This window comes from Mesorhizobium sp. WSM4832 (assembly GCF_055811115.1).
In genome coordinates, this window is sequence record NZ_JBVVQH010000006.1 from 219,855 (window position 1) to 274,647 (window position 54,793).

At 64.3% G+C, this 54,793-nt stretch carries 56 protein-coding genes (2 of these 56 only partly in view); 25 read left to right on the top strand and 31 right to left on the bottom strand.

Annotated elements, in window-relative coordinates; genetic code table 11:
* From AC0L2L_RS11265 to AC0L2L_RS11285, 5 genes are all read left to right on the top strand, one after another.
* A protein-coding gene (locus tag AC0L2L_RS11265; protein ID WP_473578312.1) for an ABC transporter substrate-binding protein crosses the window boundary here: on the top strand, nt 1-83 show its 3' portion. It extends 1,186 nt beyond the left edge of the window; only the last 83 of its 1,269 coding nucleotides appear in the window; its start codon lies beyond the left edge, outside the window; the stop codon is at nt 81-83.
* A gap of 263 nt (nt 84-346) precedes the next feature.
* Nucleotides 347-1,207 carry a carbohydrate ABC transporter permease gene (locus AC0L2L_RS11270; RefSeq protein WP_473578314.1) on the top strand — a complete coding sequence of 287 codons (861 nt, stop codon included), beginning with the start codon at nt 347-349 and terminating at the stop codon, nt 1,205-1,207.
* Nucleotides 1,204-2,040 carry a carbohydrate ABC transporter permease gene (locus AC0L2L_RS11275; RefSeq protein ID WP_473578315.1) on the top strand — a complete coding sequence of 279 codons (837 nt, stop codon included), beginning with the start codon at nt 1,204-1,206 and terminating at the stop codon, nt 2,038-2,040. The genes AC0L2L_RS11270 and AC0L2L_RS11275 overlap by 4 nt, the downstream gene beginning before the upstream one ends.
* Before the next feature lie 12 nt (nt 2,041-2,052).
* Nucleotides 2,053-3,138 (top strand): ABC transporter ATP-binding protein, encoded by a 1,086-nt coding sequence (locus tag AC0L2L_RS11280; RefSeq protein ID WP_473578317.1) that lies wholly within the window; start codon nt 2,053-2,055, stop codon nt 3,136-3,138.
* Between the two features lie 54 nt (nt 3,139-3,192).
* The gene (locus tag AC0L2L_RS11285) at nt 3,193-5,226 is read left to right on the top strand and encodes an aldo/keto reductase (RefSeq protein WP_473578318.1); all 2,034 of its coding nucleotides are present in this window, start codon (nt 3,193-3,195) and stop codon (nt 5,224-5,226) included.
* Nucleotides 5,227-5,490: 264 nt separating this feature from the next.
* Here the strand turns inward: AC0L2L_RS11285 and AC0L2L_RS11290 are convergent, their stop codons facing one another.
* Nucleotides 5,491-5,919 carry an Lrp/AsnC family transcriptional regulator gene (locus AC0L2L_RS11290; RefSeq protein ID WP_027169641.1) on the bottom strand — a complete coding sequence of 143 codons (429 nt, stop codon included), beginning with the start codon at nt 5,917-5,919 and terminating at the stop codon, nt 5,491-5,493.
* 112 nt (nt 5,920-6,031) lie between these two features.
* Here AC0L2L_RS11290 and AC0L2L_RS11295 point away from each other — a divergent pair, with 112 nt between their 5' ends.
* Nucleotides 6,032-7,159, top strand: coding sequence for a saccharopine dehydrogenase family protein (locus AC0L2L_RS11295; protein ID WP_473578471.1), 1,128 nt, complete (start codon nt 6,032-6,034; stop codon nt 7,157-7,159).
* 167 nt (nt 7,160-7,326) lie between these two features.
* Here AC0L2L_RS11295 and lpdA read toward each other — a convergent pair whose 3' ends face one another.
* The 4 genes from lpdA to AC0L2L_RS11315 form a co-directional block, all read right to left on the bottom strand.
* The gene (lpdA, locus tag AC0L2L_RS11300) at nt 7,327-8,724 is read right to left on the bottom strand and encodes a dihydrolipoyl dehydrogenase (protein ID WP_473578320.1); all 1,398 of its coding nucleotides are present in this window, start codon (nt 8,722-8,724) and stop codon (nt 7,327-7,329) included.
* 262 nt (nt 8,725-8,986) lie between these two features.
* Nucleotides 8,987-10,354 (bottom strand): dihydrolipoamide acetyltransferase family protein, encoded by a 1,368-nt coding sequence (locus AC0L2L_RS11305; RefSeq protein WP_473578322.1) that lies wholly within the window; start codon nt 10,352-10,354, stop codon nt 8,987-8,989.
* Between the two features lies 1 nt (nt 10,355).
* A complete protein-coding gene (locus tag AC0L2L_RS11310) occupies nt 10,356-11,369 on the bottom strand; it encodes an alpha-ketoacid dehydrogenase subunit beta (RefSeq protein ID WP_473578323.1) in 1,014 nt (337 codons plus the stop codon).
* A gap of 2 nt (nt 11,370-11,371) precedes the next feature.
* On the bottom strand, nt 11,372-12,604 hold the full coding sequence (locus tag AC0L2L_RS11315; protein ID WP_473578325.1) for a thiamine pyrophosphate-dependent enzyme: 1,233 nt from the start codon (nt 12,602-12,604) through the stop codon (nt 11,372-11,374).
* Nucleotides 12,605-13,055: 451 nt separating this feature from the next.
* On the opposite strand from AC0L2L_RS11315, the gene holA reads away from it, so the two are divergent.
* Complete coding sequence (gene holA / locus AC0L2L_RS11320; protein WP_473578327.1) at nt 13,056-14,102, top strand: DNA polymerase III subunit delta; 1,047 nt, start codon at nt 13,056-13,058, stop codon at nt 14,100-14,102.
* 514 nt (nt 14,103-14,616) lie between these two features.
* Here holA and AC0L2L_RS11325 read toward each other — a convergent pair.
* The 7 genes from AC0L2L_RS11325 to mnmE form a co-directional block, all read right to left on the bottom strand.
* The gene (locus AC0L2L_RS11325) at nt 14,617-15,405 is read right to left on the bottom strand and encodes a DUF2182 domain-containing protein (protein ID WP_473578328.1); all 789 of its coding nucleotides are present in this window, start codon (nt 15,403-15,405) and stop codon (nt 14,617-14,619) included.
* 35 nt (nt 15,406-15,440) lie between these two features.
* Nucleotides 15,441-16,073 (bottom strand): DUF1326 domain-containing protein, encoded by a 633-nt coding sequence (locus AC0L2L_RS11330; RefSeq protein ID WP_473578330.1) that lies wholly within the window; start codon nt 16,071-16,073, stop codon nt 15,441-15,443.
* 720 nt (nt 16,074-16,793) lie between these two features.
* The gene (locus AC0L2L_RS11335; protein WP_473578332.1) at nt 16,794-17,687 is read right to left on the bottom strand and encodes a ParB/RepB/Spo0J family partition protein; all 894 of its coding nucleotides are present in this window, start codon (nt 17,685-17,687) and stop codon (nt 16,794-16,796) included.
* Nucleotides 17,688-17,744: 57 nt separating this feature from the next.
* The gene (locus AC0L2L_RS11340) at nt 17,745-18,542 is read right to left on the bottom strand and encodes a ParA family protein (protein ID WP_027169565.1); all 798 of its coding nucleotides are present in this window, start codon (nt 18,540-18,542) and stop codon (nt 17,745-17,747) included.
* 17 nt (nt 18,543-18,559) lie between these two features.
* Nucleotides 18,560-19,195, bottom strand: coding sequence for a 16S rRNA (guanine(527)-N(7))-methyltransferase RsmG (rsmG, locus tag AC0L2L_RS11345; RefSeq protein WP_473578334.1), 636 nt, complete (start codon nt 19,193-19,195; stop codon nt 18,560-18,562).
* Nucleotides 19,192-21,066 (bottom strand): tRNA uridine-5-carboxymethylaminomethyl(34) synthesis enzyme MnmG, encoded by a 1,875-nt coding sequence (gene mnmG, locus AC0L2L_RS11350; protein ID WP_473578336.1) that lies wholly within the window; start codon nt 21,064-21,066, stop codon nt 19,192-19,194. Before mnmG ends, rsmG begins: the two co-directional genes overlap by 4 nt.
* Nucleotides 21,067-21,518: 452 nt before the next feature.
* The gene (gene mnmE / locus AC0L2L_RS11355; RefSeq protein ID WP_473578473.1) at nt 21,519-22,823 is read right to left on the bottom strand and encodes a tRNA uridine-5-carboxymethylaminomethyl(34) synthesis GTPase MnmE; all 1,305 of its coding nucleotides are present in this window, start codon (nt 22,821-22,823) and stop codon (nt 21,519-21,521) included.
* Nucleotides 22,824-22,902: 79 nt separating this feature from the next.
* Here mnmE and AC0L2L_RS11360 point away from each other — a divergent pair, with 79 nt between their 5' ends.
* On the top strand, nt 22,903-24,921 hold the full coding sequence (locus AC0L2L_RS11360) for a thioredoxin domain-containing protein (RefSeq protein WP_473578338.1): 2,019 nt from the start codon (nt 22,903-22,905) through the stop codon (nt 24,919-24,921).
* Between the two features lie 277 nt (nt 24,922-25,198).
* Here the strand turns inward: AC0L2L_RS11360 and rho are convergent, their stop codons facing one another.
* From rho to hemE, 3 genes are all read right to left on the bottom strand, one after another.
* Complete coding sequence (gene rho, locus AC0L2L_RS11365) at nt 25,199-26,464, bottom strand: transcription termination factor Rho (protein WP_473578339.1); 1,266 nt, start codon at nt 26,462-26,464, stop codon at nt 25,199-25,201.
* 178 nt (nt 26,465-26,642) lie between these two features.
* Nucleotides 26,643-27,179: a protoporphyrinogen oxidase HemJ gene (gene hemJ / locus AC0L2L_RS11370; protein ID WP_473578341.1), complete on the bottom strand. Its 537-nt coding sequence runs from the start codon at nt 27,177-27,179 to the stop codon at nt 26,643-26,645.
* The gene (gene hemE / locus AC0L2L_RS11375; protein WP_473578343.1) at nt 27,176-28,204 is read right to left on the bottom strand and encodes a uroporphyrinogen decarboxylase; all 1,029 of its coding nucleotides are present in this window, start codon (nt 28,202-28,204) and stop codon (nt 27,176-27,178) included. Before hemE ends, hemJ begins: the two co-directional genes overlap by 4 nt.
* Nucleotides 28,205-28,607: 403 nt before the next feature.
* Here hemE and AC0L2L_RS11380 point away from each other — a divergent pair, with 403 nt between their 5' ends.
* The 5 genes from AC0L2L_RS11380 to dnaQ all read left to right on the top strand — a co-directional run bounded on the left by AC0L2L_RS11380 (nt 28,608) and on the right by dnaQ (nt 32,557).
* The gene (locus AC0L2L_RS11380) at nt 28,608-29,429 is read left to right on the top strand and encodes a pyruvate, water dikinase regulatory protein (protein ID WP_473578344.1); all 822 of its coding nucleotides are present in this window, start codon (nt 28,608-28,610) and stop codon (nt 29,427-29,429) included.
* 309 nt (nt 29,430-29,738) lie between these two features.
* On the top strand, nt 29,739-30,338 hold the full coding sequence (locus tag AC0L2L_RS11385) for a Maf-like protein (RefSeq protein ID WP_473578346.1): 600 nt from the start codon (nt 29,739-29,741) through the stop codon (nt 30,336-30,338).
* On the top strand, nt 30,331-31,164 hold the full coding sequence (locus AC0L2L_RS11390) for a shikimate dehydrogenase (RefSeq protein WP_473578348.1): 834 nt from the start codon (nt 30,331-30,333) through the stop codon (nt 31,162-31,164). Before AC0L2L_RS11385 ends, AC0L2L_RS11390 begins: the two co-directional genes overlap by 8 nt.
* A gap of 5 nt (nt 31,165-31,169) precedes the next feature.
* Nucleotides 31,170-31,775, top strand: coding sequence for a dephospho-CoA kinase (gene coaE / locus AC0L2L_RS11395; protein ID WP_473578475.1), 606 nt, complete (start codon nt 31,170-31,172; stop codon nt 31,773-31,775).
* Between the two features lie 77 nt (nt 31,776-31,852).
* Entirely contained in the window at nt 31,853-32,557 is a 705-nt protein-coding gene (gene dnaQ / locus AC0L2L_RS11400; protein ID WP_473578350.1) for a DNA polymerase III subunit epsilon, read from the top strand.
* Nucleotides 32,558-32,852: 295 nt separating this feature from the next.
* Here dnaQ and secB read toward each other — a convergent pair whose 3' ends face one another.
* Both secB and AC0L2L_RS11410 read right to left on the bottom strand, forming a co-directional pair.
* Entirely contained in the window at nt 32,853-33,359 is a 507-nt protein-coding gene (gene secB, locus AC0L2L_RS11405) for a protein-export chaperone SecB (protein ID WP_473578352.1), read from the bottom strand.
* 505 nt (nt 33,360-33,864) lie between these two features.
* Entirely contained in the window at nt 33,865-34,359 is a 495-nt protein-coding gene (locus AC0L2L_RS11410) for an FxsA family protein (protein WP_473578354.1), read from the bottom strand.
* A gap of 201 nt (nt 34,360-34,560) precedes the next feature.
* Here AC0L2L_RS11410 and AC0L2L_RS11415 point away from each other — a divergent pair, with 201 nt between their 5' ends.
* Genes AC0L2L_RS11415 through AC0L2L_RS11430 form a run of 4 tightly spaced genes read left to right on the top strand, consistent with a single transcriptional unit; the run spans nt 34,561 to nt 37,288 of the window.
* The gene (locus AC0L2L_RS11415) at nt 34,561-35,268 is read left to right on the top strand and encodes a Tim44/TimA family putative adaptor protein (RefSeq protein ID WP_473578356.1); all 708 of its coding nucleotides are present in this window, start codon (nt 34,561-34,563) and stop codon (nt 35,266-35,268) included.
* A 22-nt stretch (nt 35,269-35,290) separates the two neighbouring features.
* Complete coding sequence (mltA, locus tag AC0L2L_RS11420; protein WP_473578358.1) at nt 35,291-36,394, top strand: murein transglycosylase A; 1,104 nt, start codon at nt 35,291-35,293, stop codon at nt 36,392-36,394.
* Nucleotides 36,391-36,915, top strand: a complete 525-nt coding sequence (locus AC0L2L_RS11425; RefSeq protein ID WP_473578360.1) for a Smr/MutS family protein — start codon at nt 36,391-36,393, stop codon at nt 36,913-36,915. The genes mltA and AC0L2L_RS11425 overlap by 4 nt, the downstream gene beginning before the upstream one ends.
* Before the next feature lie 10 nt (nt 36,916-36,925).
* Nucleotides 36,926-37,288 (top strand): helix-turn-helix domain-containing protein, encoded by a 363-nt coding sequence (locus AC0L2L_RS11430; RefSeq protein ID WP_473578362.1) that lies wholly within the window; start codon nt 36,926-36,928, stop codon nt 37,286-37,288.
* A 287-nt stretch (nt 37,289-37,575) separates the two neighbouring features.
* Here AC0L2L_RS11430 and AC0L2L_RS11435 read toward each other — a convergent pair whose 3' ends face one another.
* The 4 genes from AC0L2L_RS11435 to AC0L2L_RS11450 all read right to left on the bottom strand — a co-directional run bounded on the left by AC0L2L_RS11435 (nt 37,576) and on the right by AC0L2L_RS11450 (nt 41,040).
* On the bottom strand, nt 37,576-37,815 hold the full coding sequence (locus AC0L2L_RS11435) for a hypothetical protein (RefSeq protein WP_473578364.1): 240 nt from the start codon (nt 37,813-37,815) through the stop codon (nt 37,576-37,578).
* 178 nt (nt 37,816-37,993) lie between these two features.
* Complete coding sequence (locus AC0L2L_RS11440) at nt 37,994-38,611, bottom strand: transglutaminase-like cysteine peptidase (RefSeq protein WP_473578366.1); 618 nt, start codon at nt 38,609-38,611, stop codon at nt 37,994-37,996.
* Nucleotides 38,612-38,816: 205 nt separating this feature from the next.
* Nucleotides 38,817-40,094: a polyhydroxyalkanoate depolymerase gene (locus tag AC0L2L_RS11445; protein WP_473578368.1), complete on the bottom strand. Its 1,278-nt coding sequence runs from the start codon at nt 40,092-40,094 to the stop codon at nt 38,817-38,819.
* A 586-nt stretch (nt 40,095-40,680) separates the two neighbouring features.
* Nucleotides 40,681-41,040, bottom strand: a complete 360-nt coding sequence (locus tag AC0L2L_RS11450) for a septal ring lytic transglycosylase RlpA family protein (protein WP_027169587.1) — start codon at nt 41,038-41,040, stop codon at nt 40,681-40,683.
* 310 nt (nt 41,041-41,350) lie between these two features.
* Between AC0L2L_RS11450 and AC0L2L_RS11455 the strand changes: the two genes are divergently transcribed.
* Nucleotides 41,351-41,536, top strand: a complete 186-nt coding sequence (locus AC0L2L_RS11455) for a hypothetical protein (protein WP_473578370.1) — start codon at nt 41,351-41,353, stop codon at nt 41,534-41,536.
* A 61-nt stretch (nt 41,537-41,597) separates the two neighbouring features.
* Here the strand turns inward: AC0L2L_RS11455 and AC0L2L_RS11460 are convergent, their stop codons facing one another.
* The 3 genes from AC0L2L_RS11460 to AC0L2L_RS11470 are packed head-to-tail and all read right to left on the bottom strand — an operon-like array spanning nt 41,598 to nt 42,957.
* The gene (locus AC0L2L_RS11460; protein ID WP_473578372.1) at nt 41,598-42,527 is read right to left on the bottom strand and encodes a TauD/TfdA dioxygenase family protein; all 930 of its coding nucleotides are present in this window, start codon (nt 42,525-42,527) and stop codon (nt 41,598-41,600) included.
* Between the two features lie 47 nt (nt 42,528-42,574).
* Nucleotides 42,575-42,775, bottom strand: coding sequence for a hypothetical protein (locus AC0L2L_RS11465; protein ID WP_473578373.1), 201 nt, complete (start codon nt 42,773-42,775; stop codon nt 42,575-42,577).
* 23 nt (nt 42,776-42,798) lie between these two features.
* Complete coding sequence (locus AC0L2L_RS11470) at nt 42,799-42,957, bottom strand: hypothetical protein (RefSeq protein ID WP_473578374.1); 159 nt, start codon at nt 42,955-42,957, stop codon at nt 42,799-42,801.
* Between the two features lie 681 nt (nt 42,958-43,638).
* Here AC0L2L_RS11470 and AC0L2L_RS11475 point away from each other — a divergent pair.
* The gene (locus AC0L2L_RS11475) at nt 43,639-44,979 is read left to right on the top strand and encodes an FAD/NAD(P)-binding protein (protein WP_473578376.1); all 1,341 of its coding nucleotides are present in this window, start codon (nt 43,639-43,641) and stop codon (nt 44,977-44,979) included.
* Between the two features lie 15 nt (nt 44,980-44,994).
* Here AC0L2L_RS11475 and AC0L2L_RS11480 read toward each other — a convergent pair whose 3' ends face one another.
* Nucleotides 44,995-45,765, bottom strand: a complete 771-nt coding sequence (locus AC0L2L_RS11480) for a type 1 glutamine amidotransferase domain-containing protein (protein ID WP_473578378.1) — start codon at nt 45,763-45,765, stop codon at nt 44,995-44,997.
* A 112-nt stretch (nt 45,766-45,877) separates the two neighbouring features.
* On the opposite strand from AC0L2L_RS11480, the gene AC0L2L_RS11485 reads away from it, so the two are divergent.
* A complete protein-coding gene (locus tag AC0L2L_RS11485) occupies nt 45,878-46,231 on the top strand; it encodes a winged helix-turn-helix transcriptional regulator (RefSeq protein WP_473578380.1) in 354 nt (117 codons plus the stop codon).
* Between the two features lie 12 nt (nt 46,232-46,243).
* Here the strand turns inward: AC0L2L_RS11485 and AC0L2L_RS11490 are convergent, their stop codons facing one another.
* Together AC0L2L_RS11490 and AC0L2L_RS11495 are read right to left on the bottom strand one after the other, a co-directional pair.
* Nucleotides 46,244-46,891 carry a cysteine hydrolase family protein gene (locus tag AC0L2L_RS11490; protein ID WP_473578382.1) on the bottom strand — a complete coding sequence of 216 codons (648 nt, stop codon included), beginning with the start codon at nt 46,889-46,891 and terminating at the stop codon, nt 46,244-46,246.
* Nucleotides 46,888-47,220, bottom strand: a complete 333-nt coding sequence (locus tag AC0L2L_RS11495; protein ID WP_473578384.1) for a hypothetical protein — start codon at nt 47,218-47,220, stop codon at nt 46,888-46,890. The genes AC0L2L_RS11490 and AC0L2L_RS11495 overlap by 4 nt, the downstream gene beginning before the upstream one ends.
* Before the next feature lie 379 nt (nt 47,221-47,599).
* Between AC0L2L_RS11495 and AC0L2L_RS11500 the strand changes: the two genes are divergently transcribed.
* Complete coding sequence (locus AC0L2L_RS11500) at nt 47,600-49,036, top strand: pyridoxal-phosphate dependent enzyme (protein WP_473578385.1); 1,437 nt, start codon at nt 47,600-47,602, stop codon at nt 49,034-49,036.
* Nucleotides 49,033-50,202: a trans-sulfuration enzyme family protein gene (locus AC0L2L_RS11505; protein WP_473578387.1), complete on the top strand. Its 1,170-nt coding sequence runs from the start codon at nt 49,033-49,035 to the stop codon at nt 50,200-50,202. Before AC0L2L_RS11500 ends, AC0L2L_RS11505 begins: the two co-directional genes overlap by 4 nt.
* Before the next feature lie 145 nt (nt 50,203-50,347).
* Here the strand turns inward: AC0L2L_RS11505 and AC0L2L_RS11510 are convergent, their stop codons facing one another.
* Nucleotides 50,348-50,635 carry a GIY-YIG nuclease family protein gene (locus AC0L2L_RS11510; protein WP_473578389.1) on the bottom strand — a complete coding sequence of 96 codons (288 nt, stop codon included), beginning with the start codon at nt 50,633-50,635 and terminating at the stop codon, nt 50,348-50,350.
* Between the two features lie 269 nt (nt 50,636-50,904).
* On the opposite strand from AC0L2L_RS11510, the gene AC0L2L_RS11515 reads away from it, so the two are divergent.
* Entirely contained in the window at nt 50,905-52,146 is a 1,242-nt protein-coding gene (locus AC0L2L_RS11515) for a D-amino acid dehydrogenase (protein ID WP_473578391.1), read from the top strand.
* Nucleotides 52,147-52,186: 40 nt separating this feature from the next.
* Nucleotides 52,187-53,008 (top strand): maleate cis-trans isomerase family protein, encoded by an 822-nt coding sequence (locus AC0L2L_RS11520; protein WP_473578392.1) that lies wholly within the window; start codon nt 52,187-52,189, stop codon nt 53,006-53,008.
* Nucleotides 53,009-53,429: 421 nt separating this feature from the next.
* Here AC0L2L_RS11520 and AC0L2L_RS11525 read toward each other — a convergent pair whose 3' ends face one another.
* Together AC0L2L_RS11525 and AC0L2L_RS11530 are read right to left on the bottom strand one after the other, a co-directional pair.
* Nucleotides 53,430-53,891 carry a GNAT family N-acetyltransferase gene (locus tag AC0L2L_RS11525; protein ID WP_473578394.1) on the bottom strand — a complete coding sequence of 154 codons (462 nt, stop codon included), beginning with the start codon at nt 53,889-53,891 and terminating at the stop codon, nt 53,430-53,432.
* A 125-nt stretch (nt 53,892-54,016) separates the two neighbouring features.
* On the bottom strand, nt 54,017-54,187 hold the full coding sequence (locus AC0L2L_RS11530) for a type II toxin -antitoxin system TacA 1-like antitoxin (protein ID WP_473578396.1): 171 nt from the start codon (nt 54,185-54,187) through the stop codon (nt 54,017-54,019).
* 100 nt (nt 54,188-54,287) lie between these two features.
* Here AC0L2L_RS11530 and AC0L2L_RS11535 point away from each other — a divergent pair, with 100 nt between their 5' ends.
* Nucleotides 54,288-54,464 carry a hypothetical protein gene (locus AC0L2L_RS11535; RefSeq protein ID WP_156913637.1) on the top strand — a complete coding sequence of 59 codons (177 nt, stop codon included), beginning with the start codon at nt 54,288-54,290 and terminating at the stop codon, nt 54,462-54,464.
* A 36-nt stretch (nt 54,465-54,500) separates the two neighbouring features.
* On the opposite strand, the gene AC0L2L_RS11540 is transcribed toward AC0L2L_RS11535, so the two are convergent.
* On the bottom strand, nt 54,501-54,793 hold the 3' portion of the coding sequence (locus AC0L2L_RS11540) for a UBP-type zinc finger domain-containing protein (protein WP_473578398.1). It continues 13 nt past the right edge of the window; 293 of the gene's 306 nt are visible here — the last part of the coding sequence; its start codon lies beyond the right edge, outside the window; the stop codon is at nt 54,501-54,503.

The window sequence follows — 54,793 nt, forward strand, 5'->3', positions numbered from 1 at the left end:
CCAACGGCTATCCCGACGCCAAGGCCGCGCTCGACGACGCCGCCAAGCAGATCGCAGCGGCCACCGGTCTGCCGGTGAAGTAAGCGCCGCCTCCCCTTCTCCCCTTGTGGGAGAAGGTGGATCGGCGCGATAGCGCCGAGACGGATGAGGGGTGTTCCAGCGGAGTGAGACGTTGGCGTTCCCTGGAACACCCCTCATCCGGCCGCTTCGCGGCCACCTTCTCCCACAAGGGGAGAAGGCAAGACAGGGCAGCGCCTGCGTCGACAATTGGCGCTGCTCCAGCAATTCGATGCAATGATCAACGCCGCGCCCGCCAAGAAGGCGCCACCGAGAAAGGAGGAAGCCAATGCGCACCCAGAACGCCACCGCGTACCGCTTCCTCACGCCTTACCTTTTGATCTTCGCCATCTTCTGGATCTGGCCGATCATCTCTTCGTTCCTGATCTCCTTCCAGGCGACCCGCACCGTGCCCTGGCGCTTTGCGCCGACCTTCAACTGGGGTCGCCTGATCGGCGACCCCGCCTTCTTCAACGCGCTGAAGAACACGCTGCTCATCCTCGTCATCCAGGTGCCGGTGATGATCTCGCTGGCGATCGTCATGGCGGTGCTTTTGAATTCGCCCCTGCTCAAGGCGCGCGGCCTCTACCGCTTTGCCTTCTTCGCCCCGGTCGTGGTCGGCGAGGTCGCCTATTCGGCCGTCTTCCGCCTGATGTTCAGCCTCGATTTCGGCATCATCAACAAGCTGCTCAACAGCGTCGGTATCCCCAAGGTCGACTGGTTCTCCAACGTCACGCCGGCCATGGCGCTGATCATGATCGCGGTGACCTGGCGCTGGGCCGGCTACAACGCCATCATCATCCTCGCCGGCCTGCAGTCCATCCCGGAGGACGTCTACGAGGCGGCGACGCTCGACCGCGTCAGCAGGGTCAGGCAGTTCTTCCACATCACCTTGCCGCTGCTCAAGCCGGTGATCGTCTTTTGCGCCGTGCTGTCGATCATCGGCACCATGCAGCTCTTCACCGAGCCATTCCTGATCACCGAGCGCGGCGGCCCGGGCGGCGGCACCGAGACGCTTGGGCTGCTGCTCTATCGCCAGGGCTTCCGATCGCTCAACTTCGGCTATGCCTCGGCCGTCGCCTACACCATGGCGGGGCTGGCGATCGCCATCACCCTGGTGCAGCTCTGGCTGACGAGGGACCCGAAATGACCTCGCGCTCGCAAGCCCGACTCGGTCGCAGCGTCCTGCTGCATCTTTTCCTGACGCCGCTGGCGCTGGTCTGGCTGTTCCCGCTGTGGATGATGGTGGTGTTTTCCACCATGCCCGACAACGGCATATTCAGTCCGGGCATCGAGCTTCTGCCGCACGACAATTTCCTCGACAATGTCGCCAATCTGCAGCGCGACACCAATTTCATCGGCGCCATCGGCATCTCGGTCTCGGTGGCGGTGACCTACACGATCCTTTCAGTGCTGCTCACCTCGATGGCCGGCTGGGCGCTGGCGCGCTACGAATTCCACGGCAAGGGCGCGGTGATAGCGATCATCTTCGGCACCATCACGCTTCCCTACGCGGTTGTGCTCATCCCGCAATTCATCATGGTGGCGCGCGACTTCGCTTTGGCCAACACCTGGATCGCGCTGATCGTGCCGCCGCTGTTCAATTCGCTGGGAGTGCTATTCATGCGCCAGGCTTTCTCGATGATGCCGGCCGAGCTGTTCGACGCCGCGCGGGTGGAAGGCGTGAAAGAATGGCGCATCTTCATGTTCGTTGCGCTGCCGCTGGCCCGCCCGATGCTGGCGGCCTTGGCGATCATCCTCTTCCTCGCATCGTGGAACAATTATCTCTGGCCGCTGCTGATCAACAGCCAGCCCGGCGCCATGACGGCGCCGGTGGCGCTTGGCACGCTGATCGGCCTGACCAAGGTGTCGTGGGGCGGCATCATGGCCGGCGCCGTGATGCTGACGGTGCCGATGCTCATCGTCTTCGTGCTGTTGCAGCGCCATTTCATTGCCGGCATCGCCGCCGGCGCGGTCAAGTAGGTTAGGAGCGAGATGGCTGCCGTCACCCTCACCAATGTCGTCAAGCGCTTCGGCGTCTACGAAGTCGTCCATGGCGCCGACATCGACATCGCCGACGGCGAGTTCGTTGTCTTCGTCGGCCCGTCCGGCTGCGGCAAGTCCACGCTCTTGCGGATGATCGCCGGGTTGGAGGATATCAGCGGCGGCAAGATCGCCATCGGCGGCAAGGTGGTCAACGACGTCGAGCCGGCCGACCGCGGCATCGCCATGGTCTTCCAGTCCTACGCGCTCTACCCGCACATGACGGTGGAACAGAACCTCTCCTTCGGGCTCAGGATGAACGGCAACCCGAAGGCCGATACCGAGCGTCGGGTGAAACGCGCCGCCGAGATCCTGCGCATCGACGAATTGATGCAGCGGCGCCCGAAGCAACTGTCCGGCGGCCAGCGCCAGCGCGTCGCCATCGGCCGCGCCATCGTGCGCGAGCCGCAGGTGTTTCTGTTCGACGAGCCGCTGTCGAACCTCGACGCCGAGCTCAGGGTCCAGATGCGGGTCGAGATCTCGCGCCTGCACAAGGAGCTTGGCGTCACCATGGTCTATGTGACGCATGACCAGACCGAGGCGATGACGCTGGCCGACCGCATCGTCGTGCTCAAGGCCGGCAATGTCGAGCAGATCGGCGCGCCGCTCGACCTCTATGACGACCCGGCCAACCGTTTCGTAGCCGGCTTCATCGGCTCGCCGAAGATGAACTTCCTTGACGCCAAGGTCGTCGAGACATCGAACAGCGCCGCGATCATCGAGCTCGTCAATCATGGCGGCGTCAAATTGCACAAGCCGCTCCGCGAAGCCTTTCCCGCCGTCGGCGCCGACGTCGTGCTCGGCGTCAGGCCGGAGCATTTCTTCGAAGCCGGCGAGGGCGACTGCGACATTCCCGTCAAGGCCGACGTCGCCGAGCATCTCGGCTCGGTCAGCTACGTCTACGCCAATGCCGGACCCGAGGAGCTGATCGTCGAGCGCGAGGCCTCGCGCCAGCGCGCCAGCGGCGACCATTTCACGGTCTCGATCAAGGCGGAACGCTCGCTGCTCTTCGACAAGGCGGGCGCAAGGATCCGCTGACTTTCGTTCCCGCCCGATCGCCAAGGCGTGGCGGCGACCTATGGAGAATTCGACATGACATCCGCATCCAAGAAAATCCGCTGGGGCATCCTCGGACCCGGCAGCATCGCCAAATCCTTTGCCGGCGGCGCCGCGCAGTCGCGCACTGGCGAGCTGGTCGCGCTCGGCGCCCGCAACCCCGGCAAGCCGGGCCTCGCCGAAACCTTTCCGGGCGCGCGCATCCTCGACGGCTATGACGCGCTGCTCGCCGATCCGAACGTCGACGCCGTCTACATCGCGATCCCGCATCCCGGCCATGCCGAATGGGCGATCAAGGCCGCGGACGCCGGCAAGCATGTGCTGTGCGAGAAGCCGCTGGCGCTGACCGCCTTCGAGGCCGACGCCATGATGCATGCGGCGCGCAAGGCGGGCACGTTCCTCGGCGAAGCTTTCATGTACCGGCTGCACCCGCAGACGCTGCAACTGGTCGAGCTGGTCAAGTCGGGCGCCATCGGCGAAGTGCGCATGATCAAGTCGAGCTTCGGCTTCGCCATGCCGGGCTTCATGCCGGAGCACCGGCTCTATGCCAACGAGCTCGCCGGCGGCGGCATCCTCGATGTCGGCGGCTATCCGGTGTCGATGGCGCGGCTGATCGCGGGCGCGGCATCCGGACAGCCCTTTGCCGAACCCGACAAGGTGGTGGGCGCGGCCCATCTCGGCCAGTCCGGCGTCGACGAATGGGCTTCGGCGCTGCTCACCTTCGCCAATGGCATCGTCGCCGAAATCTCCTGCAGCATCTCGCTCAACCAGGACAATGTGCTGCGCATCCTCGGCACCAAGGGTCAGATCGAGGTGCCGGATTTCTGGTTCGCCGGTGGCAACCGCGACGTCGGACCGGGCCGGATCGAGGTGATCCGGTCCGGGGCCGCGCGCGAGGTGATCAGCCTCGACGAGACCCGCCACCTTTATTCCTTCGAGGTCGATGCCGCCGGCGAGGCGATCTTCGCCGGACGCCAGGAATTTGCCTGGCCGGGCATGTCCTGGGCCGACAGCCTCGGCACATTGCGCGTGCTCGACAAATGGCGCGCCGCGGTTGGTCTCGAATATGAGATCGAGAAGCCGGCTAAGCGCGTCCACACCATATCCGGCCGGCCGCTGCGCACCGATGGCAAGGCCATCGGCAAGCGCGCCATTCCCGGACTGCCGAAGCCGGTCTCGCTTCTGGCGCTCGGCTTCGAGGATTTTCGCACCTTCTCCTCCGGCTCGATCCTGCTCGACGCCTATTTCGAGGCCGGCGGCAACCTGTTCGACACCGGCTTTGTCTATGGCGGCGGCTACACCGAGACGCTGCTCGGACAGTGGCTGGCCAATCGCGGCGTGCGCGAGCAGTCGGTCATCATCGCCAAGGGCGCGCATTCGCCGCTTTGCTATCCCGACGTGATCGCCAAGCAGCTGGCACAGTCGCTCGACCGGCTGCGGACCGACCATGTCGACATCTATTTCATGCACCGCGACAATCCGGACGTGCCGGTCGGCGAATTCGTCGATGCGATGGACCGCGAGGCCAAGGCCGGCCGCATCCGCGGCCTGTTCGGCGGCTCCAACTGGACGATGGAGCGCATGGATGCGGCGATTGCCTATGCCGAGAAGAACGGCAAGCAGAAGCCGGGCGCGCTCTCCAACAATTTCTCGCTGGCCGAGATGCTGGAGCCGATCTGGGCGGGCTGCGTGACCTCGTCCACCGATGCCTGGAAAGCCTGGCTGGCGGCCAGGCAGATGCCGAACTTCGCCTGGTCGAGCCAGGGCCGCGGCTTCTTCACCGAGCGCGCCGGCCGCGACCGGACCGACAATGAGGAGCTGGTGCGGGTCTGGTATTCCGAAAAGAATTTCGGCCGCCGCGACCGGGCGATCGAACTGGCGCGAAAGCTCGGCAAAAGCCCGATCCATGTCGCGCTGGCCTACGTCCTGGCGCAGCCATTCCCCTCGGTCCCGCTGATCGGCCCGCGCACGCTGGACGAGCTCGAGGACAGCCTCAAGGCGCTGGATATCAAGCTGACGGCGGAGGATGTGGCGTGGCTGGATGAGGGGGCGCAGCGGCGGCGGGCGTAGCGCTGCTTGGGGCGTTGAAAAGGAAGCGTCGCATTCCTTCGCCCCCCTCTCTGCCCTGCCGGGCATCTCCCCCTCAAGGGGGGAGATCAGATGTCACGCCGGCTTTCGCCAATCACCAGTGTTGCAGAAAAGGTGCCGGCGTCGAAGCTGTCAATCTCCCCCCTTGAGGGGGAGATGTCCGGTCCACCCTCCGAAGCCGCAGCGTAGCTGCTGCGCAGGACGGGCAGGACAGAGAGGGGGCCTCGCGCCGGCATCTCAACAGTTTCATCGATCCACCCGCGTCGACAGAATGATCGACGACGACGTCCGCTCCACCCCGTCCATTGCCCCGATCCGGTCGAGCAGCGCGTCGAGGTCGCGGATCGAGGGCGCGTCGACGATGACGATCATGTCGAAATTGCCGCTGACCGAATGCACCGTCCTGACCGGCGGCATCGCCTCCAGGCTGCGCACCACCTTGTCGGCGAGCTTGGGCGTGACGGTGAGCAGCACATGCGCCTTGACCAGCCCTTGCTCATAGTCGGGCGACAGCCTGACCCCATAGCCGGCGATGACGCCGCGCTGCTCCAGCCGCTCGATGCGGCTCTGCACCGTGGTGCGCGACACGCCGAGCCGGCGCGCCAGCTCGGCGGTCGAGGCGCGGGCGTTGGCGCGCAGCAAGGTGAGCAGGGCTTGTTCGGCTTCCGTGATCATTTCGACGAAACCTTTCGGCAGATCGGTTAAAGTTTAGCGTCATATTGCCAGATTCCACGCTTCCTTTCGACAGGCAAGCTGCGATGATTCCCACCAAACCGAATTGGCCCAAATCGAATTGGCAGGGGAATTGATCATGAAGAACATCGTTGTCGTCGGCGCCGGCAAGATCGGCTCGACCATTGCAGAAATGCTGAGCGCCACCGGCGACTACCACGTCACGCTCGTCGACCGCTCGGCCGCCCAGCTGGCGGCGGGCGAACTGCCGGCCGGCGTCGAGACGCAGGAGCTCGACATTGCTGCCGCGGGTGAGCTTGAGAAGGTGCTTGCCGGCAAGTTCGCCGTGCTGAGCGCCGCGCCCTTCCATCTCACCACACGCATCGCCGAGGCAGCCGCCGCCACCGGCGTGCACTATCTCGACCTCACCGAGGACGTCGTCTCGACCCGCCGCGTCAAGGATCTGGCGCGCGACGCCAGGAGCGCCTTCATTCCGCAATGCGGCCTGGCGCCGGGCTTCATCTCGATCGTCGCCAACGATCTCGCCAGCCGCTTCGACACGCTGGAAAGCGTGCGCATGCGCGTCGGCGCGCTGCCGCAATATCCGTCCAACGCGCTGAACTACAACCTCACCTGGAGCACCGACGGCGTCATCAACGAGTATTGCGAGCCCTGCGAGGCGATCGTCGAGGGCGAGCTGATCGAGGTGCCGCCACTGGAGGAGCGCGAGAAGTTCTCGCTCGACGGCGTCACCTATGAGGCCTTCAACACCTCCGGCGGCCTCGGCACTTTGGCCGAGACGCTGAAGGGCAAGGTGCGCACGCTGAACTACCGCACCATCCGCTATCCCGGCCACGCGGCGATCATGAAGGCGCTGCTCAACGACTTAGGCCTGCGCCATCGCCGCGACGTGCTGAAGGATATCTTCGAAAGCGCGCTGCCGGCGACGCTGCAGGACGTGGTCATCGTCTTCGTCACTGTCTCGGGCCGCAGGAACGGCCGCCTGCTGCAGGAAACCTACGCCAACAAGATCTATTCCCAGCGCGTCGGCAATGTCGTGCGCAGCGCCATCCAGATCACCACCGCCTCCGGCATCTGCGCCGTGCTCGACATGCTGGCCGACGGCAGCCTGCCGTCGAGGGGTTTTCTCAAGCAGGAAGACATCGCCCTCGACGCCTTCCTCGCCAACCGCTTCGGCCGCGCCTACGCCCAGCACGAAATGGTGAGCCGGCTAGCAAGCTGAGCTGCGCCGGCTCCCCCTTCCCCCCTTGTGGGGGAAGGTGTCGCCGAAGGCGACGGATGAGGGGTGCTCCAGGGAATGCCAGCGTTTCACTCCGCTGGAACACCCCTCATCCGTCTCGGCGCTATCGCGCCGATTCACCTTCTCCCACAAGGGGAGAAGGAAGAGCCTCATATATGCAGCGCGTGGCCCAGCGCCTTCAGCGCCGCTTCCTGGAAGCCCTCGCCCTGCGTCGGATGCGCGTAGATGGTGCCGGCGATGTCTTCCAGCCGCGCGCCCATTTCGAGCGCCAGGCCAAACGCCGCCGACAGTTCCGACACGCCTTGCCCGACCGCCTGGATGCCCAGCACCAGATGATTGTCGGCGCGGGCGACCACCCTGACAAAACCATCCTCGCCCTGTTTGGTCATCGCGCGGCCGTTGGCGGCAAACGGGAACTGCCCGATCTTGATCTCGCCGGCGAGCGCCTTCGCTTCTTCCGGCGACAGGCCGGCAGTGACCAGCTCGGGATCGGTGAAGCAGATCGCGGGAATGGCGCGCTTGTCCCAGCTTCTTTTGTGGCCGGCGGCGATCTCGGCCACCATCTCGCCCTGCGCCATGGCGCGGTGCGCCAGCATCGGCTCGCCGGTGACGTCGCCGATGGCATAAATGCCGCGCATCGATGTGCGGCACTGGTCGTCGATGCGGATGAATTTGCCGGCCATGTCGAGGTCGATCTGCTCCAGCCCCCAGCCCTCGGTCAGCGGCTTGCGGCCGACGGTGACCAGGAACTTGTCGGCGGCGACCTTGGCGTTCTTGCCGTCAGCCGTCTCGACCAGCAACGCGTCGCCCTTGGTCGAAAGACCTTTGGCCTTGGCGCCGGTCATCACTTCGACACCGAGCTCACCGAGCCGCTTGAGCACCGGCCTCGTCAGCTCGGCGTCGTATTGAGCCAGCACGCGCGGCAAGGCTTCTACCACGGTGACCTTGGCGCCCATCTTGGCAAACGCCATGCCGAGCTCGAGCCCGATATAACCGCCTCCGACGACCGCGAGCTTCTTCGGCACTTCGCTCAGCGCCAGCGCCTCGGTGGACGAGATGACCGGACCGCCGAACGGCAGGAACGGCAGCTCGACCGGCGCCGAGCCGGTGGCGATCACGACGATCTCGGCGCGGATCACCTGCGTGCCTGTCTCGGTCTCGACCTCGACGGTCTTGCCGTCGCGAAATTTCGCCCAGCCGTGCACGGTCTTGACCCCGGCCTTCTTGAGCAGCCCGGCGACGCCGCTGTTGAGCCGGCTAACGATACCGTCTTTCCAGCCGACGGTCCGCGCCAGGTCGAGCGTCGGCGCGGCGACCTTGATGCCGAGCGGGTCCTTGCCGGCGGCCATATGCGCTATTTTCTCGAACTCCTCCGCGGCATGGATCAGCGCCTTGGACGGGATGCAGCCGACATTGAGGCAGGTGCCGCCCGGTTTGCCGGCTTCGACGATGACCGTGTCGACGCCAAGCTGGCCGGCCCGGATGGCGCAGACATAGCCGCCGGGACCGGCGCCGATGACGAGCAGCTTGCAGGAGATCTCTTTCATGGGGTCACGCTCTTATTGATGGCGAAGGTCGCGGCGCGCCTTCTCCTTCTCCCCTTGTGGGAGAAGGTGGATCGGCGCGCTAGCGCCGAGACGGATGAGGGGTGTTCCAGCGGAGTGAGGCGCTGGTGTTCCGGCGGAGTGAGACGCTGGCGTTCCCTGGAGCACCCCTCATCCGTCGCCTTCGGCGACACCTTCTCCCACAAGGGGAGAAGGGGGAGCCCGCATCCCGGCGTCGCGACATTCGAGACCGACCCCATCCCGCTCAATCCACGAAAATCAGCGCTGGCGTCTCCAGCAGCGCCTTGATCCGCTGCACGAACACCGCAGCATCCCAGCCGTCGACAACGCGGTGGTCGAAGCTGGACGACAGGTTCATCATCTTGCGCGGAATGAACTGGGTGCCGTCCCATACCGGCCGCACCATCATCTTGTTGACGCCGACGATCGCCACTTCCGGATAGTTGATGACGGGCGTGGTCGCTACGCCGCCCATGGCGCCGAGCGAGGTGATGGTGATGGTCGAGCCGGAAAGCTCCTCGCGGCTCGCCGTGCCGGACTTCGCCGCGTCGGCCAGCCGGTTGACCTCGGCGGCGCAGTCCCACAGGTCGCGCGCCTCGGCATGCTTGACCACCGGCACCACCAGCCCGTTCGGCGTCTGCGCTGCGATGCCGATATGGATGCCCTGATGCTGGTGGATGATGCCGGCATCATCGTCGAACAGCGCGTTGAGGTTGGGCTGCTCGGCGATCGCCTTGACCATCGCCCGCATCAGGAAAGGCAGCAGCGTCAGCTTCGGGCGATCTCCGCGCTTGTCCTTGTTCAACGTCGCGCGCAACTCCTCCAGCGCCGTGACGTCGATCTCTTCGACATAGGTGATGTGCGGGATGCGCGATTTGGCGAGCGACATCTTTTCCGCGATCTTGCGCCGCAGGCCGACGACCTTGATGTCCTCGACGCCGTCTTTGCGGGCAAGCCCGGTCGCGCGGGCGACTTGCGGGCCGCGTGCGACGAAGGCGTCGATATCCTCATGGCCGATGCGCCCGGCCGGACCGCTGCCCGGTACCTGGCGCAGATCGATGCCGGCCTCCTTCGCGCGCAGCCGAACCGCAGGCGAGGCCAGCGGTCTCTCGCCCTCAGGACGCGGCGCACCGCTGGGCGCGGCACCTCCGGATGTCGGCGCCCCACCCCTAGCCCCGCCGCGCAAGGGGGAGGGGGATTGCGTCGCTCCCACGCCTTCAGTTCTTTGGGGACCCGCTGATGACGGTGGCGTAGCCTTCGCTTCGACCTTGGAGGCCAAAGCGCCTCCCCCTTTCCCTTGTGGGGAGGGGGTGGGGGTCGGTGCCGCCGTGCCTTCCGGCGATTTCGCACCCCCCAAGACATTCCCCTCGCCGGCTACCTTCAGCCGCACGATCGGCGAGCCGATCGCCACCGTGTCGCCGATCTCGGCGCCGAGCCACAGGATCTCGCCGTCGACCGGCGATGGGATCTCGACCGTAGCCTTGTCGGTCATGACGGCGGCAAGGACCGTGTCCTCGCGCACCAGGTCGCCGACCTTGACATGCCATTCGACGAGCTCGGCCTCGGCGACGCCTTCGCCGACATCGGGAAGCTTGATGACGTGCTCGCCCATCTCAGGCCTCCAACGTTTCAATCAAGGCGCGCCCGACCCGCGCCGGGCCGGGGAAATAGTCCCATTCCTGCGCGTGCGGATAGGGCGTGTCCCACCCGGCGACCCGCGCGACCGGCGCCTCCAGATGGTAAAAGCAGTTCTCCTGCACCAGCGAGACCAGCTCAGCGCCGAAGCCGGAGGTCAGCGTCGCCTCATGCACGACGACGCAGCGCCCTGTCTTCTTCACCGAGGCGACGATGGCGTCGAGGTCGAGCGGCAAAAGCGTACGGAGATCGATCACCTCGGCGTCGATGCCGGTCTCCTCGGCCGCGGCCTGCGCGACATAGACCATCGTGCCGTAGGCAAGCACGGTGACCGCCGAACCCGGCCTTCGGATCGCGGCCTTGCCGAGCGGGATCGTGTAATGGCCGTCGGCGACCTCGCCGAGCTCATGCTTCGACCACGGCGTCACCGGCTTGTCGTGATGGCCGTCGAACGGTCCGTTGTAGAGCCGCTTCGGCTCGAGGAAAATCACCGGGTCCGGATCCTCGATCGCCGCGATCAGCAAGCCCTTCGCGTCATGCGGATTGGACGGCACCACCGTCTTGAGGCCGGAGACATGGGTGAACAGGGCTTCCGGGCTCTGGCTGTGCGTCTGGCCGCCGAAGATGCCGCCGCCGGTCGGCATGCGCACCACGATCGGGCAGGTGAAATCGCCGTTCGAGCGGTAGCGCAGCCGCGCCGCTTCCTGCGTCAGCTGGTCGTAGGCCGGGTACATGTAGTCGGCAAACTGGATCTCGACGCAGGGTTTCAGCCCATAGGCGGCCATGCCGATGGCCGAGCCGACGATGCCGGATTCGTTGATCGGCGCGTCGAAGCAGCGGCTGCGGCCATATTTGGCCTGTAGCCCTTGCGTGGCGCGAAAAACACCGCCGAAGAAGCCGACATCCTCGCCATAGACAACGACACGTTCGTCACGCCCCATGGCGACATCCATGGCGTCGCGGATCGCCTCGATCATGGTCTTCCTGGGCATGGTCAGACCCCCGCCTGCTGGCGCTGCCGCCTGAGATGCGGCGGCATCTCGGCATAGAGCCCTTCGAACATGTCGCGGGTCGAAGGCTTGCCGCCGGCATGCAGCGTGCCGTGGCCCTCGGCCTCCTTCTGCGCGGCGATCACCGTTTCGAGGATCTCGGCTTCCGCCTGGGTGTGCCTGTCCTCGGACCAGACGCCCCGGTGGATGAGGTGGTTCTTCAGCCGGATGACCGGATCGCCGAGAGGCCACGCGTCGGATTCGGCCTTCGGCCGATAGGCCGAGGGATCGTCCGAGCTCGAATGCGCCCCGGCGCGATAGGTGACATATTCAACCAGCGTCGGCCCGAGATTGGCGCGCGCCCGCTCCGCCGCCCATTTCGCCACGGCATGGACCGCGAGGTAGTCATTGCCGTCGACGCGCAGCGCCGGAATGCCGAAACCGAGACCGCGCGCGGCGAAAGTGCCGGAGCCGCCGCGCGCGATGCCTTGAAAGGTTGAGATCGCCCACTGGTTGTTGACGACGTTGAGGATGACCGGCGCCTTGTAGGTCGAGGCGAAGACCAGCGCCGAATGGAAATCCGACTCCGCCGTCGAACCATCGCCGATCCAGGCGGCTGCGATCTTGGAGTCGTTCGAGATCGCCGACGCCATCGCCCAGCCGACCGCCTGGATGTATTGCGTCGCCAGATTGCCCGAGATCGAGAAGAAGCCGTGCTCCTTCGAGGAGTACATGATCGGCAACTGCCGGCCCTTCAGCGGATCGGCCTCGTTGGAATAGATCTGGTTCATCATCGTGACCATCGGATAGCCGTCGGCGATCAAAAGGCCGGCTTGCCGATAGGTCGGGAAATTCATGTCGCCCGGCTTGAGCGCCTTGCGGAAGGCGCAGCTCACCGCTTCCTCGCCGAGGTGTTGCATGTAGAAGGAGGTCTTGCCCTGGCGCTGCGCCATCTGCATGCGCGCGTCGAAGGTCCTGAGCCGCATCATATGGCGCAGGCCTTCGAGCAGTTCCTCGTCGGAGAGCAGCCCGGCCCATGGCCCGACCGCTTCGCCGGCGCGGTTGAGCACCCGGATGATGGAAAAGGCCATGTCGCGGATGCTGCGCGGATCGACGTCGATCTCGGGGCGCGGCACCGAGCCGGCCTTGGGGATGGTCACATTCGAGAAGTCAGGCGTGCCGCCGGGCCGAACCTCCGGCTCGGGCACATGAAAGCGCAACATTCCAGCATCGGCCATGACCTAACGTCCTCCAATGTTGCCGGTGCGATACTTGCACATCCGCGCCGCCAGACCAGTGCCAATTCGCCGGGTCTGGGCACGGCCCTCCTCCCCGGTCGTCAGCCTGGCGGGGCCGATGCCGCACGCAAGCGCCAAGATGCAGATATGGCGACGAAATTTCTTGTCGATGTTTTCGCGCTGCGCGCAATTTGGCGGAAGTTTAGAGGAGCGAGAGCGCCAGATAACGCAATTGACGGGTGAGGCCGGGCGCGGTCTTCCCTTCTCCCCTTGTGGGAGAAGGTGGATCGGCGCGTTAGCGCCGAGACGGATGAGGGGTGCTCCAGCGGAGTGAGACGCCGGCATTCCCTGGAGCACCCCTCATCCGACCGCTTCGCGGCCACCTTCTCCCACAAGGGGAGAAGGAGAGGACGCTGGTTCCCCCACCCCGCCTCGTGCTAACTCACCTCGCATGGCACAGAAGAAAGGATACGAGGTCGATTCGTGGCTCGCGAGGCCGGACCCGTCTATGGCGATCGTCTTGCTTTACGGTCCCGACCGCGGGCTCGTCGCCGAACGGGCGAAGACCTTCGCCACCAAGACAGGCCTGCCGCTCGACGACCCGTTTTCGGTGGTCAAGCTGGACGGTGGGGAAGTCGACCGCGACGAGGGCCGGCTGCTCGACGAGGCGCGCACGGTGCCGATGTTTTCCGACCGGCGGCTGCTTTGGGTGCGCAACGCCAGCGGCCAGAAGGCGCTGGCCGACGACATCAAGGCGCTGACCGCTGAGCCCGCGCGCGACGCCATCATCCTGATCGAGGCCGGCGACCTGAAGAAGGGCACCGGCTTGCGGGCCATTGTCGAGGCCGCCGGCAACGCCATTGCCTTGCCTTGCTATGCGGACGAGGCACGCGATCTGGACTCGGTGATCGACGACGAGCTGCGCAAGGCCGGCATGTCGATGACACTGGACGCCAGGCAGGCGCTGCGCCGCAACCTCGGCGGCGACCGGTTGGCCTCGCGCGGCGAGATCGAGAAGCTGGTGCTCTACGCCCACGGCCGCAACGAGATCGATATCGATGACGTCAGCGCGCTGTCGGGCGATGTCTCCGGCGCCTCTTTCGACGCCGCGGTCGACGCCGTGCTGGACGGCAAGGTCGGCGACTTCGATATCGCCTTCAACCGCCATTGCCAGTCCGGCGGCCATCCTTTCCTGGTGCTGTCCTCGGCGATGCGGCAATTGCAGGCCATGCAGGTGATGCGCGGCCAGATGGAGACCGGCGGCCGCAACGCCGCCTCGGTCGTCGCCGGCGCCCGCCCGCCGGTTTTCTTCTCCCGCCGCAAGCTGGTGGAAAAGACGCTCGAGCGCTGGAATGTCGAAGCGCTTGGCCGCGCGTTGAACCGCCTGCAGACGGCGGTGCTGCAGACGCGCAAACGGCCGGATTTGTCGGAGGCGCTGGCGCGTCAGGCATTGCTCGGCATTGCGGTGGAGAGCGCGAGGTTGGGACAACGCGCCTAATCTCCCTTTCGAGGGACTTTCGAGGGGGAGATGTCGCCGAAGGCGACAGAGGGGGTCGCCGCGCGTGGAGCGCCATCTGATGGAGAGCGCAAGAGGTAGGTGATTAGCTGGATCTCATCAGCGCTTCGTCATACTCGGGCTTGACCCGAGTATCCATGCCGTGACCTCTACCGTAGAGCATGACGGTGCAGAATTCCGTAACCGCTGCAACGCCTTAGCGTCACGGCATGGATTCTATCGATCTCGCCAGCACGCTAAAAGAGAAGGGCTGACGGAGAGCGCAAGAGGTAGGCGATTAGCTGGATCTCATCAGCGCTTCGTCATACTCGGGCTTGACCCGAGTATCCATGCCGTGACCTCTTCCGTAGAGCGCAACGGTGCAGAATTCTGTAACCGCTGCAACGCCTTAACGTCACGGCATGGATTCTAGGGTCTGCGCGCGTCGCTCCGCTCCTTGCTCCGCCCTAGAATGACGAGCGAGGTAACGTTCGCGCCATGGCACTTGTTCTGCCGCTCAGTTCATGATCATTCCGTCCATCGCCTGGAAGGTTGGCAGCGCCTGCGGAAAGACCAGCACCGCCGCGCCGTAAAGGAGCAAGGCGACCCCCGACACCTTGGCTATCCCTTCTCCCGACGGGAAGGTCTTTTCGGCAAAGATCAGCACGGTGACCACCGCCATTGCGGCGACATTCATGATCCCGAGCGGAAAAAGGGCGAGAAACAACAGCCAGCAGCAGCCCAGGCAAAGAAGTCCGTGCTCCAAGCCCATGCGCACGGCACCCCAGCGGCCATCGCGCCATGAGGTCAGGATGAACCCGATTGGCGTCCGGCATTTGGCCAGGCAGAGATCTTTCAGCGGCGAGAGCTGATAGGCGCCCGCAACGACCAGAAGCGCGCCGCCGATGCGCGCCGCCGTCGCCGTAGACATTCCCACATGCCGGTCAAGCATCTCCGCGCCGGCCGCGCCGGCAAAGGCGAGAACGCCCATCCCGCCCCAGACCAGCATGTATCCGGCCACGAACGCCCAGGTCGAGACAAAGGTCTCGCCGCGCCGCTGCTTTCCGGCTTGCACCTGGTGAAACGTCAGGATCATGGGCGCGGCCGTCGGAAACATCATGGCGATCATCATGATCGTCCAGACGGCAAGAAACAGCGGCGCCGTCATACCCATTGTCGGCGAATACATGTCCATGCGCATGTCTGCGCCCATGCCGGTCTGCTGCCAGACAAGCACGGACCACGCCACCGCGGCGACCGCGATCAGCAGCGCGAGGATGACGTTTCGCTGCGACGTCAATGTCATGGGAACGAGTCCCGTTCCGACCCTACGGCCAGGCGTTACTGCTGGCCGGACCAGTTGATCGGCGCGTAGTGCCCGTTCCGGCGGGAATTGTCCCAGCTCATGCCGTGGTCGCTGAATGTGCTGCCTTCCGCCCCCATCGCCAAAGCGAGCCAGTCGGGGTTGACGGGATGGCCGGTCGCCGCCCACATCTGCCCGTCCTCGCGCATTGTCGGCAGCGGCTCCACCGCCATCTGCATGATGCCCGCAATCTTCGCCGACCGCTTCTTGCCGTCGATCCGGTAGTCTATCGGCACCTTCTTGGCCCCGAGGTTCGTGCCGATCATGGGTGCCAGCACTGCCATCGGACCGCCCGCGGCACCGGTGAAGATCGCGCCCAGCGCCTCCGTCTGCTTGTCGTCGGCGTTTTCGTCGATATAGGCGGCAGCCGTCCAGTTGCCATCCGCCATCGGGCCTGGCGCGTGCGCGACCATCGCAACGTTGAGGCCATCCAATGGAACCTCGCCGTATTTGCCCTTGTCAATGTGAAAGACCAAGCCGACGTCGCAAACGCCTCTCGTCGGCTTCGATGTCAGCTGCGCGTTGGTGGACAGCAGGCAAGGACACACGACATCGCAATTGCAGTTCTCGAAGTAACTTCCAGACAATTGCCAACTGACTGCCACTTGCACCTCCCATTTGCATCAGGCGCGTCGGCATATCGCTTAGGCGAGGCGGTGCCATTCATTAGAACGGCAGATAGCCCTCACCGCGACTGATCGGCACGCCAGGGCATAATTTAAGTTGTGACTAATAGAGGTTACGCCGTTGCCCTGCACTGTCAAGCCGCAGGCTCCAACGCCGAACCTGTCGAGGACGACACTTCTTCGTGCTTCGTGCCCCGGCATCCTTTCCCATATACGGGCAAGGGCGGTCTGTTCGCGGTCGCCAATCGCCGGCTCGGCAAAGAGAAGGCCGGAGAGTGCAAGACTGGGGCAAAGGTAGGCGATTAACTGGATCTCTTCGACGCTTCGTCATACTCGGGCTTGACCCGAGTATCCATGCCGTGACCTCTGCCGTAGGGCGTAACGGTGCAGAATTCTGTAACCGCTGCAATGCCTTAGCGTCACGGCATGGATTCTAGGGTCTGCGCGCGTCGCTTCGCTCCTTGCTCCGCCCTAGAATGACGAGCGAGGTAAAAATCGCGCTTCTTCGCGCCCTTCTGTCCCCGTCGGGCATCCCCGCCACGACAAAGGGAGAGATCGGCCGTCGCCACCGCCTTCGCCGATCACCACCGCCAACAAAAAAGGCCGGCACATTGCCAGCCCTTTGTCTATCACCGATATATCAGTCGTATCCAACCTTAAGCCAGAACCTCATATGCCGGCTAAATACCGTTGCGCTCCAGAGCCCTACCGCTCGTCCTTCAGCCGCCGGCATAGCTCGTCAAGCTGCTCGAGCGAGCGATAACTGACCTTGAGCGTGCCGCCCTTGCCTTTGTGCTCGATGCTGACGATCATGCCGATCGTGTCGGTTATCAGCTTCTCGAGCGCCAGCGTGTCGGGATCCTTGTCCGGCGCGCTCGCGGCCGACTTGGTTTTCACCGGCGTCGGGCCGGCCGGCATCTGCGCCAGCGCCTCGGCCTGGCGTACCGAGAGCCCTTCCTTGACGATGCGCTTGGCAAGCCCCGCCGGATCCTCGGCAGTGACCAGCGTGCGGGCATGGCCGGCCGACAAATCGCCGTGGACCAGCATGTCGTGGATCACATTGGGCAGCTTGAGCAGCCTCAGCGTGTTGGCGACATGGCTGCGGCTCTTGCCGATGACCTGGCCGAGATCGGCCTGCGTGTAGCCATGTTCGTCGATCAGCTGCTGATAGCCGTGCGCCTCCTCGACCGGATTGAGGTCGGCGCGCTGCACGTTCTCGATGATTGCCAGTTCCAGCGCCGTGCGGTCGTTGACGTCGCGCACGATGAGCGGGATCTCGGTCAGGCCCGCGCGCTGCGCCGCCCGCCAGCGCCGCTCGCCGGCGATGATCTCGTAGTGGCCCGGCTGCGACGGCGAGGGCCGCGCCACCACCGGCTGCACCACGCCATGCTCGCGGATCGACTGGGCAAGATCGGTGAGCTCGGCATCGCCGAAGTGCCGGCGCGGGTTCTTCGGGTTCGGGCTGACGAACTCGATCGGCACCTTGCCGTCGGCCGCCACCACCGCGCTCGGCTTCTCCGGCGCGGCCGGACGGTCGATTTCACCGATCAGCGCCGCGAGGCCACGGCCCAGTCTTTTTCTTGATTGGTCTTCGCTCATGAGTTTGTCCAGATCGTTTCGGGATCGAATCGGCTAATTAACCAAGGCTGAGACGGCTCAGGCGGCGCGCAGCTTGCGCTCGCGGCGGATCACCTCGGAGGCGAGCTGCAGATAGGCCTGGCTGCCCGAGCATTTGAGATCGTAGAGGATCGCCGGCTTGCCGTAGGACGGCGCCTCGGAGACGCGCACATTGCGCGGGATGATGGTCTCGTAGACCTTGTCGCCCATATGGGTGCGCACGTCCTGCACCACCTGGTTGGCGAGGTTGTTGCGCCCGTCATACATGGTGAGCACGATGCCCTGGATGGTGAGATCCGGATTGATCGTGCCGCGCACCTGCTCGACCGTTTCCAGCAACTGGCTGAGGCCTTCCAGCGCGAAGAATTCGCATTGCAGCGGCACGAGAACGGAATCGGCCGCCGCCATTGAATTCAAGGTCAAAAGATTGAGCGAAGGCGGGCAGTCGATCAGCACATAGCCGAACGGCGCCGAACGCTCGGCGGCGGCGCGCAGCGCGTTGCGCAATTTGAGCACCCGGTCGGGCGCCGACGCGATCTCCATCTCGATGCCGAGCAGGTCGAGCGTCGAGGGAATGATCGACAAGCCCGGTACCGCCGTCGGCACCGCGGCCGCCTCCAATTCCAACTCACCGGTCAAGACATCGTAGGACGAGGTGGTGCGATCCTTGCGGTCGATGCCGAGGCCGGTGCTGGCATTGCCCTGCGGATCGAGGTCGACGATCAGCACGCGCTCGCCGATGGCGGCCAGCGCGGTGGCCAGGTTGATGGCCGTCGTCGTCTTGCCGACGCCGCCCTTCTGGTTGGCGACTGTGATGATACGCGGTCCAGTTTTCATGGGTTTATGCCAGTGATTCATTGCGGTTTCGCCGGGCGCAAGTCGCTGATTTCCAGGATGACGCCGTGGGCGTCGGTCATGCTCGGATGTTCTACCAGATCGAAGGTCCAGCGGTGAGTGCTTTCTTCCACTTCAGTGCGGTAATCCCGGCCTTTGTGGAAAAGCGCGCGCGACCCTTTGCTCAACCAGGGCGCCGACAGATCGAGCAGATCAGGCAACGCCGCCAGGGCTCTGGCCGTGACGATTTCCGGTGCGGAAACAAGCGCATAGCTGTCATCGATGCGCTTGGCCACGACCCGTGCCGGCAGGTCGAACTGGCCGATGACGGATTGCAGGAACGAGGCTTTCTTGCGGTTGCTTTCGACCAGGTCGATCGACGCGCCGGGGCGCTCAACCAGCAGAAAGCCAAGCACCAGCCCGGGAAAACCGCCGCCCGAACCGAGGTCGACCCAGCGCGTCGCGGCGGGTGCGATTCGCGCGAGCTGGGCGCTGTCCAGGATGTGGCGGCGCCAGACATCGTCCAGAGTCGATGCCGCCGCCAGATTGATGCTGCGGTTCCATTTCAGGAACAGCTGTTCGAAACCTTGCAGCCGCTCGAATGTTTCACGTGAAACTGGACCTGCCGCCTTCTGCAGGTCGTCCCAGCCACTCACGCCACGTCCTTTCGCGCGGCGAGCTCGGCGTTGCGGACATGCGCGACAATGATGGCGAGCGCCGCGGGCGTCATGCCCTCCATGCGCTGCGCGTCGGCTATCGAACGCGGCTGGCGCGTCTTCATCTTCTGCTTCAGCTCGTTTGACAGCCCCGGCACACTCGAAAAATCGATCGTCTCGGGGATGAGCCGCGATTCCTCGCGCCTGATCTGCGCGACATCGGCCTGCTGCCGATCCAGGTAAACCGAATATTTCGCTTCCGTTTCGAGCCGCTCCGCCGTCTTGGCGTCCAGTTCGGCAAAGCGCGGCTCGACACGCGACAGCCTGGCCATGTCGACGCCCGGATGCGCCAGCAGCTCATAGGCCGAGCGCCGCACGCCGTCCTTGTTGATCTCAAGCCCAAGCCGCGCCGCTTCGTTCGGCGTCCAGCTAACGGATTTCGCCAGCGCCCGGGCATGGTCGAGCTTGTCGCTCATCGCGCCAAAACGCTGCAACCGCCCAGAAGACGCAATGCCAAGCTTCGCGGCCAGCGGCGTCAACCGCTCGTCGGCATTGTCGGCCCGCAGCGAAAGCCGGAACTCCGCGCGCGAGGTGAACATCCGGTAGGGCTCGGCGATGCCGCGGCTGGTGAGATCATCGACCATCACGCCGATATAGGCCTCGGTGCGGCTGAGCACGACCGGTTCATCGGCGGAAGCCTTGCGCGCGGCGTTGATGCCGGCGAGCAACCCTTGCGCGCCGGCCTCCTCATAGCCGGTCGTGCCATTGATCTGGCCGGCCAGGAACAGACCAGCGATGCGCTTCGTCTCCAGCGTCGTCTTCAACTCACGCGGATCGACATGGTCATATTCGATGGCGTAGCCCGGTTGCAGCATCGTCGCCTTTTCCAGCCCCGGGATGGTCTTCAATATGTCGAGCTGGACGTCTTCGGGCAGCGAGGTCGAGATGCCGTTCGGATAGACGGTGTCGTCGTCGAGCCCTTCCGGCTCGAGGAAGATCTGATGGCCCTCGCGGTCGCCGAACTTGACGATCTTGTCCTCGATCGACGGGCAGTAGCGCGGCCCCACACCTTCGATCGAGCCCGAATACATCGCCGAGCGGCCGAGATTGGCGCGGATCAGATCATGCGTGGCCGGCATGGTCCGGGTGATGCCGCAATGGATCTGCGGATTGACGATCCGATCGGTCATCAGCGAGAACGGCACCGGATCTTCATCCGCGGCCTGGCTCTCCAGCGATGCCCAATCGATGGTGCGGCCGTCGAGGCGAGGGGGCGTGCCCGTCTTCAGGCGCCCGAGCTTGAAGCCCGCACGGCTCATGGTCGCGGACAACCCCATGCTTGCCTGCTCGTTCATGCGGCCGGCGACGATCTTTCTTTCCCCGATATGGATCAAGCCGCGCAGGAAGGTGCCGGTGGTCAGCACCACGGCGCCGCAGGCCAGCCGCCTGTCGCCTGAAACCAGCACCGCCGCGACGCGCCCGTCTCCGATTTCGAGGTCGAGAACCTCCCCCTCGACCACGTCGAGATCGGCCTGCTCGCCGATCGCGGCCTGCATGGCAAGGCGATAGAGCTTGCGGTCGGCCTGGGTACGCGGACCTCGCACGGCCGGACCCTTGCGGCGGTTGAGCAGCCGGAACTGGATGCCGGCGGCATCGGCAACGCGGCCCATCAGCCCGTCCATGGCGTCGATCTCGCGCACGAGGTGTCCCTTGCCGAGACCGCCGATGGCCGGATTGCAGGACATGACGCCGATCGTGTCGAACCGCAGCGTCACCAGCGCCGTCCTGGCGCCGGCGCGAGCGGCAGCGCTCGCCGCCTCGCACCCGGCATGGCCGCCGCCCACCACCACCACATCATAGTGATTGGTCATTTTGCTGTTCCAGATTCAGAAGTTGCCGGAGACATGTCCCTGCGAGACGCCGCTGTCAAGGATGGACGGTGGAGGAGTCGTTTCACGTGAAACAATGATGGTGGGCTTTGTCATGGGCAATTGCCGTGATACCGCCCCTCCTGAACCGCCGATGACACCTTTGGTATGCTGGCGGGACAGCGCCCCCTCTCTGTCCTGCCGGACATCTCCCCCTCAAGGGGGGAGATTGGCTGCCCCTTCGGGTTTCGCCAATCTCCAACGTGGCAGAATTGGCGCGGCCGAGAAACTGCTGATCTCCCCCCTTGAGGGGGAGATGTCCGGCAGGACAGAGAGGGGGGCGAAGAAACGCGCCGATTCCAGTCTTGCGCCGCCGCTTCACGATCTGATCGGCCACCCCCCACTGTTTCACGTGAATCACCGCGCATCCCGGCGCCAACGATGTTTCACGTGAATCACTTCCCGATACAGAACTGCGAGAAGATGACGTCGAGCATGTCCTCGACATCGACGGCACCGACGATCCGGCCGAGACGGTCGGTCGCAAGCCGCAGTTCTTCGGCTCGCAGCTCCTGGCTTTGCCCTGACAGGGCCGCGGCGAGAAAGCCCTTAACTTCCTTCAAAAGTTCCACATGGCGGAGCCTGGACGGCAGGACATCGCCCGCGTCGCCGATCGCCTGCGCCGCGCGGCGGCCGATCTCATCCAGCAGCCCGGACAATCCGGTGCCGTCCCTGGAAGAAATCACCATGTCATAGTCCCCTTTGCTCGCCGCGAGATCGGCCTTCGTCCCGAGCCTCAACAACGGGACGCCGGCCGGCACCTCGCCTACCGGCCTCGGATCGACCATGTCCTCCAGCAGCAGCACGAGATCCGCCCCGCCGGCCCTGGCGCGCGCCCTTTCGATACCGATCGCCTCGACCTTCCCCGCGGCATCGCGCAGCCCGGCCGTATCGACCACGCGTATCATCACCCCGTTGAGATCCAGCACCACTTCGAGCAAATCCCGCGTCGTGCCCGGTTCGTCCGTGACGATCGCCGCCTCACGGCGCGCAAGCGCGTTGAACAGGCTGGACTTGCCGGCATTCGGCGCCCCGACGATGACCACCTCGAAGCCATCGCGAATGATCTCGGCCGCCTTGAACCCTTGAAGGTGACGCCCGATTTCGTCGACCATCGCCGCCACATCAGACCAGACCGCATCCGAAACGGAATCCGGCACATCCTCTTCGTCGGCGAAGTCGATCTCGGCCTCGATCATCGCCCGCGCATGGATCAGCCGGCGGCGCCAGGCCGAATAAAGCTCGCTCTGCGCGCCTTCCGCATTGCGCAAGGCGAAACGGCGCTGCGCCTCCGTCTCGGCATTGACCAGATCGGCCAGCGCCTCCGTCTCGACCAGGTCGAGCTTGCCGTTGAGAAAGGCGCGCCGGGTGAATTCGCCGGGTTCGGCATGCCGTACGCCTTCGAAACCGGTGATGGTCTCCAGCAGCTTTGCCGCAACGGCGCGGCTGCCATGGACCTGGAACTCGGCGACATCTTCGCCGGTGAAGCTGCCAGGACCCGGAAAGAACAAGACGAGGCCGCGATCGATCGTCGAGCCGTCGGCAGCCTTGAGCGTCCGCAACGTGGTAAACCGATCCTTAACGGACCCGGCGATCGTTTCGATCACGAATCGAGTCTTCGAGCCGGAAATGCGGATCACGGCGATGCCGGCCGGCAGCCGGCCGCTCGAAAGCGCTACGATTGAATCCTTCGAGGTCATCATCTGGGAAACCATTTGCCGGACCTGCCGAAGCGCCCTAGCCTTTGCTTATCAAACCCAACATGCCGAGCCGCCCATTGTGACCTTGCCCGCGCGAAACCTGCTTGCCGAAGAGGCCAGCCCCTATCTGCAGCAGCACAGCGACAATCCCGTCCACTGGCGCGGCTGGTCGCCCGCGGCCCTCGCCGAGGCGAAGGAACTTCAACGACCGATCCTGCTCTCCATCGGCTACGCCGCCTGCCACTGGTGCCATGTCATGGCGCATGAAAGCTTCGAGAACGACGCCGTGGCGGCCGTCATGAACCGGCTCTACGTGAATATCAAGGTCGATCGCGAGGAGCGGCCGGACATCGACCAGATCTACATGGCCGCGCTCCATGCCATGGGGGAGCAGGGCGGCTGGCCGCTGACCATGTTCCTGACCCCCGACGGCAAGCCGTTTTGGGGCGGCACCTACTTCCCGCGCGAGGCGCGTTACGGCCGGCCCGGCTTCATCCAGGTGCTGGAAGCGGTCGACAAGGCCTGGCGCGAAAAGCAGCAGAGTCTCGCCGAAAGCGCCGACGCTCTCACCGCGCATGTCGATGCGCGACTGGCCGGCGCTGGCGGGAAAGCGGTGCTCGATCGCGACACGCTTGCCAATCTCGCCGGACGCATCGACGGCATGATCGACCGCGACCGTGGCGGCTTGAGCGGCGCGCCGAAATTCCCCAATGCGCCATTCATGCATACAATGTGGCTGTCCTGGCTGCGCGACGGCCAGACCGCGCATCGCGACGCTGTGCTCACCAGCCTCGAAAAAATGCTCGCCGGTGGGATCTACGACCATGTCGGCGGCGGCCTCAGCCGCTATTCGACCGATGACGAATGGCTGGTGCCGCATTTCGAGAAGATGCTTTACGACAACGCCCAGCTGATCCGCCTGTGCAACTGGGCCTATGCAGCCACGGGCAACAGCTTGTTCCGGATACGAATCGAAGAGACCGTCGCCTGGCTGCTGCGCGAAATGACGGTCGAAGGCGGCGCCTTTGCCGCCAGCCTCGACGCCGACAGCGACGGCGAAGAGGGGCTTTTTTACACCTGGAGCCGAGAGGAGATCGAAACCGCGCTCGGTGACGATGCCCCGGTCTTCTTCCGGTATTTCGAGCTGGCCGCCCCGAATGGCTGGGAAGGCAAGCCGATCATCCGCCAGAGCGAAACGCAGCAACGCCAGGGCGCCGCCGACCACGCTCAGCTCGCACCGTTCAAGACGAAGCTGCTGGCTGTCCGGGAAAAGCGCGTCAGGCCGGGCCGCGATGGCAAGGCGCTCACCGACTGGAACGGGCTGATGATTGCGGCGCTGGCGGAGGCCGGCCGCTCCCTTGGACAACGAGGCTGGATCGACGCCGCGGCAAAAGCTTTCACCCATATTGTCGGGGCCAGCAAGGATGGTCGCCTGCCGCATTCCATGCTCGGCGCGAAGAAGCTGTTTCCGGCGCTGTCGAGCGACTATGCCGCAATGACCAACGCCGCGATCGCGCTGTTCGAGGCGACCGGTGATCCGGCCTATTCGGATCACGCCAGGCGCTTCATCGGCGAGCTCGACCGCTGGCACCGGGACAGCGAAAACGCCGGCTACTGGCTTACTGCGTCGGACAGCGGCGACGTTCCGATCCGCATCCGCGGCGACGTCGACGAGGCAATCCCTTCCGCCACCAGCCAGATCATCGAAGCGCTATTGCGGCTCTCTTCGCTCACTGGCGATCCCGATCTCTGGGAAAAAGCCTGGACAACCGCCGAACACGCCATGGGCCGCGCCGCGCAACAGACCTATGGCCAGGCCGGCATCGTCAACGCTTGTGCATTGGCGCTCGAGCCGCTGAAGCTGGTGCTGGTCGATAATCCGGACGATCCAAGCCTCGTTCCGGTTGCGAATCGGAATCCGGATCCGCGCCGGGTCGATATCGTCGTGCCGATCGGAACGGCGACGAATCGGCCGCTGCTCCCGGGAGGTGTGCTGCCGCCGACGGACAAGGCCGGCGCCTGGTTCTGCAGCGGGCAGCTGTGCCTGCCGGTTGTGACCGATGCTGGTGAATTGGAGAAGCTGTTGCGGCGAGGATAGATCCGCTCCTGTCATCTCAAGCGTCGGCGCTGCCCCTCATCTGGCTGCCGCCATCTTCTCCCCGTGAACGGGGAGAAGGGCGCTGTCGCCGCCGCTTTCGCCAATCGCCATCGTTGCCAGAATGAGCGCCAAGGTTGCGGCCGGCCTCTTTCTCCCCGTTCACGGGGAGAAATGCCCGGCAGGGCAATGAGGGGCAGCGCCAGCTTTCGCGATTCCGCTCCAGCCTTGCGCGAGCCGTACGAGGCGGAACCCAGGGTCGGGCAGCCGCTCGCCCCAATCACGTATTCATCGAATCGAAGAAGTCGGCGTTGGACTTGGTCTGCTTGAGCTTGTCGATAAGGAACTCGATCGCGTCGGTGGTGCCCATCGGCGCCAGGATGCGACGCAGCACGAAGATCTTCTGCAGGTCCGCGCGCGGCACCAGCAGGTCTTCCTTGCGGGTACCGGACTTGAGGATGTCCATCGCCGGATAGATGCGCTTGTCGGCCACCTTGCGGTCGAGCTGGATTTCGCAGTTGCCGGTGCCCTTGAACTCTTCGAAGATGACTTCGTCCATGCGACTGCCGGTATCGATCAGCGCCGTGGCGATGATGGTGAGCGACCCGCCTTCCTCGATGTTGCGGGCGGCACCGAAGAAGCGCTTCGGGCGCTGCAGCGCATTGGCGTCGACACCGCCGGTCAGCACCTTGCCGGATGACGGCACCACGGTGTTGTAGGCGCGGCCGAGGCGGGTGATCGAATCCAGGAGGATCACCACGTCGCGGCCATGCTCGACCAGGCGCTTGGCCTTCTCGATCACCATTTCGGCGACCTGAACGTGGCGCACCGCCGGCTCGTCGAAGGTCGAGGAGATCACCTCGCCCTTCACCGAGCGCTGCATGTCGGTCACTTCTTCCGGCCGCTCGTCGATCAGAAGCACGATCAGATAGCATTCCGGATGGTTGGCGGTGATCGAGTGCGCGATGTTCTGCATGAGAACGGTCTTGCCGGTACGCGGCTGCGCGTTGATCAGCGCGCGCTGTCCCTTGCCGATCGGCGCGACCAGGTCGATCACGCGCGGCGAGATATCCTTGCTGGTCGGATTGTCGACCTCCATCTTCAGCCGCTTGGTCGGATAGAGCGGCGTCAGGTTGTCGAAGTGGATCTTGTGCCGGATCTTTTCCGGATCGTCGAAATTGATGGTGTTGACCTTGAGCAGCGCGAAATAGCGCTCGCCCTCTTTCGGGCTGCGGATCGGTCCTTCGACCGTATCGCCGGTCTTCAGCGAAAAACGCCTGATCTGCGACGGGGAAATATAGATGTCGTCGGGACCCGGCAGGTAATTGGCGTTGGCCGAGCGCAGGAAGCCGAAACCGTCCTGCAGCACCTCGACGACGCCTTCGCCGATGATCTCGACGTCTTGCGCGGCGAGCTTCTTCAGGATCGCGAACATCAGCTCCTGCTTGCGCATGACGCTGGCGTTCTCCACCTCGAGCGATTCGGCATAAGCGATCAGCTCTGGCGGCTTCTTGTTCTTGAACTCTGAGAGTTTCATTTCTTGCATTAGATAGACTCTGGGTGGGCTTTGGAGAGGGAAAATCGGCTGGATGCGACAAATGCCGGGCGCGGCCGAAAGCAATGAAAGGGGCGGCGCATGACGGGAAGGAAGACCCGTCTTGTATCGTCGCTCGTCTGAAAGAGCAAGCCGCCTTTTGCTGGGCTTCTGCTGGATAAGAAAAAGCCTAGAACGGCTTCACGATGACCAGGATGACGATGACGATCATCAGCAATGTGGGGATCTCGTTGACGATCCGCCAGTGCCTTGCCGGTTTTTCGTTCTTGTCCTCGGCAAATTTCCGCACCGCGCCGGCGAGATAGCCGTGCAGGCCCGACAAGATGAGCACCAGAACGATCTTGGTGTGCAGCCAGCCGCCCTGGAATCCAAACCCTTTCCAGGCCAGCCAAAGCCCGAACACCCAGGTCACGATCATCGCCGGATTGATGATGCCGCGCAGCAGCCGGCGCTCCATCACCTTGAAGGTCTCGGACTGCACCGAGCCTTTCTCGGCATCGACGTGATAGACGAAGAGCCGCGGCAGATAGAGCATGCCGGCCATCCAGGCGATGACCGCAATCACATGGATTGCCTTGGCCCACGGATAGAAGCTGTCGGGCGCCGCCAAATAAAGCAGCGCGGTAAGCACCACGAGAACGGCAATGCCTATCGCCATGCGTTTCATCGCCTGGCCGGTGCTGTTCTCGTTGCCTGCCTTGCTCATCGGTGGCTCCTCACCATTTTCACCATCGCCTCGACATGCGCCACCGGCGTTTCCGGCGTGATGCCATGGCCGAGATTGAAGATCAGCGGCCCGTCTCCCAATGTCCGCAGGATGGAATCGACGCCATCGGCCAGCGCCTTGCCGCCGGCGACCAGGCGCAGCGGATCGAGATTGCCTTGCACCGCGCCGTTGCGCTGCAGCTCCCTTGCCATCGACAACGGCACGGTCCAGTCGAGACCAAGACCGGCAATGCCGGTTTTCCTCCTATAGTCGCGATAGCGTTCGCCGGCGCCTTTCGGAAAACCGATGACCGGCACATCGGGATAAACCGCCTTCACCTGCCGGACGATCTCGGCCACCGGCGCGACGCAGAAGGCCTCGAAGGAAGGTTCGTCCAACACGCCGGACCACGAGTCGAAAATCTGCACCACATCCGCGCCGGCTTCGATCTGGCGGATGAGATAGGCGGCCGAATGATCGGCCAGTGTCTTCAGGAGCTTTGCGAAAGCCTCCGGCTCGCGATAGGCGAAAAGCCGCGCGGGCGCCTGGTCCGGCGTGCCGTGGCCGGCAATCATGTAGGTCGCCACCGTCCAGGGCGCGCCGCAGAAGCCGATCAGCGTCGTCGCCTCTGGCAGTTTTACGCGCAACCGGCGCACGGTCTCGTAGACCGGTTCGAGATTCACGTGAAACGTTTCGCCGTCCAACGCCGAAATCTCCGGCGCCGTGATCGGCTTCAGGATCGGCCCGCGACCCTCTTCGAAACTGACATCACGCCCCAAGGCATTGGGCACGACGAGAATGTCGGAGAACAGGATCGAAGCGTCGAAGCCGAAGCGTTCGATCGGCTGCAACGTCACTTCCACGGCAAGGTCCGGATCGTAGCAGAGATCGAGGAAGGATCCGGCCCGCTTCCTTGTCTCACGATACTCGGGAAGATAGCGGCCGGCCTGACGCATCATCCAGAGCGGCGGCGGTGAAACCGTCTCGCCCTTGAGGACGTCCAGCATGATCCGTTTCCCAGCCATCCTGTGCTCGCCCTCTCCCTACCCTCTTAAATAAAATATCTATTTTAAAAGAGTCTTCTGATTCTAAGAGTCTGTTGGTTGTGATGGTTGCGACCTGTCCAGCCTGCGGCTTGAAAAGGCCAGTCAGCATATTGTCGCGTACTCGCTTTCGCAATTTGGAGCGATCTGGGGATGAAGCGGATTCAGGCTGTCGAGTCAAAAGCTTGGCTTCCTCGTTCCGGGCTCCGTGCTGTGGATGGAATCGGCCAAGAAAAGTTGATCCCCGGTTTTGTCCCCAGCGCCGCGACGAAGCCTACAGCGCGGCGAATTGTGGACAACGAGCCATCTGATACAGTCGCCCGCATCGCCAAGGCCTTCCCATCCAGCCTTGTCCACAATTGCCCACAGCCTGGACCCACCCCTTGTGAATAAACCTCAGAGTTTCTTTCATCTGCATCTGATCTCCGACGCCACCGGCGAAACCTTGCTGGCAGCCGGCCGCGCGGCGTCCGCCCAGTACAAGGATGCGCGCGCCATCGAGCATATCTATCCGCTGATCCGGACCGAGAAGCAGGTCGCCAAGGTCTTCGAGGATATCGAGGAGGAGCCCGGCATCATTCTCTATACGGTGGTCGACCAGAAGCTCGCGCGCTCGATCGACGAACGCTGCGCCACCATGGGCCTGCCTTGCGTCTCGGTGCTGGAACCGGTGCTCACCGTTTTCCAATCCTATCTCGGCACGCCCGCCGGCCGCCGCGTCGGCGCCCAGCATGTTCTCGACGCCGAATATTTCCGCCGCATCGATGCGTTGAACTTCACCATGGAGCATGATGACGGCCAGCTGCCGGCCAATATGGACGATGCCGATATCGTGCTGATAGGCATCTCGCGCACCTCGAAGACGCCGACCAGCATCTATCTCGCCAATCGCGGCATCAAGACCGCCAACATCCCGATCGTGCTCGGCGTGCCGCTGCCCGAAAGCCTGATCGCCGCCAAGACGCCGCTTGTCGTCGGCCTCGTTGCCACGGCCGAGCGTATCTCGCATGTCCGGCAAAACCGCATCCTCGGCAGCAGCGCGGCTTTCGTGTCGACCGACTATGTCGACCGCGCCGCGATCAACGAGGAACTCGCCTATGCACGTCAGCTTTGCACCAGGCATGGCTGGCCGATGATCGATGTCAGCCGCCGCTCCATCGAGGAAACGGCGGCGGCCATCGTTGCCCTGCGGGGAAAGACGCGGTAACTGAGATTGGCCGAGACGCCGGCCGCTCTTCGTCATCCTAGGGCGGAGCAAGGAGCGAAGCGACGCGGCGTAGACCCTAGGATCCATGCCGTGACGTCGAAGTGTTGCGACGGTGTAGAATTCTGCCCCGCTGCGCCCCTCGGCCGAGGTTATGGCATGGATCCTAGGGTCTTCGCGACGGAGCTTCGCTCCTGCTCCGCCCTAGGATGACGAAGTTCGTAGGGCTTTGGCCATTCTCCAAAGTTTGTGCTGGACCCCTCGGACAAACGATGGGGTCAACAGCGTCAGGGAGCTAATTGGGCGAAGATCATGGCCGAGAAGATCATCCTCGCTTCGGGCAGTCCGTACCGCAAGGCGATGCTCGTCAATGCCGGCCTCGACATCGAGGCGGTGCCGGCCGATGTCGACGAGCGCGCGCTCGAGGCTCCGCTGAAGGACAGCGGCGTTTCGCCGGAGGACGTCGCCTCGATCCTGGCCGAGGCCAAGGCGGCCGAGGTCAGCGAGCGCAAGCCAGGCTCCCTGGTGCTAGGCTGCGACCAGACGCTGTCGCTGGGCGACGAGATTTTTCACAAGCCCAACGACATGGAAAGCGCGCGGAGGCATCTCCTGGCTTTGTCGGGCAAAACCCACCAATTGAACAGCGCCGCCGTGCTCTGCCGCAACGGCGAGGTGCTGTGGCGCCATGTCGGCGTCGCCAGCCTGACCATGCGCGAGCTCGATCCCGCCTTCATCGGCCGGCATCTGGCCCGCGTCGGCGCCAAGGCCTTGTCCAGCGTCGGCGCCTATCAGATCGAGGGCGAAGGCATCCAGCTGTTCGAGAAGATCGAGGGCGATTATTTCACCATCGTCGGCCTGCCGCTTCTGCCGGTGCTGAAGGAGTTGCGAGCCTTGGGAGCGATCGATGGCTGAGAAAAAGGCCTTTGTCACCGGGCATCCAATCGCGCATTCACGCTCGCCGAAGATCCACGGCCATTGGCTGGCGACATACGGCATCGACGGCAGCTACCAGGCGATCGACGTGCGGCCGCAAGATCTTGCCACATTCCTGGGATCGCTCGAGCAGAGTGGCCTTCGCGGCGGCAATGTCACCATCCCGCACAAGGAGGCGGCCTTCGCCCTGGTCGACCAGCACGACGAGGCGGCCGAGGCGATCGGCGCGGTCAATACGCTCTGGCTGGAAGACGGCCAGCTCTGGGGCGGCAATTCGGACTGGATCGGTTTCGCCGGCAATCTCGACCAATATGCGCCGGGCTGGGCGGGGAACGGCCCGGCCGTGGTGCTCGGCGCCGGCGGTGCCTCCCGCGCCGTCATCCACGCGCTGAAGCAGCGCGGCGTGAAGGACATCCGCATCATCAACCGCACGCTGCCGAGAGCCCGGGAACTCGCCGACCGGTTCGGCGCCGGGGTTTCCGCGCATGGCGCGGATGCGGTCGGCGAGCTGCTGGCCGATGCCGGCCTGCTCGTCAACACCACCTCGCTCGGCATGCATGGCGACGCAACGCTTTCCGCCGATCCGGGCGGGCTGCCGGACCATGCTATCGTCACCGACATCGTCTATGTGCCGCTGGAGACACCTTTGCTGGCCGCCGCCAAGGCGCGCGGCCTGAAGACGGTCGACGGCCTCGGCATGCTGCTGCATCAGGCGGTGCCCGGTTTCGAACGCTGGTTCGGCAGGAAGCCGGAGGTCACGCCCGTATTGCGGCGCATGATCATCTCCGACATCGAAGGCCATTGACGGTCATGATCGTGCTCGGCCTCACCGGATCGATCGGCATGGGCAAGTCGGCCACGGCGAAAATGTTCGCCGAGGCGGGTGTGCCGGTGCATGATTCCGACGAGACCGTGCATCGTCTCTATGCCGGCAAGGCGGCGCCGCTGGTCGAAGCGGCCTTCCCGGGCACGACGCAAGCGGGCGTGGTCGATCGCGCAGAACTCGGCCGGCAAGTGCTCGCCGATCCCGCCGCGCTGAAGAAACTGGAAGCGATCGTGCACCCGCTGGTGCGCGCCGACGCCGATGCGTTTCTCGCCAGGCATCGCGCCGCCGGCGCGCCGGTTGTGGTGCTCGACATTCCGCTCCTCTTCGAAACCGGCGGCCGCAACCGCGTCGACAAGGTCGTGGTCGTCACCGCTTCGGCCGAGATCCAGCGTGAGCGCGTGCTGGCCAGGCCAGGCATGAGCGAGGAGAAGTTTTCGTCGATCCTCGCCAAGCAGGTGCCCGACGCCGAAAAACGTCGCCAGGCCGATTTCATCGTCGACACAGGGTATGGCTTTGAAGCGGCGCGTCAGGCGGTCGAAGCGATCATTGCAGAACTGGTGGGGGAAAAGTCCGGCAAAGCCGGCTCCTGACTACAAGCCGTCAGCAGTTCCCATTGCCATTTTGTTCTGGTTTGTGATTCTGCTCTCTTGGAGCGGATTGATTCGGAATGCGTGAGATCATCTTCGATACGGAAACCACCGGCCTCGACTTGCGCGACGACCGCGTCATCGAGCTCGGCGGAATCGAGCTGGTCAACCGCTTCCCGACCGGCCGCACCTTTCACAAATTCATCAATCCGCAGGGGCGCGCGATCCACGCCGAGGCGCAGGCCGTGCATGGCATCAGCGCCGCGGACCTGGTCGGCAAGCCGACCTTCGCCGAAATCGCCGAGGAATGGCTGGCCTTCACCGACGGCGCCAAGCTGATCGCCCACAACGCCACCTTCGACATCGGCTTCCTCAATCTCGAATTCAGCCGGCTCGATCATCCGGCCATCGATCCGGGTCGCGTCGTCGACACGCTGGCGCTGGCGCGCCGCAAGCATCCGATGGGCCCGAACTCGCTCGACGCGCTGTGCCGGCGCTACGGCATCGACAACGCCCGCCGCACCAAGCACGGCGCGCTGCTCGATTCCGAATTGCTGGCCGAAGTCTATATCGAGCTCATCGGCGGCAAGCAGGCGGCGCTGGTCCTGGAGTCGGTGGCGGTGCAGATGAACGGCTCCGGCCAGGTGGCCGATATCGACATCTCTGTCGGCGCCAGGCCGATCGCGCTGCCGCCGCGGCTCAGCGAAGCGGACCGCGCGGCCCATGCCGGGCTTGTCGCGACGCTGGGCGAAAAAGCGCTTTGGCTGAAGGTGGCGGTGGGGTGAGCGGCGCTCTGGCACCAACCTATGCCGTTAGCCGAATCCCTCCGCGACGTCGTCATACTCGGGCTTGACCCGAGTATCCATGCCGTGACCTCTGCCGTAGAGTGCAACGGCGAAGAATTCTGTAACCGCCGCAACGCCTTAGCGTAACGGCATGGATTCCAGGGTCTGCGCGCGTCGCTCCGCTCCTTGCTCCGCCCTGGAATGACGACCGCACAGGGGTCTTCGCTAATCTCAGATGTTTCCAACAAAAAAGCCCGGCCGAAGCCGGGCTTTCGGTAGGTCAGCGCAAGTCCGCTCAGCTCACCTGGACCTTGCCCGCGGCCTGGTCCTCGGCGACGCGCTGCTGGAACATCTGCGCGAAATCGATCGGGTCGAGCATCAGCGGCGGGAAGCCGCCATTGCGGGTGGCGTCGGCGATGATCTGGCGGGCGAAGGGGAACAGAAGCCGCGGGCATTCGATGAACAGGAGCGGCAGCATGTGCTCCTGCGGGAAGCCCGAGATGGCGAAGACGCCGCCATAGACCAACTCGACATTGAACAGCACTTCCTGGTCGAACGAAGCCTTGGCGTTCAAGGTCAGGTTGACGTCGAACTGCTTGTCCGAAAGCGGGTTGGCGTTGACGTTGACATTGATGGCGATGCCCGGAGCCTTGTCGCGGCCGCGCAGCGAGTTCGGCGCGCCGGGGCTTTCGAAGGACAGGTCCTTCACATACTGGGCAAGCACATTGAGCGAGGGCTGGTTCTGCGTGCCGTTGCCGTTGCCGTTGGCGGCGCCCGTCGCGGCGTCATCGTTGCTGGCCATGAGCCTTTAGTCCTTTTGCCTGGGCAGCGCTGCTGACCGGATTGAAATCGCGGGTTCGCTACCATGGCCGGCCAGACAAAACAAGTTTTGCCGCCTCTATCGGGCAGCGGGTAAAGGGCTGGTTGCTCGACGCAAGGATATCGATAAGTTGCCGGTTGTCGGCGGCCGGTTTTTCGCCGTTCATTTCCGTGAAGTCAGCGCAAAAGCCGGGGATTGGCTGAGCCTTCCCAACCTCGTCATTCTATGGCGGAGCAAGGAGCGAAGCGACGCGGCGCAGACCATAGAATCCATGCCGTTACGTCGAGGCCGCGCCAACGGTGCAGAATTCTGGACCCCTCGCACCTACGGCAACGGTCACGGCATGGATTCTAGGGTCTTCGCGACGGAGCTTCGCTCCTGCTCCGCCCTAGAATGACGATCGCGATGAGCGTTTCGGCCAATCGCCGAGGCATACCACCTGCCAACGAAGACATAGCCGACCGGCCAGATCCCCTGTGTCGCGAACCTAATCGTTCTTCAGCCGCCGCCACGGTGAATTGTGATCCGGCCGGTTCGGATAATCGTCGCGCGAATAGTCGGCGTCGTCGAGGTCGATGACGTTGTCGCGCCGGCGGGCCGAAAAGCCGCTGCTGAAGCTGGTCGCCATGACGATGCGGCTCTTGAGCAGACGCCAGGCGAAGTCGCGCACCGGCGGCAATAGGAGGAGAATGGCGAAGATGTCGGTGATGAAGCCCGGGATGATCAGCAGGATCGCCGCCAGGACGATCATCGCGCCATGCGCGAGCTCGCGGCTGGGGTCGCGCCCGGCATCCATCTCCGTCCGCACCCGCGCCATGACGCCAAATCCCTGGTGCCTCAGAAGCAGGCTGCCGGCGACGCTGGAAAGGAGGACCAGCCCGACCGTCGCCAAAGCGCCGATCTCGCGACCGACTACGACGAAGCCGGCGATCTCCAGAAGCGGCAGCAGGAGCAGGAACAGCGGGATGAACGAAATGCGCAAGTCTTTGACCGATCGCTTTCTTCGTTTGCGGCGCTCGCGGACAATCGCCGCTGGCCTTGGCGCCCTTACATAGGTATGGCTGCCTTTGATTTGAATGATTGCGCCTGCCGTTCTATATGCTTTGAGTGTTGAACGCTATGCGACCGCGGTCCCGAGGGGTTACGCTGGTCCGGCAAGGACAGGGATCGGTTGGCGGAAAATATGGGTTTCTTCGACTTCGGCACGATTTTCTTCCTGATTGCGGCGGTTGTGATCTTTTTCCAGCTGCGCAACGTGCTTGGACGTCGCACGGGAAACGAGCGTCCGCCCTTCGATCCCTATTCGGCGAGTCGTGCGCGCGAGGCCGATACGGCGCAGAAGCCTGAAAACGTGGTGTCGCTGCCGCGCAAGCGCGCGCCGGGCGAAACCGCGCCCGAGATCTATGCCGCGATCGACGCCTTCGCCAAGCCGGACACCGATCTCAACAAGGGCCTGCGCACGATCAAGGACAATGACGCATCCTTTGAACCGAAGACCTTCGTCGACGGCGCCAAGATGGCTTACGAGATGATCGTCATGGCCTATGCCGATGGCGACCGCAAGACGCTGAAGAATCTCCTGTCGCGCGAAGTCTATGACGGGTTCGTCGCCGCGATCGGCGAGCGCGAGGCGAAATCGGAAAAGATCCAGTCGTCCTTCGTCGGCATCGACAAGGCCGACATCGTCGCCGCCGAAATGAAGGGCTCGGAAGCGCATATCACGCTGCGCGTCGTCTCCGAGCTGATCTCGGCGACCCGCGACAAGGCCGGCGCCGTCATCGACGGCGACCCGGAGACGGTAGCCGAGGTCAAGGATGTCTGGACCTTCGCCCGCGACACCCGCTCGCGCGACCCGAACTGGAAGCTCGTCGCCACCGAAGAAGAAGATTGAGCTTAGGCGGCGGGGCTCGGTCGTGCCGCTCTCTTCCATATTCAGCGAAAAATCCTTCGGCGATCTCACCGGCTGGGGCGAGGATGACCACGTCGCGGCCTTCGCCGCGTTTCGCCGCTCCGCCTTGCATGCCCCGGTAAAGCCCTATCGCACCGGTTCGCTCGGCGTAGATTTCGATGCTTTTGCCGAGGCCTATGCCGAGGCGCGCGCCGTTTCGGCGCCGAATCGGTCCGAGGCCCAGGCCTTCTTCGAGCGTCATTTCGTTCCGATGCTGGTGAAAGCCGACAATGGCGCCGGTCTCGTTACCGGTTTCTACGAACCCGAGGTCGAAGCCTCGCCGGTCAGGACCGGGCGGTTCGTCGTGCCGCTGCTTTCCCGCCCCGCCGACCTGATCGACATCGACGACGACAACCGGCCGGCGGGAATGGACATCTATCTGGCCTTCGCCCGCCGGACGGATGACGGCCCTGTCGAGTATTTCGACCGCGGCGCAATCGAGCGCGGCGCGCTTCTCGGCCAAAATCTCGAAATCGCCTGGCTCGCCGAAAAAGTCGATGCCTTCTTCATCCATGTGCAGGGCGCGGCGCGTCTGAAGATGACAGACGGCAGGCTCAGCCGCGTCACCTACGCAGCGAAATCGGGCCAGCGCTTCACCGGCCCTGGCAAAATCTTGAGCGAGCTCGGCGAAATCCCGCTGGAAAAGGTGACGATGCAGTCGATCCGCGCCTGGTTCAAGGCGCATCCCGATCGTGCCGACGAGATCCTGTGGCGCAACCGCTCCTACATCTTCTTCCGAGAAGCCGCGGTCGACGATGCGGCGCTTGGACCCATCGCCGCCGCCAAGGTGCCGCTGACGCCCGGGCGCTCCGTCGCGGTCGACCGGCTGCTGCACACCTTCGGCACGCCCTTTTACATCGACTCCCCGACGCTCACCGCCTTCGACGGAAAACCGTTCCGGCGGCTGATGATCGCGCAGGACACCGGCTCGGCCATCACCGGACCCGCGCGCGGCGACCTCTTCGCCGGCTCGGGCGACGCCGCCGGCGAGATCGCCGGCGTGGTCCGCAACGCGGCCGACTTCTACGCGCTGGTGCCACGCGGCTTGATCGACGGAGGGCGCCGGTGAGCCGCCGCGACGATCATCTGAGCGACGACGACCGCATCCTGTGGAACCTGGTGGCGCGTTCGGCCCGGCCGCTGAAGGGCAAGACCGCCGTCGAGATCCCCGACATCATCGAGCCGAAGCCGACGCCGGCGACGGCTCCGGCCAACGGCGCCCCGGCGGCTGCCGCGAAACCCAAGACGCAGCATGTGGCGCATTCGCTTGACGACCAGACCCACGAGAAGCTGAAGAAAGGCCGGCTGCCGATTGAAGGCCGCGTCGACTTGCACGGCATGACGCAGGACGAGGCCTATTCGCTGCTGCATACCTTCCTGCATCGCGCGCATGCCGGCGGCATCCGCTACGTGCTGATCATCACCGGCAAGGGCTCGTCCTCCGGCGGCGATGGCATCCTGCGCCGCGCCGTGCCGGCCTGGCTGTCGACGCCGGCTTTCCGCCACCTGGTCTCCAGCCATGATCACGCCGCCCGCAACCATGGCGGCTCCGGCGCGCTCTATGTGCGGCTGAGGCGGATACGCTCATGAGCCAACCGAGATGACCCCGTTCGGCGAGAAGCTGCGGGCGCTGCGCGCCGAGCGCGGCGTCAGCCAGAAGGCGATGGCGCAGGCCATCGGCGTCAGCGCGGCCTATCTGTCGGCGCTCGAGCATGGCCGCCGCGGCGCCCCGACCTGGACGCTGATCCAGAAGATCATCGGCTATTTCAACATCATCTGGGACGACGCCGAGGACCTCGCCCGCCTCGCCGAAAGCTCGCACCCAAGGGTCAGGATAGACACGTCGGGCCTGTCGCCCGCGGCAACGGAGCTGGCCAATCTGCTGGCCGAAAGCATCGAGAAGCTGGACGAGACGGAGTTGCGGAAGATCACCGCATCGGTCCGGGCGTCGTTACGGGGATAATCGGCGGATGGCCGACGACAACGCTCGCGGTTAGCCGAAGCGCCCGAACGTCGTCATCCACGGGCGGAGCGGGAGCGAAGCGGACGCGCAGACCCGAGGATCCATTCCGTGACCTCAAGCGAAGGGCAAAGGCGGCGCAGAACAGAGGTCGTTCTGCACCGCCGTGACGTTTGCGGGTCACGGAATGGATCCTATGGTCTGCGCCGCGTCGCTTCGCTCCTTGCTTCGCCATAGGATGACGACGGCGCGAGGGGTAAGGCTTCCCTTCACTACGCTGCGGGCAGCCCTTATTGCTTCCCGGCGCCGGCGCCATTCGTGCTACCGCGGCCGCCATTGCCATTATGGTCGCGGCCACCGTTGCCACCACCCAGACAAGCCGAGGAGTCGGTGCCGCAGCAACGGCCGCTCCACAGATCGTTGAGATTGGTCTTGGCGCAGCTTTTGACGGTCTCGGCCGCCAGGGCTGATCCGGTCAGGGCGGACACCGCGACAGCGGCGAGGAAGGTGTTTCGCAGAAAAGCAGTCATTTGAATTCTCCATGATTGGGTTTGTCGTCCACGGCTGTGTGTCGCCAGCCGGACGCAAAGGGTTCATGGAGTTGTGCAAAAATTTTCGGAGGCCCGTCGCCTTCGGGTCTGCGCTGCGTCGCTAACGCTCCTTGCTTCGCCCTGGAATGACGAAGCCACGTGAGCTGAGGCTTTCGCCTTACTGCACCGAGCCGACCAGCACCGCCTGGCCGTCGCGGATCGATACCCAGCGTCCGGTGTTGTCGATCGCCTGGCGCTTCAGGAAGCGGTAGCCGGTGGCGTCCCAGGCCTTGACCCTGTCGGTCAGATTATCGAGCACATAGTCGCCCCTGTCGGTGCGCACCGTCAAAACCGAATGGCCTTCACCGTCCTGCTTGCGCACGACGGTGATCAAAAGGTCGGCCAGCGACATGCCCATGCGATAGAGCTCGCGCCGCTTCTCCAGCACATAGTCTTCGCAATCGCCGTAGCCATTGTCCGGATAGGTCCAGACTTCATCCTTGCCGTAATTGTCCAGGTCGCTCATCGGCTTGACGGCGGCGTTGATCCTTGCGGTCACGCTGACCAGCCTGCGCCACAGAGCGTCGGTCATCTTGGCCGGGTCGAGATCGACCGGACGGATATTGCATTCGCTCGGACGGGATTTGCAGAAATCATAGTGGCCGATCGGCTGCGACGTCAGGCCGCCCGTGGCCATCGCGCCCGCCGCCCATGCGGGCGCCGCCCAGTGAGCCGAAATCGCCAGCCCTGCGACTGCACACAAGCGCAGGATCCGCGCCATCGGTGAGGAGTTCATTGTCCCCCGTCCGCCCTGTTCTTTTATTAACGAAACGTTAACGGGGATTTACAGTCCGTGTCAATTAGAGACAACAGCTAGTTTGACGGCATGGTTACCCGGACGATCCCGTAGCGGCACTTTCGCAACAGCGGCACGGGTGCAGCACCGGCGGCCGCCGGGCGGCGGCGGAAACGGAAATCCGCTTTGAAGCGGTTTGCGGCGTTCAGTTTTTTGCGGAACGGACCAGCTTCGGCTTCGCCGCCACCCGGTGCTGGCGGCCATAGCTTGAAATGAAGTCGGCGATGCGCGGCACGATCTCCGAGCGGAAGCGAGAGCCGTTGAAGACGCCGTAATGGCCGACGGCCGGCTGCATGTAATGCGCCTGCCTCTCGGCCGGGATGTTGACGCAAAGGTCGTGCGCGGCCTGGGTCTGGCCGAGGCCGGAAATGTCGTCGTTCTCGCCTTCGATGGTCAGCAGCGCGACGTTGCGGATCGCCTTCGGATCGACCGGCTCGCCGCGATGCGTCATCTCGCCCTTCGGCAAAGCGTGCCGCACGAACACGGTGTCGACCGTCTGCAGGTAGAATTCCGCCGTCAGGTCCATCACCGCCAGATATTCGTCATAGAAGTCGCGGTGCTTCTCGGCGTTGTCGCCGTCATGCTTCACAAGGTGCATGAAGAAGTCCTTGTGGGCGATGATGTGGCGGTCGAGGTTCATGCTCATGAAGCCCGAAAGCTGCAGGAAACCGGGATAGACCGCGCGGCCGAAGCCCTGCACCGGCCACGGCGCCTGCATGATCACATTGTCGCGGAACCAGTCGATGCCCTTTTCCTTGGCCAGGAGATTGACCGCGGTCGGATTGCGGCGCGTGTCGACCGGGCCGCCCATCAGCGTCATGGTGGAAGGCACGAAGGGATCGCCGCGCTTTTCCATCAGCGCCACCGCCGCCAGCACCGGCACCGAAGGCTGGCATACCGCCATCACATGGGTGTCGGGGCCGAGCGCATGGAACATCTCGATGACATAGTCGATATAGTCGTCGAGATCGAAGCTGCCTTGCGCCACCGGCACCATGCGGGCATCGACCCAGTCGGTGATGTGCACGTCCGCGTGAGGAAGCATCGCCTCGACCGTGCCGCGCAGCAGCGTCGCGTAATGGCCCGACATCGGCGCCACGATCAAAAGCTTCGGGTCGGGCTTGCGGCCGGCCGGCACGGAACGTTCGAAGCGGATCAGGTTGCAGAACGGCTTCGACCAGACGGTCTTTTCCGTGACCCCGACGCTTTTCCAGTCGACCACGGTCTTGTCCAGGCCGAATTGCGGCTTGCCGTAGCGGCGCGTGGTGCGCTCGAAGAGTTCGGCGGTCGCCGCGACCGAACGGCCGAACGGGGTGTGGGAGATCGGATTGAGCGGGTTGGAGTAGAACAGCCGCACCGCGTCGGCGTAGAGGCGGGCCGGCTGCAGCGCCGCATGGTTCATTTCGTAGAGCTGGTAGAACATCGAGAACCCCGCTGCCGTCCGGCGACCAAAGGGACTACGGACTGCGCCGAGCCTTGAATGTCTCTTGGCGAGGTTAACAAGATATTGTTGCGATGCAACACGTCATTTTGTCTGACGAATGCTTCTTGCGTTCAACCTGTTGAAAATCGGGCTTGAACGACGGAGCCGGCTCAATGTGCACTGCCGAAATGTGAAAGATATGTGTCCGGCCGCTCATGCCCGGCACCGGCCATGATGCCGAACCGCCGGGGCCGCATTGGATCGTGGCGCGACGGCTGGTTCCCCGACAAACGCCGGGGGATTCGTCGAAACCTCTCAACCTCGTCATCCACGGGCGGAGCGACGCGAAGCGGCGCGCAGACCCGAGGATCCATTCCGTGACCTTGGCCGTCGAATGCTGCGGAGCAGAATCCTGCACCGTTGTGACGCTTCGAAGTAACGGCATGGATTCTATGGTCTGCGCGCGTCGCTTCGCTCCTTGCTCCGCCATAGAATGACGATCGCGATGGGCGTTTCGGCCAATCTCCAAGGCATGCCGCCTGCCAACGCAAACAGAGCCGACCAGTCAAAATCCCCGTGCAGTGTATCAGACGCGCGCCATGCAGACGGCGGTATGGCCCGAGCCGATGAAACCCAACTGGCCGGCGGCGCCGCGCGAGAGATCGAGCATGCGTCCCTTCACGAACGGGCCGCGATCGTTGATGCGCACGACGACGCTGCGGCCGTTGTTCTTGTTGGTGACCCTGAGCTTGGTGCCGAAGGGCAGGCTGCGATGGGCGGCAGTCAGTGCCGAGGGGTTCATGCGTTCCCCTGAGGCGGTTCTGGAATGCAGCGCATACCAGGAAGCGCGGCCGCACTGCGCGGCGGAGGAGGCCGAAGACGCGCCAGCCATCAGGCCAGCCGCGATCGTCACCGCGACAAGCGCGGTCTGGTTGGTTTTCTTCATGCTGTGGGGGTGGCTCCGTTAGAGATAGGCCCCGCCGATATGTGTCGAATGAGGCGGGAAATGCGGCATTGATCTGGCGGTTCCATGGCAATGGCACACGTTTGGAGTCGCCACGAAACAGTTTGTCATGATATTTCCGACACCGGATGGGCGTATTCTCAATGAATATCGGACCGGCATCCGGGACATTCCGGGCAAGATCGGTCCTCAAGATTTGAAGTAGAGAGGAACGGAACTGCTTCGGTTCCTCCGCGTCTTTTGTTGCGTCCCCGTTACCGTTTAGGATCGACTTTCGGAGAGGGTCTGGTCGATGCGATTGATCAGGTTTGTGCTGGCGCTGATTGTGCTTGGCATCGGTGCGCTGTGGTCGCTGCAGGGCTTCGGCGTCGTCAACGGCAGCTTCATGACCGGCCACACGCAATGGCTCTATATCGGGCTCGTCACCATGCTGGTCGGCCTCGTCGGGCTACGCTGGGCGAACCGCTCGCGCATCTGACCGGCCGGCGGGGGGCTATCCTTTCTCCAGCAAGGGAGAAGGGGGAGCTGTCCCGGCAGCTTCAGGCGGCCTTCGCCGCCGGCTTGGCCGATTTGACGTGGGTGACGCTGCGGCGTCCGTCGACGCTGACCGGCACGTCGCCGTCGACCGTCGCGCGGCGCACGATCCTGTGTTCGCCGCCATAGTCGTTGACCGCATAATGCTGGGTGGCCCGGTTGTCCCAGATCACGACGTCGCCGGCCTGCCACCGCCACCGCACGGTATTCTCGGGCGCCGTCACATAGCTCTGGAACAGCTCGTAGAGCTTCGAGGAGTCGCTCTTCGACAGGCCGACGAAGCGCTGGACGAAATTGCCCAGAAGCAGCGACCGCTCGCCGGTCTCCGGATGCACGCGCACGACAGGATGCTCGGTTTCGTAGACGGTCGAGGTGAAGACCTCCTCGAAATGCTTCCTTTCCTCTGCCGAGGCGCGGGGACGCACGGCGGCGTAATCATAGGCATTGCTGTGGATGGCCCAGAGATTGTCGGCCAGGAGCTTGAGCGGCGCCGGCAGGCTTTCATAGGCGGCCTGCGTGTTGGACCAGATGGTGTCGCCTCCGGCCGCGGGAATGACGACGCCGCGAAGCACCGAGAATTTCGGATAGGCGTCCACGAAGGTGACGTCCGTATGCCATTGGTCGGCGCGGCCGCCGCCGCGGCTGGAATCGAGATTGAGGATCGAGGCGGTGCCCGCCACCGGTCCTTGCGTGGGGTGAGGCACAAGATCGCCAAGCCGCCGCGCGAACAATTCATGCTCTGAATCGTCGAGATGGTCCTGGCCGCGGAAGAAGACGACCTTATGCTTCAAAAGCAGCTGGTTGATCGATGCGATGGCGGCGTCCGCCAGGCTTCCGCCGAGGCGAATGCCTCTGATTTCCGCTCCGACGCGGGCAGTCAAGGGAACGACATCGCTGTCGGGAATGATCTGGTCGACAAGGGTCGGGGTGCTCATGGGTCTCTCCTGGTTGCTCTTCGGGGAAAAGGCCGGTCGCGGATCGATCAGTGGGACCAGTACTGCCAGGCCCAGTAGAAGCTCTCGTCACGCGGCGGCAGGCGATCGCGTTCGCCGGCAAGCAGCGCCGGAGCCGGCGATTTCGGTTCGTCCTTGGGTCGCCCGTCCTCCAGGCGCTTGTCGCTCGGTGGCAGACGCAACAGCCACGTGCCGACATGCGCGAACAGCACTGCGGTGGAATGGGTCATCGTCTTTCTCCTTTCGCTTGCGTTCATTCCCGCCCTGCCCAGGGCGAGCGGGACGGCCATGGCGCCGTCATGACGAGCGCCACCGCCGGGATCTCCGACGGCGCGCCGGTCCTCGGCGACCCGACCGACTGGGCGGAGCCGAACGCCCTGACGAAGGAAGCGTCGTGGGGAATGGCTGACATGGAAGGCTCCGTTACCCGCGAGAAAACCGGATTGCCTTGCTATCGTCGGTTAATTCTATCGGGTTTGTAGAGTTAAATCCTTCCAAGTAAGCGGGCTTTCTTGGAAAAGTGTCGCCGGGTACCGGCGGCATAAGCGCAAAAGGACGGTCGCGGGATGGATTCGTCAGCCGCCGGTAAAAGCCTTCGAGATTGGCGAAAGTCGTCGCGACAGCCAATCTCCCCCCTCGTGGGGGAGATGTCCGGCAGGACAGAGGGGGGCGCTGTCTCGCCAGCGTTTCAAAGCTTCTTCACTGCCGCCGCGCTCCAAGGTCTCGGGGCTCGCAAGGGGTGAGATCGGTCGTGATCCTTCGCGCCCCCCACTGGCCTGCCGGCCATCTCCCCCACGAGGGGGGAGATCGGCAGCTTCGCCGCCGGCGCTCCGCATTCTGCGAAAAAAGACTGCAACGAACGAAAATCCTCCCAACACCTTTCCCAGGTAAATCCGTGCCCCAGATAGCGGCGGAATTGAAACGAGGTTCCGTGTGCGAGCGGGTTAGTATAGTAATCTTATCAACATTAGGGAGAGAGAACGATGCGCGACCACCTGACCCGCATACCGCCAGTCGTTCATGGCGGCCTGACGGCTGCGGCATTGGCCGCCTAGGCTCGGTCGCGGCCCCTCGATAGCTCCTGAATTCAGCCATGGTTGGACGCGCCAATTCCATCATCATTGTCGGCGGCGGTGCCAGCGGCGTCGTGCTGGCCGTGCACCTGTTGAAGTCGCCCAATCCGGACCTGCGCGTCACGCTGATCGAGAAGCGGCCGCATTTCGGCCAGGGCATGGCTTATTCGACGCTGCTCTCGGCGCATGTGCTCAACGTCAACGCCTCCGGCATGAGCGCCCATGCCGACGACCCGACCCATTTCGCCCGCTGGGTGCTGGAGCGCGGCCTGGCCAAACCGGACCAGGGGCCGTTCTATGCGCCGCGCAGCCTCTACGCCCGCTATCTGCAGGAATTGCTCGACGGCCTCGAGGAACGCGAACGCGAGACCGGCCGGCTGCGCCTGATCCGCGAGGAGAGCCTGGCGATCGCGCCGACCCCGTCCGGCGTCGAGGTGACCCTGGCCAACGGCACCAGCGTCGTCGCGCATCTTGCCGTCTTGGCCACCGGCCACGACGAACAGCCCGGCGCCTTCCAGGGCCACGCCATCCGCATGGGTTCGGAGGCCGACGCCGCGCTCGGCCCTGAGGCCCCGGTCCTGCTGCTGGGAACCGGCTTGAGCATGGTCGATGCCTTCCTGTCGCTCGAGCAGCGCGGCCATCGCGGCGCCATCGTCGCGGTGTCACGGCGCGGCCTGCTGCCATCGCCGCACCGCAAGGGCAACCCGATCAAGCTCGACATCGCCGATATTCCGCTGGGCACCCAGCTTTCCTATTTCGTCGGCTGGTTCCGCAATTTGATCCGCGAGACCCAGAAGGCCGGCGGCGACTGGCGCGACGTCGTCGACGGGCTGCGGCCCTTCAACCAGACGATCTGGCAGAACTGGCCGTCCTCGGCCAAGCGCCGCTTCGTCGAGCACACCAAGGCCTGGTGGGACATCCATCGCCACCGCATGGCGCCGGAAGTCTACGCGCGTGTCACCGAAGCGGTGCGCTCTGGCCGCATCCGGCTTGTCGCCGGCAGGGTCGTGAACGTCGAGCCGAACGATGGCTTCGTCGTGAAGATCCAGCCGCGCGGCACGCAGGACGTCGAGACCCTGGACGTCGCGCGCATCTACGATTGCATGGGCATCGCCCGCGACATCTCGAAAACCTCGAACGGCGTCGTGCGCTCGCTGATCGAGCGCGGCCTGGCGCGCCCGGACCCCTTGCGCCTCGGCCTCGACGTCACCGCGAAATGCGAGTTGATCGCCGCCGACGCCACGGTGTCGTCGAAGATCCTCGCCGTCGGGCCGCTGACGCGCGGCACCTTCTTCGAGATCGACGCCATTCCGGATATACGCGTGCAGTGCGCGAAGCTCAGCAAGCAATTGCTGGGGTAGCGGGTTGGCTCGGCGTCAGCCGCCAAGCGCCTCGCACACCACCCGCGCGGTCTCAGCCCCGGAAAAATTCTGCTGGCCGGTGACGAGATTGCCGTCGCGCACGGCAAAGCCGCGCCAAAGGCCGGCCTGGACATAATTGGCGCCGATCGCCTTCAACTCATCCTCGATGCGCCACGGCATCAGGTGCTTTCCGCGCTCGAGCGCGCCCATTTCCCAGGTGGCGTTGTCGGCAAAATCCTCCTCGCTGTTGGCAAAGCCGGTCACCGTCTTGCCAGAGGCAAGCAGCGTCCCGTCGGCGCGTCTGGCATAGCGCAGCAGCGCCGTGCCGTGGCAGAGTGCCGCCGCGACTTTGCCGGTTTCATGGAAGGCGACGAATGTCCGCTGCAGGCCCGTCGCGCGCTCATAGGTGAACATCGGCGCCTGGCCGCCGGCAACGACGATGGCGTCGAAACCATCGACGTCGATCTCCGCCACCGGCCGCGTGTTCTCGACCAGGGCCGCCAGTTTCGGGCTCGACAGGAAACCGAGCGAGATCAGGTCGGTTTCGGAATAGCCCGAAGCGTCACGCGGGTCGCTCAGCGCATCGGCCTCGCATCTGCCGCCGTCCGGCGAAAAGATCTCGACTTGATAGCCGCGCTCTGTGAAGGCGAACCATGGATGGGTGAGCTCGCTCCACCAGAAGCCGACCGGCCATCCGGTCGTGGTCGATATGGCCGGATTGGCGATGACGATCGCCACCCGCTTCGGCTTTCGCGCATTGACCGGATTGGCATCCCGCACACTCATCGTCGTTCTCCTTTTGTGAAGCTGTCGCCGACAAAACCGGCTGTGGCAACCCGCCCAGATGGGCGGGCAATTTCTGCTTCCGTCACGGCCGCGCCTTGCCTACCATCGGCGCATGACCCAACGCGGTAGACTTTATGGCTGTCCGGTCGAATTCGCCCTCGATGCGCTCGGCGGCAAGTGGAAGACGGTGATCCTGGCGCGCATCAAGGAGAAGCCGCTGCGCTATTCCGAGCTGCGGCGGATGATCCCGTCGCTCTCCGACAAGATGCTGACCCAACGCCTGGCCGACCTCGTCGAGATCGGTTTCGTCGTGCTTGAAACGTCGCCCGACGGCAAGGCGCGCTACGTCTTGACCGAGCGCGGCCGCGACCTCGCCGCAGCGCTCCAGGCGCTCTACGACTGGGGCAGCGTGCATGGACGGGCCGAGGGCGTGCGCTTCCGCACCGATATCGAGGCGGCCGCTTAGCAAGGCAGGCTCTCAAGCTGCATCGGCAAGAGCGCCGCAGAAGCCCGCGACATCGGTGACGACAGCCTCTCCGAGAAAGCGCAGCGTCGCCATCGACCGGTCGCGCGCCTCCCTGTTGCCGAAACCGCAGGCATCCTCGATCACCACGGCCACAAAGCCGTTGTCGGTCGCCTGTCGCGCCGTCGGCTCGATGCCGATCTCCATGGCGATGCCGGCGAGCGCCACGGCCCGCACGCCGCAATCGCGCAACGCGAAGCCAAGCGCGGTGGCATCGAAGGCCGACATCGTCAGCTTGTCGAACACCGGCTCATCCGCGCGCGGCGCGAGTTCGGGCACGATCCGCGTCGCCTCGGCATCGCGCAGGAACCAGGGCTCGACCGCATCGGGGTCGTCGCGCCGCTGCCAGGCCATGGCGGTGCGCAGTTGCGTGGCGCCCATCCATTTCTTCGGCAAGGACAGGTGTCGGGTGAACGCCACCCGCATGCCGGCCGAGCGCGCTGCCTCTAGCACAACGCCGGTGCGCTCGACGAAATCAGCCGCACCCGCGATCTGGCGACAGATGCCGACCTGCATGTCGTAGACAATCAGCGCCATGTGGCCCGGGTCGCACCACTCGGCCAGGCTGGCCGGGATCTCTATGCCTTCGCTCGACCGGATCATGCCGCGGTCCGGTCCCAGGGCGTTGCGATGTCGATCGTGGGATCGAACAGATATTCGAGCGGCAAGGGTGCGGCGTCGAAGGCGAGGAAATGCCATTCCAGCAAGCCGGCCTTCGACAGCGGGAAGTCGTCGGTGTAGCGCCTGGCTTCCTCGACGCTGTCGAGCTCGAAGACGATGATAACGCCGCCGACATCGGCGCGCGCATAATTCTCGCGCACGATGCCTGCCTTCCACAGCCGCCAGACATTCGAGACCTCGTCGCGCAGATAGGGCTTGAGGTCGTCGAGGGTGACGCCGGGCTTGAAATTGTCATAGGCTAGAATCTTCATCAGCCGTTCCTTGTGATTGCTTGTTCGCCCCGCGCTGCGTTCGGCTAGCATGGTGGAAAAGGCACCGGCAACGAACGAGATGGTGTGTTGAAACTCGATCGCAGTTTCGCGGCCCGTCTTTTCTGCGACGTTAACAATTGGCGAAACCCGTCGAGAGCTTAATCTCCCCCCAAGTGGGGGAGATGTCCGGCAGGACAGAGGGGGGCGCCTCGCGCCGGCTTTCAACAATGAGAGGCGGTGCCTAGCCTTCTGTGGAATTCCATTCCTCCACTCGCCGCCGGATTGGCACGATCTATCTTCTTTCAAGCAGCGAAGGGCTGGAAAAGACGGTACGCTGATCGCCTATCAGGGGGTCGGCTCGGTTCGTGGAGCAACTAACATGAGCGTGCACGGAAAAGCGGCGCCCGACGGAGCGGACACCAATCTGTCGAGACTGCGCCCGCCTTACGCCTCGGTGCTCGACCTGATCGGCCAGACGCCGGTCGTCGAGCTGACCAAATTCGACACCGGCAAATGCCGGCTGTTCATCAAGCTCGAGAGCCAGAACCCGGGCGGCTCGATCAAGGACCGCATCGCCCTGTCGATGATCGCCGCCGCCGAGAAGGCGGGCAAGTTGAAGCGTGGCGGCACCATCGTCGAGGCCACCGCCGGCAACACCGGCCTCGGCCTTGCCCAGGTCGGCATCCCGAAAGGCTACCGCATCATCCTGGTCGTGCCCGACAAGATGTCGCGTGAAAAGATCCAGCATCTGCGGGCGCTCGGCGCCGAGGTGCGCATGACCCGCTCCGATGTCGGCAAGGGTCATCCCGAATATTACCAGGACATGGCCGAGAAGCTCGCTTCCGAATTGCCCGGCGCCTTCTATGCCAACCAGTTCGCCAACCCGGCCAACCCGCTGGCGCATGAGACCACCACCGGCCCGGAGATTTTTTCGCAGCTTGATGGTGATGTCGACGCGGTGGTGGTCGGCGTCGGCTCCGGTGGCACGCTGACCGGGCTTGGCCGCTTTTTTGCGAAAGCCTCGCCCAAGACCGAGATGGTGCTGGCCGACCCGGTCGGCTCGGTGCTGGCGCCGCTGATCAAGACAGGCAAGATGGAAGAGGCCGGCAGCTGGACCGTCGAAGGCATCGGCGAGGATTTCGTGCCGCCCAATGCCGACCTGTCGCTGGTCAGGAAAGCCTATTCCATCCCCGACAAGCAGAGCATGCTGGCGGTGCGCGATCTCCTGTCCAAGGAAGGCATCCTGGCCGGCTCGTCATCCGGCACGCTGTTGTCGGCAGCGCTTCGCTATTGCCGCGAGCAGACGGTGCCGAAGCGCGTCGTCACCTTCGTCTGCGACAGCGGCAACAAATATCTGTCGAAGGTGTTCGACGATATCTGGCTGGCCGAGCAGGGTCTCGCCGACCACGAGCAGCACGGCGATTTGCGTGACCTTGTCATGCGTTCGCCGCGCACCGGTGACATCGTCACCGTCGGCCCGGACGAAAGCCTGCTCAACGCCTATGGCCGCATGCGCCGCTCCGACGTCTCACAGCTGCCGGTGCTCGACGAAGGCAAGCTGATCGGCATCGTCGACGAGAGCGATATCCTGGCCAAGGTCGACGGCCCCTATGACGGCCGCTGGGACCGCTTCAACGGCCCGGTGCGCACGGCCATGACTTCGAACCTGCACACGCTGCAGGCCAATCAGACGCTCGATGCGCTGCTTCCCGTCTTCGATCGCAACGAGGTCGCCATCGTCTTCGATGGCGACGAGTTCATCGGCCTGATAACCCGTATCGACCTGATCAACCATCTGAGGCGCCGCGCAAAATGACAGCAAACGGCAAGAACCGCCTGGCCTTTGACACCCGCACCATCCATGGCGGCCAGAGCCACGACCCGCTGACCGGCGCGGTGATGGTGCCGATCTACGCCACCTCCACCTATGGCCAGCAGTCGCCCGGCGTGCACAAGGGCTTTGAATATGCCCGCAGCCAGAACCCGACGCGCTTTGCCTTCGAGCGCGCCGTGGCCGACCTCGAAAGCGGTACCAGGGCTTTCGCCTTCGCCTCCGGCCTGGCGGCGATCGCAACAGTGCTCGAGCTACTCGATGCCGGCGCCCATATCGTTGCCACCGACGACATCTATGGCGGCTCGTTCCGGCTGATGGAGCGGGTGCGCAAGCGCTCGGCGGGTCTCAAGGTGAGTTTTGCCGACTTCACCGACCTTGCCGCCGTCGAAGCCGCGATACTCCCGGAGACAAAGCTGCTCTGGGTCGAAACGCCGACCAACCCGCTGCTGCGCATCGTCGATCTCGAAGCGGTCGCCGCTTTAGCCAGGCGCAAGGGCCTGCTCACCGTCGCCGACAACACTTTTTGCAGCCCCTACATCCAGCGCCCGCTGGAGCTCGGCATCGACATCGTCGTGCATTCGACGACGAAATACTTGAACGGCCATTCGGACATGGTCGGCGGCGTCGCGGTCGTCGGCGACAACAAGGATCTCGCCGACCAGCTGAAATTCCTGCAGAACGCCATCGGCGCCATTTCCGGCCCCTTCGACAGTTTTCTCGCGCTGCGCGGCATAAAAACCCTGGCGCTTCGGATGGAGCGCCATTCCGCGAACGGCCTGAAGATCGCGCAATGGCTGGAAGCGCGAAAAGACGTGCGCCGCGTCATCTATCCTGGCCTCGCCAGCCATCCGCAGCACGCCATCGCCGTCCAGCAGATGCATGCCTTCGGCGGCATGATCTCGGTCGACCTCGACCGCGACCTTGCCGGCACCAAACGCTTCCTCGAACGCACGCAGCTGTTCACCCTGGCCGAAAGCCTCGGCGGCGTCGAAAGCCTGATCGAGCACCCGGCGCTGATGACGCACGGCTCGATCCCGGCGGAAAAACGCGGGGCGATCGGCATCACCGATTCGCTGGTGCGACTGTCGGCGGGTATCGAGGACGGCGATGATCTGATCGCGGATCTGGAGCAGGCGCTGGGGGGCTGAACGACCTTCGTCGCGATCCTTCGCGCCCCCCTCTGTCGTGTGGGCGAATCCTTCGTGATTCTAGGGCGGAGCAAGGAGCGAAGCGACGCGCGCAGACCCTAGAATCCATGCCGTGACGCATGCGCACCGCAGCGGCCCAGAACGATTACCGGCCAATTCCGCGAAACAGCTCGAACCATTCCGGGTTGGCTTTCTCTATGAGCTCGACCTTCCATTGGCGTGGCCAGCGCTTCAGCGATGTCTCACGCTGGATGGCGTCGGTGATGTCCAAATACTCTTCGTACCAGACCAGTCGCTGCACACCGTAGCGGCTGGTGAAGCTGGAGCCTTGGCCGGTCTTGTGCTCGGGGATCCGACGAGCAAGGTCATTGGTGACACCGATATAAATTGTGCCGCCTTTCTGGCTTGCAGTCATGTAGACGTAGCCGGTCATCTGGCGATCTTAGTTGGTGCGGTCTTCGGCGGCTATTCTGAACGGCAGCATTCTACGGCCAATGTCACGGCATGGATTCTAGGGTCTGCGCGCGTCGCTTCGCTCCTTGCTCCGCCCTAGAATGACGAAGCGCTATTGACGAAGCGCCATTTGCGATCGTCCTGCCCACGAAAGGGGGGCGCTGTCCCGCCGACATCTCTGTATGTGTGCCATTGCACACCGCAGCCCACCCTCTAAACTGCCCCGACTTTGCGATCTCCGGAGGCGTGATGCGCGTGATCGTGTTGGGTGGCGGCGTGGTCGGCGTCACCACCGCTTACCAGCTGCAGAAGGACGGGCACGAGGTCGTCATCCTCGAGCGGCGCGCCGAAGTCGCCGCCGAGACCAGCTGGGGCAATGCCGGCATGATCGCGCCCGGGCATTCCTTCGTCTGGTCCTCGCCCAAGGCGCCGATGATCCTGTTGAAGTCGCTGGTGCTGAAAGACCAGGCGCTGCGCTTCAGGCTCTCGGCCGATCCCAGGCTTTATAGCTGGTCGTGGCTGTTCCTGATGGAGTGCACGCCGGAGAAGGCCAAGCGCAACACGCTGCTCAAGCATCGCCTCGCCGTCTATTCGCAGTCCGTCCTGCAAGAGGTCGTCGCCGACGAGCGGATCGAGTACGACCGCGACGACCGCGGCATCCTCTATTTCTATCGCAGCCAGCAGGCGCTCGACAAAGGCGTGGAGCATATGCGACTGCTCGAATCCGACGGTCAGTTGATCAAAGTGCTGGACCGCGACGCCGTCATCGCGCTGGATCCGTCGCTGGCCTCGGCGCGGGAAAAGATCGCCGGCGGCATCCACTGCCCGACCGACGAAACCGGCGACCCGGCGAAGTTCACCCGGGCGCTTGCCGCCAAGGTCGTCGAGCGCGGCGGCGAGATCCGCACCGGCACCACCATCACCGGCATCGAGGCGTCCGGAGACGGCGTCGCCCAGGTGACGACCGACAAGGGAAGCGTCAAGGGCGACGCCTATGTGCTGGCGCTCGGCTCCTACAGCCCGCTGATCGCAAGGACGGTCGGCATCAGCCTGCCGATCTATCCGATCAAGGGTTATTCGCTGACCATCCCGATCGGCAACCGGCCGGCGCCGCCGACTATCGCGGCGATAGACGAGCACAATCTGGTCGCCGTGTCGCGCTTCGGCGACCGGCTGCGCGTCACCGCCACGGCGGAATTCGCCGGCTACGACACCAGCCACAAGCCGGCCGATTTCGCCTTCATGAAGGGGGTGACCGAAGAGCTCTATCCCGAAGGCGCCGATTACGACCGCGCCGAGATGTGGGCCGGCCTGCGGCCCATGACGCCCAACAACCTGCCCGAGTTCGGCCAGCGCCGCCTGCGCAATCTCTATCTCAACACCGGGCACGGCCATATCGGCTGGACCATGTCGCACGGCTCGGCCCGCATCACCGCCGATCTCATCGCCGGCCGCGAGCCTTCTATTTCGATGGAAGGGCTTTTGAACTGAGAGCATGATCCCGGCTGGGATCGACAAGAAAGGGAATGCCATGTCTGTCAGCGCAACTGCCACGCGCCCCCAATCTTCGGAACCGGTCGACCCCAAGCCGGTCGATCTGGGCGTGCTGCCGTCGCAAATCGACGGCGGCCTCGCCTCGCGCGCGGCGATCGGTCTTGCCATCCTCGCCACCGACCAGACGCTGGAGCACGAATTCCGCGCCCTGATCCGCATTCCGGGCGTCGCTTTCTACGAGGCCCGGCTCTTCAACGACAACGACATCACGCCGGAAACGCTGCGCGCCATCGGCCCGCGCATCGCGCCCACGGTCGACCTGATCCTGCCCAGCATTCCGCTCGACGTCGTCGGCTTCGGCTGCACCTCGGCCACCATGACGCTCGGCGAAGAAGCGGTGTTCGCCGAGATCCACAAGGCGCGGCCGGGCGTCGGCTGCACCACCCCGGTCACCGGCGCTTTAGCCGCCTTCAAGGCGCTCGGCGCCAAGGGCATCGGCCTGCTGACGCCCTATGCGCCCGAGATCAACCAGGGCCTGGTCCGCTATTTCACCGGCCGCGGCCTCGACATAGCGGCGGTCGCCACCTTCGACCGGCGCGATGACCGCGAGGCCGCCCGCATCTCGCTGGATTCGATCGAGGCGGCGGCCGAACGCATGGCTGCGGTGCCCGGCGTCGACGCGATCTTCATCTCCTGCACCAGCCTGCGCGTCGCCGAGGCGGTGGCGGAACTGGAGCGGCGCATCGGCATTCCCGTCACCTCTTCCAACCACGCCATGGCCTGGCACTGCCTGCGCCTCGCCGGCATCGACGACGTCGTGCCCGCCGGCGGCAGGCTGTTCGCGTTGAAAGCCGTGTGAGCGGCTGGTTTCCTCGACACAGGGCGTCGCCGTTTGTCGGGGGCTTTTCGCCGTTCTGTGGAATCAGCAAACGCTGGGAATTGGCGAAGCCTTCTCAACCTCGTCATCCACGGGCGGAGCGACGCGAAGCGGCGCGCAGACCCGAGGATCCATTCCGTGACCTAATCAAGGGCGCAGCGGAGCAGAATTCTGCACGGTTGCGACGCCTTGGCGTCACGGAATGGATTCTATGGTCTGCGCGCGTCGCTTCGCTCCTTGCTCCGCCATAGAATGACGAACGGGTCAGGCCGGCGCCCGAGGTTGGCGAAAGCGCTAGTGGATGACGATCGCGATGGGCGTTTCTGCCAATCTCCAACGCATGCGACCTGCTGCGCTCGGCGGCTTCGCCGTAGCGACCCGTTCGGAATTGCTTCAAAACAATCTACACCGACGTCCAGCCGTAATGGGTCACCGGATCGCGGTTTCGCGGATGCAGATCGTCGCGCAGGAAGGTCAGGCCAGCTTTTTCGTAGAACCGGCGGGCCTTGATGTTGCCGGACCGCGTGAACAGCGTGAAGCCCGACGGCATGGCCAGCATGGCGTGTTGCAGCAACGCCCGGCCGATGCCTGCCCCGAGCGAGTCCGGCCGCACGAACAGCTCGCTGAGCACAGCCTCGGGCGGGGTGACCGCGACGAAGCCGATGATTTCGCTGTTCCGGGCGGCGACCGTCACGTCCCACCCGGCGCTGAATTCGATATCGACGCGCCGGCGCAAGTCCTCGAGCGTCGGCATCGTCGGCGGACCGACCGTCGGCAGGCTGGCGCTTGAATGCCAGACCTCGGCGATCTGGTCATGGTCGGCCGCGCTGGCCGGCCGGATGATGAAGCGCGGATTGAAGGTCATGCAGTGTCCCTAAAGGCGGAGAGCAGCATGCTTCGCGGCTCAGTTGGGCCGATTTCGGGCACCGATCCCTTCAACCACGACACGGACAGCTGCCCTATGCGGCCGGCCTACGGCTACCAGAGGCGTCAGTTGCTCCCCCAAGGCAGCCGGGCGTTAATGAGCTTGGAGAGTTTTTCGTTGGGCTTGGCCGGCGCATCGAGTAACGCCAGGAACTCGGCATAAACTTCCGGCGAGACCTTGATGCGGCTCTTGAGTGTCTCCTCGAAGGCAGGCTCGTCTGTAGGGTCGTCTTTCATGATCTCACCATAGCAGATCGTCCCGCGTTAACCGAATCGGAAGGGGTTGTTTAACGCTTCCCTTCTATGTCCCCACTCCGGGAGGCATCACAGAGCGAGCATGATGAACGACGAAAAGCGAAATGAATGGCGCGCCATATTCTACGTGCAGGCGCGCGTCGCCATCCTGTTTGTTCCGGTCGTGCTCAGCCTGCTTATCATCGGCATTTTGGCCGGCAATGAGCGCAAATCCGTGCCCGATGCCGCCGATCCGACGGTTACGGGCTCGCTGCGCTAAAGAAGGGTCGCCCGGCCGCCGGTTTGTCCCGCATCCTCAAACAAACTTTGGTATCGGGCCGTTCTGCGGCGTCGTGTCGTCGCCGAGGTCGATGAACACCTCGTCGACGAAGCACCATGCCCAGCCCTCAGGCGGGTCGTAGCCCTCGATGATCGGATGCTGCGTGGCATGAAAATGCTTGGTGGCGTGGCGGTTGGGCGAGTCGTCGCAGCAGCCGACATGACCACAGCTTCGGCAGAGCCTGAGATGCACCCACCAGGAACCGCTTTTCAGGCATTCCTCGCAGCCGAGCGCGCTCGGCGTGACCTTTTTGATGTCCTTCGTGTGCG

What these genes read in the sequence shown, in the direction of transcription:
- AC0L2L_RS11270 (WP_473578314.1), top strand. Translation starts at nt 347, where the DNA reads ATGCGCACCCAGAACGCCACCGCGTACCGCTTCCTCACGCCTTACCTT.
- AC0L2L_RS11275 (WP_473578315.1), top strand. Translation starts at nt 1,204, where the DNA reads ATGACCTCGCGCTCGCAAGCCCGACTCGGTCGCAGCGTCCTGCTGCAT.
- AC0L2L_RS11280 (WP_473578317.1), top strand. Translation starts at nt 2,053, where the DNA reads ATGGCTGCCGTCACCCTCACCAATGTCGTCAAGCGCTTCGGCGTCTAC.
- AC0L2L_RS11285 (WP_473578318.1), top strand. Translation starts at nt 3,193, where the DNA reads ATGACATCCGCATCCAAGAAAATCCGCTGGGGCATCCTCGGACCCGGC.
- AC0L2L_RS11290 (WP_027169641.1), bottom strand. Translation starts at nt 5,919, where the DNA reads ATGATCACGGAAGCCGAACAAGCCCTGCTCACCTTGCTGCGCGCCAAC.
- lpdA (WP_473578320.1), bottom strand. Translation starts at nt 8,724, where the DNA reads ATGAAAGAGATCTCCTGCAAGCTGCTCGTCATCGGCGCCGGTCCCGGC.
- AC0L2L_RS11305 (WP_473578322.1), bottom strand. Translation starts at nt 10,354, where the DNA reads ATGGGCGAGCACGTCATCAAGCTTCCCGATGTCGGCGAAGGCGTCGCC.
- AC0L2L_RS11310 (WP_473578323.1), bottom strand. Translation starts at nt 11,369, where the DNA reads ATGCCCAGGAAGACCATGATCGAGGCGATCCGCGACGCCATGGATGTC.
- AC0L2L_RS11315 (WP_473578325.1), bottom strand. Translation starts at nt 12,604, where the DNA reads ATGGCCGATGCTGGAATGTTGCGCTTTCATGTGCCCGAGCCGGAGGTT.
- holA (WP_473578327.1), top strand. Translation starts at nt 13,056, where the DNA reads ATGGCACAGAAGAAAGGATACGAGGTCGATTCGTGGCTCGCGAGGCCG.
- AC0L2L_RS11325 (WP_473578328.1), bottom strand. Translation starts at nt 15,405, where the DNA reads ATGACATTGACGTCGCAGCGAAACGTCATCCTCGCGCTGCTGATCGCG.
- AC0L2L_RS11335 (WP_473578332.1), bottom strand. Translation starts at nt 17,687, where the DNA reads ATGAGCGAAGACCAATCAAGAAAAAGACTGGGCCGTGGCCTCGCGGCG.
- AC0L2L_RS11340 (WP_027169565.1), bottom strand. Translation starts at nt 18,542, where the DNA reads ATGAAAACTGGACCGCGTATCATCACAGTCGCCAACCAGAAGGGCGGC.
- mnmG (WP_473578336.1), bottom strand. Translation starts at nt 21,066, where the DNA reads ATGACCAATCACTATGATGTGGTGGTGGTGGGCGGCGGCCATGCCGGG.
- mnmE (WP_473578473.1), bottom strand. Translation starts at nt 22,823, where the DNA reads ATGACCTCGAAGGATTCAATCGTAGCGCTTTCGAGCGGCCGGCTGCCG.
- rho (WP_473578339.1), bottom strand. Translation starts at nt 26,464, where the DNA reads ATGCAAGAAATGAAACTCTCAGAGTTCAAGAACAAGAAGCCGCCAGAG.
- hemJ (WP_473578341.1), bottom strand. Translation starts at nt 27,179, where the DNA reads ATGAGCAAGGCAGGCAACGAGAACAGCACCGGCCAGGCGATGAAACGC.
- hemE (WP_473578343.1), bottom strand. Translation starts at nt 28,204, where the DNA reads ATGGCTGGGAAACGGATCATGCTGGACGTCCTCAAGGGCGAGACGGTT.
- AC0L2L_RS11385 (WP_473578346.1), top strand. Translation starts at nt 29,739, where the DNA reads ATGGCCGAGAAGATCATCCTCGCTTCGGGCAGTCCGTACCGCAAGGCG.
- AC0L2L_RS11390 (WP_473578348.1), top strand. Translation starts at nt 30,331, where the DNA reads ATGGCTGAGAAAAAGGCCTTTGTCACCGGGCATCCAATCGCGCATTCA.
- coaE (WP_473578475.1), top strand. Translation starts at nt 31,170, where the DNA reads ATGATCGTGCTCGGCCTCACCGGATCGATCGGCATGGGCAAGTCGGCC.
- dnaQ (WP_473578350.1), top strand. Translation starts at nt 31,853, where the DNA reads ATGCGTGAGATCATCTTCGATACGGAAACCACCGGCCTCGACTTGCGC.
- secB (WP_473578352.1), bottom strand. Translation starts at nt 33,359, where the DNA reads ATGGCCAGCAACGATGACGCCGCGACGGGCGCCGCCAACGGCAACGGC.
- AC0L2L_RS11415 (WP_473578356.1), top strand. Translation starts at nt 34,561, where the DNA reads ATGGGTTTCTTCGACTTCGGCACGATTTTCTTCCTGATTGCGGCGGTT.
- AC0L2L_RS11430 (WP_473578362.1), top strand. Translation starts at nt 36,926, where the DNA reads ATGACCCCGTTCGGCGAGAAGCTGCGGGCGCTGCGCGCCGAGCGCGGC.
- AC0L2L_RS11435 (WP_473578364.1), bottom strand. Translation starts at nt 37,815, where the DNA reads ATGACTGCTTTTCTGCGAAACACCTTCCTCGCCGCTGTCGCGGTGTCC.
- AC0L2L_RS11440 (WP_473578366.1), bottom strand. Translation starts at nt 38,611, where the DNA reads ATGAACTCCTCACCGATGGCGCGGATCCTGCGCTTGTGTGCAGTCGCA.
- AC0L2L_RS11445 (WP_473578368.1), bottom strand. Translation starts at nt 40,094, where the DNA reads ATGTTCTACCAGCTCTACGAAATGAACCATGCGGCGCTGCAGCCGGCC.
- AC0L2L_RS11450 (WP_027169587.1), bottom strand. Translation starts at nt 41,040, where the DNA reads ATGAAGAAAACCAACCAGACCGCGCTTGTCGCGGTGACGATCGCGGCT.
- AC0L2L_RS11455 (WP_473578370.1), top strand. Translation starts at nt 41,351, where the DNA reads ATGCGATTGATCAGGTTTGTGCTGGCGCTGATTGTGCTTGGCATCGGT.
- AC0L2L_RS11460 (WP_473578372.1), bottom strand. Translation starts at nt 42,527, where the DNA reads ATGAGCACCCCGACCCTTGTCGACCAGATCATTCCCGACAGCGATGTC.
- AC0L2L_RS11465 (WP_473578373.1), bottom strand. Translation starts at nt 42,775, where the DNA reads ATGACCCATTCCACCGCAGTGCTGTTCGCGCATGTCGGCACGTGGCTG.
- AC0L2L_RS11470 (WP_473578374.1), bottom strand. Translation starts at nt 42,957, where the DNA reads ATGTCAGCCATTCCCCACGACGCTTCCTTCGTCAGGGCGTTCGGCTCC.
- AC0L2L_RS11475 (WP_473578376.1), top strand. Translation starts at nt 43,639, where the DNA reads ATGGTTGGACGCGCCAATTCCATCATCATTGTCGGCGGCGGTGCCAGC.
- AC0L2L_RS11480 (WP_473578378.1), bottom strand. Translation starts at nt 45,765, where the DNA reads ATGAGTGTGCGGGATGCCAATCCGGTCAATGCGCGAAAGCCGAAGCGG.
- AC0L2L_RS11485 (WP_473578380.1), top strand. Translation starts at nt 45,878, where the DNA reads ATGACCCAACGCGGTAGACTTTATGGCTGTCCGGTCGAATTCGCCCTC.
- AC0L2L_RS11490 (WP_473578382.1), bottom strand. Translation starts at nt 46,891, where the DNA reads ATGATCCGGTCGAGCGAAGGCATAGAGATCCCGGCCAGCCTGGCCGAG.
- AC0L2L_RS11495 (WP_473578384.1), bottom strand. Translation starts at nt 47,220, where the DNA reads ATGAAGATTCTAGCCTATGACAATTTCAAGCCCGGCGTCACCCTCGAC.
- AC0L2L_RS11500 (WP_473578385.1), top strand. Translation starts at nt 47,600, where the DNA reads ATGAGCGTGCACGGAAAAGCGGCGCCCGACGGAGCGGACACCAATCTG.
- AC0L2L_RS11505 (WP_473578387.1), top strand. Translation starts at nt 49,033, where the DNA reads ATGACAGCAAACGGCAAGAACCGCCTGGCCTTTGACACCCGCACCATC.
- AC0L2L_RS11510 (WP_473578389.1), bottom strand. Translation starts at nt 50,635, where the DNA reads ATGACCGGCTACGTCTACATGACTGCAAGCCAGAAAGGCGGCACAATT.
- AC0L2L_RS11515 (WP_473578391.1), top strand. Translation starts at nt 50,905, where the DNA reads ATGCGCGTGATCGTGTTGGGTGGCGGCGTGGTCGGCGTCACCACCGCT.
- AC0L2L_RS11520 (WP_473578392.1), top strand. Translation starts at nt 52,187, where the DNA reads ATGTCTGTCAGCGCAACTGCCACGCGCCCCCAATCTTCGGAACCGGTC.
- AC0L2L_RS11525 (WP_473578394.1), bottom strand. Translation starts at nt 53,891, where the DNA reads ATGACCTTCAATCCGCGCTTCATCATCCGGCCGGCCAGCGCGGCCGAC.
- AC0L2L_RS11530 (WP_473578396.1), bottom strand. Translation starts at nt 54,187, where the DNA reads ATGAAAGACGACCCTACAGACGAGCCTGCCTTCGAGGAGACACTCAAG.
- AC0L2L_RS11535 (WP_156913637.1), top strand. Translation starts at nt 54,288, where the DNA reads ATGATGAACGACGAAAAGCGAAATGAATGGCGCGCCATATTCTACGTG.